Origin of the sequence: Neobacillus canaveralius (assembly GCF_047237705.1) — a bacterium.
GTDB lineage: Bacteria > Bacillota > Bacilli > Bacillales > Cytobacillaceae > Neobacillus > Neobacillus niacini_K.
In genome coordinates this window covers 3,771,993-3,829,663 of record NZ_JBDFLL010000001.1, presented here as the reverse complement: position 1 = coordinate 3,829,663, position 57,671 = coordinate 3,771,993, and the positions used below count along the sequence as shown (strand labels likewise).

The 57,671-nt window shown below is 37.6% G+C and carries 54 protein-coding genes (2 of these 54 cut by a window edge); 41 read left to right on the top strand and 13 right to left on the bottom strand.

Annotated features, from left to right (window positions below):
* From ABC255_RS19190 to ABC255_RS19125, 14 genes are all read left to right on the top strand, one after another.
* On the top strand, positions 1–1,100 hold the 3' portion of the coding sequence (locus ABC255_RS19190; RefSeq protein WP_412996003.1) for a glycoside hydrolase family 1 protein. 190 nt of this gene lie to the left of the window's left edge; only the last 1,100 of its 1,290 coding nucleotides appear in the window; its start codon lies beyond the left edge, outside the window; the stop codon is at positions 1,098–1,100.
* Positions 1,090–2,610, top strand: a complete 1,521-nt coding sequence (locus ABC255_RS19185) for a glycoside hydrolase family 43 protein (protein WP_412996001.1) — start codon at positions 1,090–1,092, stop codon at positions 2,608–2,610. The genes ABC255_RS19190 and ABC255_RS19185 overlap by 11 nt, the downstream gene beginning before the upstream one ends.
* Before the next feature lie 202 nt (positions 2,611–2,812).
* Entirely contained in the window at positions 2,813–3,475 is a 663-nt protein-coding gene (gene pgmB / locus ABC255_RS19180; RefSeq protein ID WP_412995999.1) for a beta-phosphoglucomutase, read from the top strand.
* 4 nt (positions 3,476–3,479) lie between these two features.
* On the top strand, positions 3,480–5,210 hold the full coding sequence (locus tag ABC255_RS19175) for a glycoside hydrolase family 3 protein (RefSeq protein WP_412995997.1): 1,731 nt from the start codon (positions 3,480–3,482) through the stop codon (positions 5,208–5,210).
* Between the two features lie 159 nt (positions 5,211–5,369).
* Entirely contained in the window at positions 5,370–8,213 is a 2,844-nt protein-coding gene (locus tag ABC255_RS19170; RefSeq protein WP_412995995.1) for an alpha-L-rhamnosidase, read from the top strand.
* A gap of 128 nt (positions 8,214–8,341) precedes the next feature.
* Positions 8,342–9,457 (top strand): alpha/beta hydrolase, encoded by a 1,116-nt coding sequence (locus ABC255_RS19165; RefSeq protein WP_412995993.1) that lies wholly within the window; start codon positions 8,342–8,344, stop codon positions 9,455–9,457.
* 288 nt (positions 9,458–9,745) lie between these two features.
* The gene (gene rhaD / locus ABC255_RS19160) at positions 9,746–10,576 is read left to right on the top strand and encodes a rhamnulose-1-phosphate aldolase (protein ID WP_412998591.1); all 831 of its coding nucleotides are present in this window, start codon (positions 9,746–9,748) and stop codon (positions 10,574–10,576) included.
* 87 nt (positions 10,577–10,663) lie between these two features.
* The gene (locus ABC255_RS19155; protein WP_412995991.1) at positions 10,664–11,809 is read left to right on the top strand and encodes an iron-containing alcohol dehydrogenase; all 1,146 of its coding nucleotides are present in this window, start codon (positions 10,664–10,666) and stop codon (positions 11,807–11,809) included.
* A gap of 130 nt (positions 11,810–11,939) precedes the next feature.
* Positions 11,940–12,899 carry an AraC family transcriptional regulator gene (locus tag ABC255_RS19150; RefSeq protein ID WP_412995989.1) on the top strand — a complete coding sequence of 320 codons (960 nt, stop codon included), beginning with the start codon at positions 11,940–11,942 and terminating at the stop codon, positions 12,897–12,899.
* A gap of 43 nt (positions 12,900–12,942) precedes the next feature.
* Positions 12,943–14,268 (top strand): branched-chain amino acid transport system II carrier protein, encoded by a 1,326-nt coding sequence (brnQ, locus tag ABC255_RS19145; protein ID WP_412995987.1) that lies wholly within the window; start codon positions 12,943–12,945, stop codon positions 14,266–14,268.
* Between the two features lie 163 nt (positions 14,269–14,431).
* Positions 14,432–14,677 (top strand): hypothetical protein, encoded by a 246-nt coding sequence (locus ABC255_RS19140; RefSeq protein WP_412995985.1) that lies wholly within the window; start codon positions 14,432–14,434, stop codon positions 14,675–14,677.
* A gap of 93 nt (positions 14,678–14,770) precedes the next feature.
* On the top strand, positions 14,771–16,042 hold the full coding sequence (kynU, locus tag ABC255_RS19135; RefSeq protein ID WP_412995983.1) for a kynureninase: 1,272 nt from the start codon (positions 14,771–14,773) through the stop codon (positions 16,040–16,042).
* 37 nt (positions 16,043–16,079) lie between these two features.
* The gene (kynA, locus tag ABC255_RS19130) at positions 16,080–16,928 is read left to right on the top strand and encodes a tryptophan 2,3-dioxygenase (protein ID WP_412995981.1); all 849 of its coding nucleotides are present in this window, start codon (positions 16,080–16,082) and stop codon (positions 16,926–16,928) included.
* Positions 16,929–17,037: 109 nt separating this feature from the next.
* Complete coding sequence (locus ABC255_RS19125; RefSeq protein ID WP_412995979.1) at positions 17,038–17,853, top strand: alpha/beta hydrolase; 816 nt, start codon at positions 17,038–17,040, stop codon at positions 17,851–17,853.
* Here ABC255_RS19125 and ABC255_RS19120 read toward each other — a convergent pair.
* The 4 genes from ABC255_RS19120 to ABC255_RS19105 all read right to left on the bottom strand — a co-directional run bounded on the left by ABC255_RS19120 (position 17,848) and on the right by ABC255_RS19105 (position 20,621).
* On the bottom strand, positions 17,848–18,144 hold the full coding sequence (locus ABC255_RS19120; protein WP_412995977.1) for a hypothetical protein: 297 nt from the start codon (positions 18,142–18,144) through the stop codon (positions 17,848–17,850). The genes ABC255_RS19125 and ABC255_RS19120 overlap by 6 nt on opposite strands.
* Before the next feature lie 99 nt (positions 18,145–18,243).
* Positions 18,244–19,506: a cation:proton antiporter gene (locus ABC255_RS19115; protein ID WP_412995975.1), complete on the bottom strand. Its 1,263-nt coding sequence runs from the start codon at positions 19,504–19,506 to the stop codon at positions 18,244–18,246.
* Positions 19,507–19,511: 5 nt separating this feature from the next.
* Positions 19,512–20,012 (bottom strand): cation:proton antiporter regulatory subunit, encoded by a 501-nt coding sequence (locus ABC255_RS19110; RefSeq protein WP_412995973.1) that lies wholly within the window; start codon positions 20,010–20,012, stop codon positions 19,512–19,514.
* Between the two features lie 48 nt (positions 20,013–20,060).
* Entirely contained in the window at positions 20,061–20,621 is a 561-nt protein-coding gene (locus ABC255_RS19105) for a tyrosine-type recombinase/integrase (RefSeq protein ID WP_412995971.1), read from the bottom strand.
* 198 nt (positions 20,622–20,819) lie between these two features.
* Between ABC255_RS19105 and ABC255_RS19100 the strand changes: the two genes are divergently transcribed.
* Positions 20,820–21,782 carry a 2-hydroxyacid dehydrogenase gene (locus ABC255_RS19100; RefSeq protein ID WP_412995969.1) on the top strand — a complete coding sequence of 321 codons (963 nt, stop codon included), beginning with the start codon at positions 20,820–20,822 and terminating at the stop codon, positions 21,780–21,782.
* Positions 21,783–21,823: 41 nt separating this feature from the next.
* On the opposite strand, the gene ABC255_RS19095 is transcribed toward ABC255_RS19100, so the two are convergent.
* Positions 21,824–22,591, bottom strand: coding sequence for an alpha/beta hydrolase (locus ABC255_RS19095; protein ID WP_412995967.1), 768 nt, complete (start codon positions 22,589–22,591; stop codon positions 21,824–21,826).
* A gap of 327 nt (positions 22,592–22,918) precedes the next feature.
* Between ABC255_RS19095 and ABC255_RS19090 the strand changes: the two genes are divergently transcribed.
* From ABC255_RS19090 to ABC255_RS19080, 3 genes are read left to right on the top strand one after another with little or no spacing between them, the layout of a single operon-like run.
* Positions 22,919–24,130, top strand: a complete 1,212-nt coding sequence (locus ABC255_RS19090) for a GNAT family N-acetyltransferase (RefSeq protein WP_412995965.1) — start codon at positions 22,919–22,921, stop codon at positions 24,128–24,130.
* 50 nt (positions 24,131–24,180) lie between these two features.
* Positions 24,181–24,360: a hypothetical protein gene (locus ABC255_RS19085; protein ID WP_335529274.1), complete on the top strand. Its 180-nt coding sequence runs from the start codon at positions 24,181–24,183 to the stop codon at positions 24,358–24,360.
* A gap of 57 nt (positions 24,361–24,417) precedes the next feature.
* Positions 24,418–25,275 (top strand): manganese catalase family protein, encoded by an 858-nt coding sequence (locus ABC255_RS19080; RefSeq protein ID WP_412995964.1) that lies wholly within the window; start codon positions 24,418–24,420, stop codon positions 25,273–25,275.
* 50 nt (positions 25,276–25,325) lie between these two features.
* Here the strand turns inward: ABC255_RS19080 and ABC255_RS19075 are convergent, their stop codons facing one another.
* The gene (locus ABC255_RS19075) at positions 25,326–25,838 is read right to left on the bottom strand and encodes a DUF3231 family protein (protein ID WP_412998590.1); all 513 of its coding nucleotides are present in this window, start codon (positions 25,836–25,838) and stop codon (positions 25,326–25,328) included.
* Positions 25,839–26,044: 206 nt separating this feature from the next.
* Between ABC255_RS19075 and ABC255_RS19070 the strand changes: the two genes are divergently transcribed.
* From ABC255_RS19070 to aspA, 10 genes are all read left to right on the top strand, one after another.
* Positions 26,045–26,671 carry a LysE family transporter gene (locus tag ABC255_RS19070; protein ID WP_412995962.1) on the top strand — a complete coding sequence of 209 codons (627 nt, stop codon included), beginning with the start codon at positions 26,045–26,047 and terminating at the stop codon, positions 26,669–26,671.
* A 239-nt stretch (positions 26,672–26,910) separates the two neighbouring features.
* The gene (ltaS, locus tag ABC255_RS19065) at positions 26,911–28,863 is read left to right on the top strand and encodes a lipoteichoic acid synthase (RefSeq protein WP_412995961.1); all 1,953 of its coding nucleotides are present in this window, start codon (positions 26,911–26,913) and stop codon (positions 28,861–28,863) included.
* 211 nt (positions 28,864–29,074) lie between these two features.
* Positions 29,075–30,862 carry an oligoendopeptidase F gene (pepF, locus tag ABC255_RS19060; RefSeq protein WP_412995959.1) on the top strand — a complete coding sequence of 596 codons (1,788 nt, stop codon included), beginning with the start codon at positions 29,075–29,077 and terminating at the stop codon, positions 30,860–30,862.
* 2 nt (positions 30,863–30,864) lie between these two features.
* Complete coding sequence (locus ABC255_RS19055) at positions 30,865–31,143, top strand: hypothetical protein (RefSeq protein WP_412995957.1); 279 nt, start codon at positions 30,865–30,867, stop codon at positions 31,141–31,143.
* A 41-nt stretch (positions 31,144–31,184) separates the two neighbouring features.
* Positions 31,185–31,799: a TVP38/TMEM64 family protein gene (locus ABC255_RS19050; RefSeq protein WP_412995955.1), complete on the top strand. Its 615-nt coding sequence runs from the start codon at positions 31,185–31,187 to the stop codon at positions 31,797–31,799.
* Between the two features lie 119 nt (positions 31,800–31,918).
* Positions 31,919–32,644 carry a 5-oxoprolinase subunit PxpB gene (gene pxpB, locus ABC255_RS19045; RefSeq protein WP_412995953.1) on the top strand — a complete coding sequence of 242 codons (726 nt, stop codon included), beginning with the start codon at positions 31,919–31,921 and terminating at the stop codon, positions 32,642–32,644.
* A gap of 5 nt (positions 32,645–32,649) precedes the next feature.
* Positions 32,650–33,411, top strand: a complete 762-nt coding sequence (locus ABC255_RS19040) for a LamB/YcsF family protein (RefSeq protein ID WP_412995952.1) — start codon at positions 32,650–32,652, stop codon at positions 33,409–33,411.
* 3 nt (positions 33,412–33,414) lie between these two features.
* Positions 33,415–34,356, top strand: coding sequence for a 5-oxoprolinase subunit C family protein (locus ABC255_RS19035; protein ID WP_412995950.1), 942 nt, complete (start codon positions 33,415–33,417; stop codon positions 34,354–34,356).
* 176 nt (positions 34,357–34,532) lie between these two features.
* Entirely contained in the window at positions 34,533–35,417 is an 885-nt protein-coding gene (locus ABC255_RS19030) for a YitT family protein (RefSeq protein ID WP_412998589.1), read from the top strand.
* Between the two features lie 121 nt (positions 35,418–35,538).
* Positions 35,539–36,963, top strand: coding sequence for an aspartate ammonia-lyase (gene aspA, locus ABC255_RS19025; RefSeq protein ID WP_412995948.1), 1,425 nt, complete (start codon positions 35,539–35,541; stop codon positions 36,961–36,963).
* Positions 36,964–37,016: 53 nt separating this feature from the next.
* Here aspA and ABC255_RS19020 read toward each other — a convergent pair whose 3' ends face one another.
* The 4 genes from ABC255_RS19020 to ABC255_RS19005 all read right to left on the bottom strand — a co-directional run bounded on the left by ABC255_RS19020 (position 37,017) and on the right by ABC255_RS19005 (position 40,236).
* Positions 37,017–38,204, bottom strand: a complete 1,188-nt coding sequence (locus ABC255_RS19020) for a polysaccharide deacetylase family protein (RefSeq protein WP_412995946.1) — start codon at positions 38,202–38,204, stop codon at positions 37,017–37,019.
* Between the two features lie 211 nt (positions 38,205–38,415).
* Entirely contained in the window at positions 38,416–38,769 is a 354-nt protein-coding gene (locus ABC255_RS19015) for a hypothetical protein (protein WP_412995944.1), read from the bottom strand.
* 82 nt (positions 38,770–38,851) lie between these two features.
* Positions 38,852–39,865, bottom strand: a complete 1,014-nt coding sequence (gene asnA, locus ABC255_RS19010) for an aspartate--ammonia ligase (protein WP_412995942.1) — start codon at positions 39,863–39,865, stop codon at positions 38,852–38,854.
* 164 nt (positions 39,866–40,029) lie between these two features.
* Positions 40,030–40,236, bottom strand: a complete 207-nt coding sequence (locus ABC255_RS19005) for a methionine aminopeptidase (protein ID WP_412995940.1) — start codon at positions 40,234–40,236, stop codon at positions 40,030–40,032.
* Between the two features lie 115 nt (positions 40,237–40,351).
* On the opposite strand from ABC255_RS19005, the gene ABC255_RS19000 reads away from it, so the two are divergent.
* The 6 genes from ABC255_RS19000 (at position 40,352) to ABC255_RS18975 (ending at position 45,454) form a co-directional block, all read left to right on the top strand.
* Positions 40,352–40,519: a hypothetical protein gene (locus tag ABC255_RS19000; RefSeq protein ID WP_412995939.1), complete on the top strand. Its 168-nt coding sequence runs from the start codon at positions 40,352–40,354 to the stop codon at positions 40,517–40,519.
* A gap of 105 nt (positions 40,520–40,624) precedes the next feature.
* Complete coding sequence (locus ABC255_RS18995) at positions 40,625–40,972, top strand: PadR family transcriptional regulator (protein WP_412995937.1); 348 nt, start codon at positions 40,625–40,627, stop codon at positions 40,970–40,972.
* Positions 40,953–41,591: an HAAS signaling domain-containing protein gene (locus tag ABC255_RS18990; protein ID WP_412995935.1), complete on the top strand. Its 639-nt coding sequence runs from the start codon at positions 40,953–40,955 to the stop codon at positions 41,589–41,591. Before ABC255_RS18995 ends, ABC255_RS18990 begins: the two co-directional genes overlap by 20 nt.
* Before the next feature lie 68 nt (positions 41,592–41,659).
* Positions 41,660–43,120, top strand: coding sequence for a DUF4153 domain-containing protein (locus tag ABC255_RS18985; protein ID WP_412995933.1), 1,461 nt, complete (start codon positions 41,660–41,662; stop codon positions 43,118–43,120).
* A 64-nt stretch (positions 43,121–43,184) separates the two neighbouring features.
* Positions 43,185–43,673 (top strand): DinB family protein, encoded by a 489-nt coding sequence (locus ABC255_RS18980; RefSeq protein ID WP_412995931.1) that lies wholly within the window; start codon positions 43,185–43,187, stop codon positions 43,671–43,673.
* 230 nt (positions 43,674–43,903) lie between these two features.
* Positions 43,904–45,454 carry an ATP-binding protein gene (locus ABC255_RS18975; RefSeq protein WP_412995929.1) on the top strand — a complete coding sequence of 517 codons (1,551 nt, stop codon included), beginning with the start codon at positions 43,904–43,906 and terminating at the stop codon, positions 45,452–45,454.
* Positions 45,455–45,501: 47 nt separating this feature from the next.
* On the opposite strand, the gene ABC255_RS18970 is transcribed toward ABC255_RS18975, so the two are convergent.
* A complete protein-coding gene (locus ABC255_RS18970; RefSeq protein WP_412995928.1) occupies positions 45,502–46,296 on the bottom strand; it encodes a TIGR00266 family protein in 795 nt (264 codons plus the stop codon).
* A 329-nt stretch (positions 46,297–46,625) separates the two neighbouring features.
* Here ABC255_RS18970 and ABC255_RS18965 point away from each other — a divergent pair, with 329 nt between their 5' ends.
* From ABC255_RS18965 to ABC255_RS18940, 6 genes are all read left to right on the top strand, one after another.
* Positions 46,626–48,374 carry a SulP family inorganic anion transporter gene (locus ABC255_RS18965; protein WP_412995926.1) on the top strand — a complete coding sequence of 583 codons (1,749 nt, stop codon included), beginning with the start codon at positions 46,626–46,628 and terminating at the stop codon, positions 48,372–48,374.
* A 22-nt stretch (positions 48,375–48,396) separates the two neighbouring features.
* A complete protein-coding gene (locus ABC255_RS18960) occupies positions 48,397–48,753 on the top strand; it encodes an ArsR/SmtB family transcription factor (protein ID WP_335535471.1) in 357 nt (118 codons plus the stop codon).
* A 145-nt stretch (positions 48,754–48,898) separates the two neighbouring features.
* Positions 48,899–50,713 (top strand): TIGR04190 family B12-binding domain/radical SAM domain protein, encoded by a 1,815-nt coding sequence (locus tag ABC255_RS18955; RefSeq protein WP_412995924.1) that lies wholly within the window; start codon positions 48,899–48,901, stop codon positions 50,711–50,713.
* Positions 50,714–50,963: 250 nt separating this feature from the next.
* Positions 50,964–51,164, top strand: coding sequence for a cold-shock protein (locus tag ABC255_RS18950; protein WP_007083969.1), 201 nt, complete (start codon positions 50,964–50,966; stop codon positions 51,162–51,164).
* Positions 51,165–51,463: 299 nt separating this feature from the next.
* Complete coding sequence (locus tag ABC255_RS18945; protein WP_412995921.1) at positions 51,464–52,681, top strand: exonuclease SbcCD subunit D; 1,218 nt, start codon at positions 51,464–51,466, stop codon at positions 52,679–52,681.
* A gap of 2 nt (positions 52,682–52,683) precedes the next feature.
* Positions 52,684–55,776, top strand: coding sequence for an AAA family ATPase (locus ABC255_RS18940; protein WP_412995919.1), 3,093 nt, complete (start codon positions 52,684–52,686; stop codon positions 55,774–55,776).
* Between the two features lie 69 nt (positions 55,777–55,845).
* On the opposite strand, the gene ABC255_RS18935 is transcribed toward ABC255_RS18940, so the two are convergent.
* Both ABC255_RS18935 and ABC255_RS18930 read right to left on the bottom strand, forming a co-directional pair.
* Entirely contained in the window at positions 55,846–56,163 is a 318-nt protein-coding gene (locus tag ABC255_RS18935; protein WP_412995917.1) for an antibiotic biosynthesis monooxygenase, read from the bottom strand.
* 151 nt (positions 56,164–56,314) lie between these two features.
* Positions 56,315–56,731 (bottom strand): hypothetical protein, encoded by a 417-nt coding sequence (locus ABC255_RS18930; RefSeq protein ID WP_412995915.1) that lies wholly within the window; start codon positions 56,729–56,731, stop codon positions 56,315–56,317.
* A gap of 166 nt (positions 56,732–56,897) precedes the next feature.
* On the opposite strand from ABC255_RS18930, the gene coaW reads away from it, so the two are divergent.
* Positions 56,898–57,671, top strand: partial view of a type II pantothenate kinase gene (gene coaW, locus ABC255_RS18925; protein ID WP_412995913.1) — the 5' portion only. Its footprint extends 33 nt past the window's final position; only the first 774 of its 807 coding nucleotides appear in the window; it begins with the start codon at positions 56,898–56,900; its stop codon lies off the right edge, out of view.

Here is a 57,671-nt window from a genome sequence, read left to right as displayed (position 1 = left end):
TAGGTCTAAAAAGCTATCGTTTTTCTATAGAGTGGTCACGAATTGAGCCGGAGCAGGGTGTATTTTCCCAAGAGGAAATTAACCATTATCGTGATGTTATTAAAGTATGCTATGACAACAACATCATCCCTGTAGTTACGATGATGCATTTTACCTCTCCTCAATGGCTAATGACGATAGGCGGCTGGAAAAATCCGTTGACTGCTGACCTTTTTGCAAACTATTGTGATGTTGTGTTTAAGGAGCTAGGAAAGGATATTCCTTATGTGTTGACGATGAATGAAGTCAATTTACCGGTTATGTTGAAAGAACTATTTATCAATATGAATTTCATGCCGCCAGTAGGGATGGATGCCAAGTCATGGACAGCACCGGGATGGCGTGAATCTGCGGCACAGAAATGCGGAACCACAATTGATCAATATTTTACTTTCCATATGGCTTCAGATGAAGCATCTTTAGAAATTGTGAAAGGTGCACATGTGAAAGCTCGAGAGGTTATGAAGAAAATTAACCCAGCTACCAAGGTAGGACTATCCCTGGCATTGCCTGAAATCCAAAACATTGAAGGCGGGGAGGAGCTGGCTGCAAAAGTTTGGCATGATTACTTTGGACAATTCAAATCTGTGATAAAAGACGACGATTTTATTGGTGTTCAAAACTATACCCGAGAAATATACGGTCCAGAAGGACAAGTTCCGTTGCCTGAAGGAACTGAAGTCACAGGGATGGGATATGAATATTACCCTGAAGCCCTGGCTGGAACCATTCGAAATGTTGCTAAAGAACTGAACATTCCAGTATTGGTAACGGAGCACGGAATAGCAACAAATGAGGATAGCCGTCGGGTTGAATTCATCCAACGAGGCCTTAAAGGAGTATATTCCTGCATTGAGGAGGGAATTCAAGTTTTGGGATACCTCTATTGGTCCACCTTTGATAATTATGAATGGACGTTTGGATATGGTCCGAAATTTGGGATTATTGGTGTTAACCGGGATACACAAGAAAGATTAGTAAAAGAGAGTGGCAGAGTACTAGGTGAAATTTCAAAAAACAATGCTGTTATTTTAGAAGGGGTTTACTACAATGAAATATAAAAATCCTGTTATTAGTGGCTTTCATCCCGATCCAAGTATTTGCAGCGTAGGTGAAGATTTTTATTTAGTAACTAGTTCTTTTGAATACTTCCCAGGAGTCCCAATTTTTCATTCTAAGGATCTGGTAAATTGGAAACAAATCGGTCATTGCTTAACACGCGAAAGCCAATTAGGTTTACACCGTGCAAAAAGTTCGATGGGAATCTTTGCCCCTACGATTAGATACAATAACGGTCGGTTTTATATGGTTACTACCAATCTAACAATTGGAAAAAACTTCATCGTGTATGCCGATCATCCAGAAGGTCCATGGTCAGAACCAATTTGGCTGGATTGGCCAGGCATCGATCCTTCACTTTTGTTTGATGATGATGGAAAAGTGTATTTAACCGGAACACAAAACATATTTAACGGAGAACCAATGGGGATTTATCAGGCTGAAATAAATGTTGAAACAGGGGAGCTTCGTACTGAACGTATGCTAATTTGGAAAGGCTCGGGTGGGGCGTTTCCTGAAGGACCGCATCTTTACAAAATCAACGGCCTTTATTACTTAATGATTGCAGAAGGTGGAACAGAATACGGACATATGGTGACAATGGCTAGGAGTAAACATGCATTTGGTCCATTTGAGTGTCACCCGAATAACCCAATACTTACTCATCGCAGCAGTGCGAGCCCGATTCAAGCTACCGGACATGCTGACTTAATTCAATATATAGATGGCAGCTGGTGGACTGTATTTTTAGGATTCCGTCCGGCACCTGTTCCGTTTAGTGGAAAACATCATCATCTTGGCAGAGAAACGTTCTTGGCACCTGTTGATTGGAATGAGGAGGGCTGGCCAGTACTTAGTACCCAAGTTGAATTAGAAATGGATAGTGGAACACTTAAGATAGAAGAAAGTGAAAATTGGAGAAGTATAGATAACTTTAACTCTGAGACCTTGGATTTCTCGTGGAATTTTTTACGTAATCCCGCTGAAGGAAGCTGGTCTTTAGCTGACAGACCAGGTTGGCTTACATTATATGGCTCTGCAATTAGTTTAAGCGACGTGGATTCACCTGCATTCGTAGGTCGAAGGCAACAGCATTTTGACTGTAACGTATCAACATTACTAGAGTTTTCTCCGACACACGAGGGGGAAGAAGCAGGTTTGACTGTCTTCATGAATGAGAGATTTCATTATGAAATAGCTTTAGGTATTCGAGAAGGTGTCAAAAAGGTTTATGTCAGACGAAGAATTGGCGCGCTTTGGAAGGTGGAGTCTGAGCATGAGTATGGACAAGAAGGTATTATTTTCAGTGTTCATGCCGATGCAAAGAATTATACATTTACCTTTCAACAGCCAGGTGGCGAGTCTACTGTCTTAGGCTCAGGTGAATGTTTTCTGTTATCCACGGAAGTGGCGGGTGGGTTTACGGGAGTTTACTTTGGACTTTACGCGACTGGAAATGGTCGAAATACAAGTACACCTGCCTATTTTGATTGGTTTGAATATACTATTTAATTTATTACAAGAAAGAGAGTACCAACTTGTGGTGCTCTTTTTGGTGTCTTTTCCTATTTGGGCATAAATAAAAATAATAAATAGAACAAATATCGGTGTGTTTTCAGTCAAAAAGGGGAAAGCAGGCAGGGGTAATCTCCTATATCATTATAATTGTAATAGGAAACGCTTACAGATTACTTGATTAGTAAGGATGGGAACTATGAAAATTTCAGCAGTAATATTTGATTTGGATGGGGTAATTGTATCGACGGATGAATTTCATTATCAAGCATGGAAACAAATTAGCGATCAGGAAAAAATATATTTTGATAGAGAAATAAATGAACGCCTTCGAGGGGTAAGCAGAATGGAAAGCCTCAATATTATTTTGAGCCTTTCTGAAAAAAGTTACTATGATACTGACAAGGAGCTTCTTGCTCAGCGAAAAAATGACATCTATTGTGAACTGCTTAACAAGTTGTCACCCAATGACATTTTACCAGGGGTTATCAATCTATTATTGAGTTTAAAAGCAAGAGATATAAAGATTGCAATCGGTTCTTCCAGTAAAAATACTCCCTTTATCTTAGAACAAATCGGGTTAGCTTCTAGTTTTGATAAAGTCGCTGATGGAAATAGCATTACGAATAGTAAGCCTGATCCCGAGGTTTTCTTACTTGCTGCTAAGAAACTTGGGGTTACACCAGAGGAATGTGTTGTGATTGAAGATGCGCAGGCAGGAATTGATGCTGCAATTGCAGCTGGAATGATTGCAGTAGGAGTAGGCACAGCAGCCTCTTGTGTTAACGCGCATTTGAAGTTGAAAGACCTATCCACTCTAAATATAGACAAATTAATAGAAGTTAACGAGATTAGGAGTTGAGATCATGATTAAAGTAAATGTTAACGACAAGCTAGCACACTTAAAAAACACCCCGTTTCTTCTAAACGATAAAGATATCCAGTGGGTAGAGGAAACCCTTGTATCTATGAACTTACATGAAAAAGTAGGGCAATTATTTTGTCCGATTGGCAGTTCGGATAAGAAGGAAGAATTAGAAGCATTTATTGAAAATTATCATCCAGGCGGGATTATGTACCGTCCAAATACTGGTGCCAAAATACAAGAAACGCATCGCTTGTTACAGGAGATTTCACCAGTCCCATTATTGATATCTGCTAACCTGGAAGCTGGTGGGAATGGTATTGCTACGGATGGCACCTATTTTGGAAAACAAATGCAGGTAGCTGCAACGGAAAATGAAGAAATGGCGTATAAGCTAGGAGTAGTAGCTGGCCGAGAAGGTCGTGCAGCAGGTTGTAACTGGGCTTTCGCACCGATCGTTGACATTGATATGAATTATCGCAATCCGATTACCAATGTAAGAACGTTTGGTTCTGATCCAAAAACAGTAGCTGGTATGGCTAAATCGTTTATGAAAGGAATTCATGAAAGCGGACTTGCTGCTAGCGTGAAACACTTTCCAGGTGATGGCGTAGATGACCGAGACCAGCATCTTTTACCGTCTGTTAATACGCTATCTACAGAAGAATGGGACCAGTCATTTGGTGTGGTTTACCAAGAAATGATTGATAGTGGTGCGAAATCAATTATGGCAGGGCATATCAAGCTTCCTGAATATTCAAGAAGCCTATTGCCTGGGATTGAAGATGAACATATCAAGCCTGCCACACTTGCACCTGAATTACTAAATGGCTTACTAAGAGAAAAATTAGGCTTTAACGGTTTGATTGTTACTGACGCTTCTCCTATGTTAGGGTTCACCGTTTCAGAAAGAAGAGAAATTGCGGTACCAAAGGCGATTGCTTCCGGCTGTGATATGTTCCTTTTTAATCGTAATATTAAAGAAGATTATGAGTTTATGATGAAGGGGATAGAAGCGGGAATCTTGACACTAGAAAGAGTGGACGAAGCCGTCACGAGGATCCTGGCCCTTAAAGCTTCTCTCGGTCTGCATGTTCAAAAAGAACAGGGCACGTTAGTACCGGGTGAAGAGGATTTATCTGTATTACAATGTGAAGAACATAAAGATTGGGCGCGAGAGTGTGCAGACCAATCCGTTACATTAGTAAAAGATACACAGAAATTACTCCCTATTAGTGCCGAGGAGTACAAAAGGGTTCGATTGTACGTATTAGGTGATCAAGAAGGAGGGCTCAAGGAAAGCGGTTCCGTAACCCAGCCGTTTGTTGACTCTCTTGAAAATGCTGGATTCCAAGTTGAACTTTACAATGACAAGCAGGTTAATTTTCAAGAATTGTTTATGAGTGTAAATGAATTCAAAGATAAATATGACCTTGTCATATACGTTGCGAACCTTGAAACCGCAAGTAACCAAACAACCGTTAGAATTAATTGGCAGCAGCCATTGAATGCGAACGCGCCATGGTTCGTAAAAGATATTCCAACTCTGTTTGTTTCAGTCGCTAACCCATATCACCTGCAGGATGTCCCTATGGTAAAAACCTATATCAATGCCTATTCTTCAAATGAATACGTAGTAGAGGCGATTGTTGAAAAAATCTTAGGAAAATCAGAATTTAAAGGGAAGAATCCTATAGACCCGTTTTGTGGGAAATGGGATACTAGATTGTAAATAAGAATAAGCACTCCATTTTTAGGATGGAGTGCTACTCCTATTTTTATCTTTAATTCGAGCACTGTACATCTTTCATTTCAATATTAAATTAAATAAAAGCGTTTGCTAAAATTAAATAAAATCTTGATTATTACTTATTGAGAGGATCATAAAAACATGAAAATTAAAAATTTGAAAACGAACCGTATCACAAATCCTTTGGGATTTGATTTAGGAAAGCCACGTTTATCATATGTAGCTTATGACACCACCGCAAAACAACAAACAGCTGCACAAATTCAAGTTTCACTTAATGAAGATTTTACCCATATCGTTTTTGATAGCGGTAAAAGTAAAGATATTGACAGTCTTGCATTTGAGTTGCCATTAAAATTAGAGGCTTGCACACGGTACTATTGGCGAGTAACTGTATGGGGTGATAATGGAGATGTTGCTACGAGTGATCCTGCTTGGTTTGAAACCGCAAAGTTAACAGAGTCTTGGAGTGCAAAATGGATTACCCCGGATTTAGAAAAGGACGTTCATCCGGTACTAAGCAAGGACTTTAACCTAACAGAGGAAATTGCTTCTGCACGTGCCTATGTTTGTGGTTTGGGTTTATATGAAATGGAAATTAACGGTGAAAAGGCTGGAGCTGAATACCTGACCCCTCTTTTCAACGCCTATGACAAATGGATTCAATACCAAACTTATGATATTACCGGATTAATTACAACAGGGCAAAACGCTGTTGAGGTATCTCTGGGAAATGGACTTTATAAAGGCCGTTTTGGTTTTGAAGGTGGACAAACTGAGATTTACGGGGACAAATTTGCCCTGGTATGTGAAATTGTCATCAAGCACACAGATGGGACGGAAACGATTATTCATTCCGATGATTCATGGAAAGCAAGAAAGAGCAATATCCTATTCAGTGGCATTTATGATGGAGAAATATACGATTCAAACTTGAGTGATGGAACTTGCTATGATGTAAAGGAAATCGATTTGGGCTATAACAGATTAAAAGCAAGATTGAGCCTTCCTGTAGTGGTAAAAGAAGAGTTAAAGCCAATTGAGGTGATCATTACTCCGGCAGGCGAAACTGTGCTTGATATGGGTCAAAACATGGTTGGCTGGGTTCAATTTAATTCCAAAGCACCAAAGGGATCAGAAATTGTCTTACAATATGCTGAACTTCTTCAGGAAGGTAACTTCTATCAAGACAATTTGCGTACTGCAAAGGCCGAGCATAGATACATTTCAAACGGAGAAGAAGCAACGGTAAGACCACACTTTACCTTCTACGGCTTTAGATATGTAAAAGTCTCTGGCTGGAGTGGCGAAGTTAATAAAGATGATTTTACAGGATGTGTCTTATATTCTGATATGGATCAAACCGGAAGCATTGAAACTAGTAATCCATTAGTGAATCGTTTATTCCTAAATGCATTATGGGGTCAAAAAGGGAACTTCTTGGATGTCCCAACAGACTGCCCGCAGCGTGATGAACGGATGGGGTGGACCGGGGATGCTCAAGTGTTTTCAGGAACTGCATCTTTTAATATGGATACCTATGCTTTCTTCAGTAAATACGGATATGACCTCGCTCAGGAACAAGACTCTTTAGGTGGAATGGTACCAATGGTTGTCCCTATGACAACGGTAAAAGGCGGCGGTTCTAGTGCTTGGGGAGAAGCAGCTACTGTCATACCATGGACTGCTTACCTTCACTATGGAGATAAAGCCATTCTAGAACAGCAATTCGACAGTATGAAGGGCTGGGTTGATTTTATCAAAAGAGCTGATGAAGCAACTGGCACTAAAAGGCTTTGGACGACCGGCTTCCATTTTGGTGACTGGCTGGCATTAGACGGAGATGATCCAAGTTCACCAATGGGTGGTACTGAAACTGCATTTATCTCTTCAGCCTATTATAGTTACTCCTCAATGCTTGTTGCAAAGGCAGCTAGGGTGCTTGGCAAGGATGAGGTCGCTCAGGAATATGAACAATTATCTAATGAGGTTAGAGCTGCAATCCAAGCAGAATATATTACTTCTACTGGTCGTCTTGCCTTGAGCACACAGACAGCATACGTTGTTGCCTTATTTATGGATCTTGTTCCTGAAGAACATAAAAACAGAATAGCAAATGATTTACGTGAAAAATTGAAAAAAGATAAGAATCATTTAAAAACAGGATTTGTCGGTACACCTTATTTGTGCAGAGTACTTTCAGAGACTGGAAATAATGATATCGCTTATACTCTTTTACTAAATAAAGATTATCCAAGCTGGTTATATGCCGTAACAATGGGTGCTACCACCATTTGGGAACGTTGGAACTCCGTATTACCGGACGGGAAGATTAGTGGAACGGACATGAATTCTCTTAACCACTATGCTTATGGTTCGATTGCAGAATGGATGTATCGTAATGTAGCAGGAATTAATCCTGTTGAAGATCAGCCTGGTTTTAGACAAGTTCGGTTGGCTCCACAGCCCGATTATCGACTAAAGTATGCAAAAGCGTCCTTAGATTCTGCAGCAGGCTTATACGAAAGTCAGTGGGAACTGAAGGAAGATGGTCAACTATCCTTTAAATTTGTCATTCCATTTAATGCTACAGCATCTGTGGAATTACCTGATGCAAAACTTGAAAATGTTCTATTGAATGGAAGTTCATTAAAAACTGCAGAAGTTCGTGCAGGTCAGCAAGATGAAAAGGTACATGTTGAAATAAACAGCGGAACATGGGAGTTTTTGTATACCCCGGAAGTAGAGTATATAAAGTACTACAGTACACAGCTGGCAGTTAGTGAATTGCTATCCAATGACGAAGTAAAAAATGTATTGACAGAGACTGCCCCTCAAGTTGCAGCTTTACCGCAGGATATGATCACTAAATTAGGTCATCAATCATTAAGAGAGTTGTCACATATGCCGTTCCTGCCAATTTCAAAAGAAGTTCTTGACGAGTTGGATATTCATCTAAAGAAAATTAAAGTAACTGTGTCATAGTAGGTATTTATGGGGATTGAGGCAACTCTTTCCCCCTTTTTGAAATCTTTAAGGCAAGTAATAGAAGGAGAAAATAAAGAAAGATAGAATACAAGAAATATATATAAATTCTCAAAGGAGAGGTGTAAATGAGAAAGTATGATGCAAATGCCATTGAAAAGCTTCAAAAAGGTGTTTCAATTATTGAAAATAACGGAATCCCAGTCATCCTAAAACCAAGTCCAGGCGAAGAAAGACCAGGATATCTAGACCCGATGGAATTAAGTCTAATGGGAGATCATTGGGCAGGAAGGCAAAATGGTGAGGAACCGGCAGAAATGCCGCCGATGGAAGTTTTAATTCCGATTATGAGGGAAAACATGGGTTTTCCTAATATTAATTTAAATACGGTAGAAATACACACAAAATATGAGGAAATAACTGAAAGTGGAAATACAGTTGGGTTATGGCGGTACTATCCAAGGAAATCTGAAAAAAATCGGAAACGACCTGCTCTTGTCTTTTTTCATGGAGGCGGTTGGATTGGAGGAAGTGTCTACACAGTAGAAAACGTCTGTAAATTAATAGCTGAGTTAGCAGATGCTGTAGTATTTAACGTTGATTATTCCTTAGCACCAGAAAAGCCGTTTCCCAATGGATTAAATGATAATTATTATGCAGTCAAACATGTATACGATCATGCAGAAGCCTATGGTATTGACCCAGAAAAAATTTCAGTTGCTGGAGATAGTGCAGGCGGAAATTATGCTGCAGCAGTTTGTTTAAAAGCAAAAGATGAAGGAACACCAAAGATTGCTATGCAGGTACTCATTTATCCATCTGTAACGAAGGCAGATGCAAAAGTTAAAGGATATGAGTGGAGCGAAGATTTCTTTGAAGTGTCTGAGGAGCACAAAGGCATTATAAAAAACGGATTACTATCACTTGGAAAACCATCAAAGTTTGAAGAAAACCTATTTTTAAGGGCATACATTTCTAATGAGGAAGATATTTATAATCCATATGTAAGTCCAATGCTGGCAGAGTCCCATGCAGGACTACCTAAAGCAATTTTGGTAGGAGCCGAATTTGACGGCTTGCGTATACACACAGAGTTTTATGCCAAACAGCTTCAGGAGGCGGGAGTCGATACCACATGTATTCGCTATAAAGGAATGACCCATGCTTTTATCGATAAATTAGGATTTGTTCCTCAGTCCGAAGATTTGTGTATTGAAATAGCAAATGCAATAAGGAAATTATAATAGATAAAATATCTCAAGCAGACCGCTATCGGTCTGTTTTTTCGTTGTTTATCCGGAAAAACACAAATCAAATTGTGACAAAGCTGTTAACAAAACAAAAGAAAACGAATACAATTGTGACTAAAATGTTAATAAAACAAAAACAAACAAAGATAATTTGTTATTTGTATGTTGATTTGTGTTTGTTTTGGGAGTATCATTACAGTATAAAGAATAAAACAAAAACCAATAAACTTAAAGACAGATAAAAACTAGGATTTTAATAAAAGGAGAGAAACCAAAATGAGTATGACAATGATTAAAGATGCAATATATTCTGCACCATTTTTACAAGAAATGTTAGAAACTACTTCGAATTTATATCGACTAGGCTGGGATGAACGCAATGGTGGAAATATCAGTTATTTATTACATGAATATGAAGTTCTTCCATACCTAAATGTTGATGATGTCAAAAGAACAGTAGCGATGAACTTTGATGCACCAGCATTAGCGGGTCGGTATTTCATCGTAACGGGCTCAGGAAAATATTTCAAAAATGTAAAAAGAGATCCAGCCAATAACTTAGGTCTGATTCGTATTGGAGCGGACGGTAAAAGTTATGAAATCCTTTGGGGATTTGAAGATGGCGGAGTGGCAACTAGCGAATTACCAACACATCTTATGAACCATATGAAGCGTTTAGCAGCTGATAAAAACCATCGAGTGATTATGCACTGCCACGCAACCAACCTAATTGCCATGTCATTTACTCATAGTTTAAAAGAAGAAGATTTTACAAAAACCTTATGGGAAATGTGTACTGAATGTCTTGTTGTTTTCCCTGAAGGTGTAGGGATTGTTCCATGGATTGTTCCAGGTACAAATGCCATTGGTGAAGCAACAGCTGAAAAGATGGAGGATGTCCGCCTCGTACTTTGGCCTCATCATGGAATCTTCGGCGCTGGTACCACATTAGATGAAACCTTTGGTCTGATTGAAACAGCAGAAAAAGCTGCTGAAGTATATACCATTGTTTGTGCCCAAGGCGGAAAAAAACAAACGATTACTGATGCTCAGTTGCAAGAGCTTGCAGATGCATTTGGTGTTGTTCCACGTAAAGGGATTTTGAATCTGTAATGGGTATTTAAAATGAAGGGACATAAAACGTCCCTTCATTTATAAATAAATTTGTGAAATAGTGAACATAAATAAGGAGGAAGAAGAATGAGTGTTTATTACGTTCCAAGTACAAATTTGTTTGGCAGAGGCTGTTTAAAGGAATTAGCTCCATTAGTAAGTGAACTAGGATTTACAAAAGCAATGGTGGTTACAGACAAATTTTTAAATCAAACAGGTGTAGCAGGTAAGATCCTTGCTGAGTTAGATTCTATTAATCTGGAATATATAGTTTATGATGATGTTAAACCTAATCCAACAATTGAAAATGTTTATGCTGGTGTCGATGTATTTAACACCAATGAATGTGATGTCCTTGTATCTGTTGGTGGTGGTTCCCCTCAAGACACTGCTAAGGCTGTTGGTCTTTATGTTACCAACGGAGGAGACCTTCGCGACTATGAGGGAGTAGGAAAAACCAAAAATAAGTCTGTTCCAATTATTGCGGTTAATACTACGGCAGGTACTTCTAGTGAATTTACCATCAACTATGTTATTACCGATAAAGAACGTGAAGTCAAAATGGTTATGGTTGACAAAAATAGTTTAGTAACCATTGCAGTCAATGACCCAGAACTAATGGTAGATAAACCAGCGGCATTAACTGCAGCAACAGGTATGGACGCTTTAACGCATGCGATTGAAGCGATTGTCACTCCAGGAGCTTATGCAGTTACTGATGCTACAGCCTTAGCAGCAGTAGAGATCATCTTTAATTACCTGCCGCGAGCCGTTAAAAACGGTCATGATATTGAGGCTCGTGAACAAATGACTTATGTTATGTTCCTAGGCGGAATTGCCTTTAACAATGCTGGTCTTGGTTTTGTTCATGCAATGGCTCACCAGCTTGGCGGGGTATATGACTTGCCGCATGGTGTTTGTAACGCAATGCTGCTTCCGATTGTTGAAAGAGAAAATGCCAAACGCGACCCTAGAAAATTCAGAGCGATTGCAAAAGCTGCAGGTTTTGAAGTGAATGGTAATACTGATGAGCAGTGTGCAAATGAAGTGATAGAGGCAATTAAAGCTTTATCGAAAGAAGTAGGAATACCTAGTAAACTCGCTGAATTAGGTGTTGATGAAGTGGACTTGGAAAAATTAGCTGTAAACTCATTAAAAGATGCTTGTGCACCAGGTAACCCATTCCAGCCTACAAAAGAAGAAGTCATTGAGATGTTTAAGGAAATTTTATAAAAAGAAATTTCTAAGGTGTGTTCCTGTGATAGGAACATACTTTTTTTATTCTAATCGCCTTAGGGAAATGGTATGATAATATCTTATTAAACAGCACTTTGTGATCCAAAACAGGAAATAGGTGAAAAGAGTGAACCAGGAACTTCTTAGCGAACTTTTACAACTGACAGATGAAGAGAAAGATATACTTGAACAGCAAACGAAAGTAAGTAAAAACCTATATACAAGCAAGACGAATTTTATTATTGAGAGTGAAAAATTCTTAAGTAAAGATAAGATGATAATGGTTCGGAAGCATACAAGATTTGTGGATTTCCCCTTACATAAACATGATTACATTGAGGTCAATTATGTTTATAATGGGGAATTGCAGCAGACAGTTGGGGGAAGACAGATTACCTTGAAAAAGGGTGAACTGCTGCTCTTAAATCAACATATTGAACATGAAATTAAAGCATGTGACAGAGAGGATATTGTTATTAACTTCATTATTCGTCCTACTTTCTTTGATTTTATTTTTTCCTATTTAAGTTCTGAAAACATTGTCAGCGATTTTCTTTTGAGCAGCCTCTACAATAATACACAGAATGGACAATTTCTCTATTTTAAAGTTTCTGAAGTAGAAGACATACAGGAATTGATAGGTAAAATAATCCACGAAATTATGTATCCGACGACTTTTTCAGAGTCTGCCATCAAGCTTTATATGGGGCTCTTTATGATTGAGTTAATAAAGAATTCTGATCGGGTAGAAAGAAAAGAAGAAGGGTCCATCACTCACTACTTGGTGGTGGAATCACTTAAATATATTGAGGAACACTACAAGGAAGCCTCTTTATATGAATTAGCAGAACAATTAAACCAATCACATTATGGTCTTAGTAAAACCATTAAAAAGGCAACTTCTCGAACATTTAAAGAGCTTCTCCAAGAAAGAAGGCTGGATAAGGCTAAAGAATTATTACAAGGAAGCGATTTGCCGATTACTATAATTGTTGAGCAGGTTGGCTATGATAACATTAGTTATTTTTATCGAATTTTTAAAGAGAAATATGGAAGAACTCCTAAAGAATTTAGAATGAATAAATGATATAATACAATAATATTTTTACATCATAAGGAGATACCACATCATGAATTTTTCTACAAAACAAGTTGTCTTTATTAGTTTTATGTTATTTTCTATGTTTTTTGGGGCAGGAAATCTAATATTCCCCCCATTCCTTGGTCAATCAGCAGGTGACCATTTAGGGGCTGCTCTTGCTGGCTTTATCGTGTCGGCAGTTGGGCTGCCGATATTAGGTGTAATTGCCGTAGCAAAGGCAGGTAGTTTAAATGAGCTGAATCTTAGAGTTCACCCTATTTTTGCTCTAGTATTTCCATTTCTAATATACATTGCAATCGGTCCAGGACTAGCGATTCCTCGGGCTGGGAGTCTTGCATTTGAAATGGGTGCTGCCCCTTTTTTGCCAGGAAATTTTGTTGAAAGTCCGGTCTCTTTATTGATCTACACTATTGTCTTTTTTGGATTAGCTGCTTGGTTAAGTATGTATCCTTCAAAACTGATTAGTCTTTTCGGGAAATTATTGACTCCTATTCTGTTAGCCCTTATTGCGATTATTTTTGTAAAGAGCTTATTTGATCCTATTGGTTCATTTGAATCACCGATCGGGAATTATCGGGAGAATCCAATGTTCCAAGGAATATTAGAAGGTTATTTAACAATGGATGCGTTGGCAGCCCTGGCATTTGGTATTGTCATTGCTAACACGCTGACAGCACAAGGAGTACTCGATTCAAAAAAGAAATCACGTTATATGATGTACGCAGGTTTGGGTGCTGGGTTGTTATTAGCGGTGATTTATCTTATTTTAGGATATTTAGGAGCTGCGAGTTCCTCTTTAGGACAAGCAGAAAATGGTGCCATTATTTTATCCAACATCATGACCTACCTGTTTGGACAAAATGGAACACTGCTATTAGGTATTGTCTTTACGCTGGCATGTTTCTGTGTATCGATTGGTTTAATTACATCATGCAGTCAATTCTTCTCCAATGCCATCCCAAAAGTCGCTTATAAAGTATGGGTGGTTATCTTAGCTGTTCTAAGTACTGCAATTGCGAATTTAGGATTAACGCAAATCCTGCAAATTTCAGTACCTATCCTTGGTATGATCTACCCGATCGCCATTGTTCTTATCTTCTTGGGGCTCTTTGATGATTTGATTAAAAGAAATTCATATATATACATCACTGTTATAGGCTTTGTTGCTCTATTCAGTATTTTGGACACAATTAATAAATCATTCCTAAATAACGTATGGAGCGAGGGATTTGAAATTCTTCCTTTCTATATAGAGGGAATCGGTTGGCTAACTCCTGCGGTAATGGGCTTAATTGTTGGCTATTTATTGGGAAGGGTAAAAGGTTCTTCATCTGTAACAAGAACAAATCCATAGTATTGTTTAAAAAAACGAGAAACCGAGTAATATGTGGTTTCTCGTTTTTTTATGTCTAAGGAAAATAAGTTCCTCATGAATTTTAAATTTGATTGATGATGAAATAGAACGTGCAGATATAGGAAGCATAAACTAGTGTATCAATATAAAAGGGTGTCATACCATGAGAAAGATTAGACAAGTACAACCCATGATTGGGCAGGCGTGGACGGGGAGACATGTGGTCTTGCTTCACTGTAAATCGAATAATCAACTAATTCACTTATATAAAAGCTACCACGCACCGATTGAGCCTCCGCGTGAAAACTGTGCAGAAACATTATCACAATTACTAAGTATCGGCTATCGGATTCATGCGATAACAGCCATATCACCTAATCAAATTCAATATTTTCTGGTTCTTGAATAAACGTAAGCCGCTTTAGTTATTAGAGCGGCTGTTTCTAATTTCCAACAGAGTATAATAGAATTAGAGAGACGATAAAGTAAGGAGTGGGTTAGTATGCTTTTGACCGAAAATGACGCAATACAATTAGACAGAAACGACAGTCTATCTAGATTCCGAGAAGAATTTTACATAAAACCAAAAACCATTTATTTAGATGGAAATTCATTAGGACTACTATCTAAAAGAGCAGAACGAACCCTCCTAGAATCTTTAAATGATTGGAAGGAACATGGAATTGATGGCTGGACTAAAGGGGAGCATCCATGGTTTTTTTTATCAGAAAGATTGGGAGTGATGATGGCACCCCTAGTTGGAGCCGAAGCTGACGAAGTCATTGTAACGGGTTCGACTACAGTAAATTTACATCAACTTGTTGCTACTTTTTATAAGCCGGCGGGAAAAAGGTCAAAAATTCTTGCGGATGAATTGACCTTTCCATCTGACATATATGCGCTTCAAAGTCAGCTTCGCATCCACGGTTTTGACCCAGATACCCATCTCATACGTATAAAAAGCCATGATGGCCGTTTTTTAGAAGAAGAGGATATTATAGAGGCTATGACCGATGAAATTGCCCTTATTATTCTGCCAACGGTACTCTATCGAAGCGGTCAAATCTTAGACATGAAGAGACTAACAGGTGAGGCGAATAAAAGAGGAATCCTTATCGGTTTTGATGGATGTCATTCCATTGGTGCTATTCCTCATTCATTTAGTGAATGGGGTGTTGATTTTGCCTATTGGTGTAATTACAAACATTTAAATGGTGGACCAGGTAGTGTAGGCGGATTGTTTGTAAACAAGAAACATTTTGGAAGTGCTCCCGGTCTGGCCGGTTGGTTTGGTTCTAAGAAAGAGAATCAATTTGATATGGAACATGCTTTAACACCTGCGGAATCGGCGGGTGCCTATCAAATTGGGACACCACATGTTTTAAGTCTGTCACCTTTACTAGGCGCATTAGAGATTTTTGCTGAAGCAGGAATTGAAAATATTCGCGAAAAGTCATTGAAAATAACTCGGTTCTTGATGGATTTGGTGGACCAAGAGTTATCCAATATGGGATTTAGGATAGGCAGCCCCGAAGAAGATTTACGTCGTGGAGGGCACGTGAGCCTTGAGCATAACGAGGCTGCTCGAATATGCAAAGCACTAAAAGAAAATGGCATTATTCCTGATTTCCGAGCACCTAATATTATACGTCTCGCTCCAGTAGCACTTTATACCTCTTATTGTGAGGTTTGGGAGGCAGTTGCTCTCTTAAAGAAAATAATGAGAGAAAAGCAATACGAAAATTTTAAGAATGAACGAGATGTTGTAGCATAATCGATAAAATGTACCATATTTTTGGGGGGCGGTAAACATGAAAACACCCGAAGAAAACAGGAAACCAGAATTAGAAAAAAACATTCAAACAGATTTCCAAAAAGCAATGTCCTACGGGGATTACCTTCATCTTGATAAAATTTTATCTAGTCAACATCGTCTTTCTAATCACCATGATGAAATGTTATTTATTATTATCCATCAAGCAAGTGAATTATGGATGAAATTAATACTTCATGAATTAGCGGAGGCGATTGAGTTTATCAGCCAGAACGATTTAGAACCATCCTTTAAAATTCTATCGCGTGTTTCGAGAATTCAGCAGCAATTGATTCAATCATGGAGTGTTCTCTCAACCCTAACACCATCTGAGTACTTGGAGTTCAGGGATAAATTGGGTCAATCTTCAGGATTTCAGTCCTATCAAAACCGCATGATTGAATTTGCTTTAGGTAATAAAAATGCTCATACTCTAGCAGTCTATCAGCATCAACCAGAACTATATAAAAAAATGCAGGAGGCACTCCATAAACCCAGTATTTACGATGCAGCAATTCATGTACTTGTTGCGCGCGGAATTCCTATCGATGAAGATGTCTTAAATCGCGATCTATCAAAAAACTTTGAACCCAATGTCAGTGTTGAAGGAGCATGGCTGACAGTCTACCGGAATGTTGATCAATATTGGGACTTATACGAGCTAGCTGAGAAATTAGTTGATATTGGACATCAACAGCAAATATGGCGCTTCAATCATATGAGTACAGTAGAAAGAATCATTGGTCATAAACAAGGAACAGGGGGATCATCAGGTGTAACCTACTTAAAAAGAGTTTTAGATCAGCACTTTTTTCCCGAACTTTGGAGCATAAGAACGAAGTTATAGAAAAATCCACCAATTAATGGTGGATTTTTCTATAAAAAACCTGCAATACAAATTTATTTTGTATTAAGATAGAATTAATTCAATAATTCTGAAAGAAAGGTGAGAGGATATGCTTCATGAAAAAATAAAGATAGAACATTCACATGATACCGCAACATTGTTCACATACATACTAGATAATTCGCCAGAGATAGATGCAAACCGAAAAAGACCGATGATTGTCATATGTCCAGGAGGCGGATATCAATTTACATCAGAACGAGAGGCCGAACCAGTGGCTATCCGCTTAAACGGAATGGGATTTCATGCATGTGTCTTAAAATACAGTGTAAAGCCCGCGGTATTCCCAACCGCACTTTGCCAATTGGCGAAAGCAGTCGGTAAGGTACGAGACCATGCAGACGAGTGGAATGTAGATATCAATAAAATAATTGTTCTCGGCTTTTCAGCGGGAGGCCATTTGGCAGCAAGCCTTGGTGTATTCTGGGACAAGGAGTTTTTAGCCGAAGAGCTTGAGTACTCGAAAGAACAAATTACTCCAAACGGTTTAATCCTTTGTTATCCAGTCATTACATCAGGGCAAAATGCACATCGTGGTAGTTTTGAAACATTATTAGGAGATAAGTGCCAAGATGATGAAACTCTAGACTTGGTATCATTAGAGAAACAGGTTACAGCTACTACACCTCCAACTTTCTTATGGCATACGTTTGAGGATATAGCCGTTCCTGTTGAAAATAGTTTTAAGTTTGCAGAAGCACTTTTAAAAATTAGAGTTCCTTTGGAAATGCATATTTACCCAAAAGGGGGCCATGGATTGTCCCTGGGAACAGATGAGACGAAAAGGGTAGATAATGAATCACACCTACAGCCTGAAATAACGAATTGGATTGATATGGCAGGTCGCTGGGTAAAAGGACTATAATTTTTTGCTTAAAAGAAAAATACTTACTGCTAAAGTAATCACAGAAATAAACTTACTTACAAGAATCAAATAACTAATCGTTTGTGATCCCAGATTAATATGAGGAAGTTTTATTAAAGTGTAAACGATAAGAATTCCAAACAGCAGGATGGAATATGCATGTTTATATGAAGTGTTAATGATGATACATCCTCGTTTATCTTCTTTTTTATTGATAAGAAAAATAATCTGATAGGACATAACTAATAATAAAAGATACGTTAACAGGATGATAGCCAACTCAATGGTCAACGGAAATCCTCCTTAACTCCTTTTTTTGTCCGTAAAATATAATTGAAAAAAGCTAACAAAATGGTGATTTTAGTCCATTTTGTTAGCTTTTTCACATATTTAAAGACCAGGACTATTCTCATTTTCATTTTGAGATTTAGGAATAGAGATTTTCTTTTTCACTGATTTACCTTTTTCCCACTTGAAAATTTTATTTAGAAATTGATAGATATTTTTAGACTCTTTCGTTAACAATGGCCCAATAATAGCCAATATTAATACATAAACAGCGGTAAATGGTTTTAGGATCGGCAGTAATCCTCCCGCAAGTCCCAAGTTAGCAACAATGATTGAAAATTCACCTCTAGAAACGATTGTTAATCCGATGTTGGAGGAAGCTTTATAAGACAATCCAGCTTTTCTCCCGGAAATCATCCCAGCTACAAAGTTACTAATAATTGTTAATATTACTGCACCGACAGCAAGCCAAACGGCTCCGCCTAAACTGAAGGGGTCAATACTTAATCCGAAGCTGAAGAAGAAGATTGCTCCAAAGAAATCTCTAAAAGGGATGACTAAATGTTCTATGCGTTCGCGATGTTCCGTTTCAGAGAAAACTAAACCTAACAATAATGCGCCAATGGCCTCGGCAACATGTAGTTTTTCTGAAAATCCTGCGATAAAAAATAAAGACGCGAAAATGACGAGGATAAATATTTCATTAGATTTAATGTTTAATAGTTTATTAAGAATAGGTGCCCCTTTTCGAGCAATAACAAAAAAGAGAATCATATATCCAAGTGAAATGAGGACGGAAAGGATTGTTCCTCCAATAGTGGTCGAGCCGCCTAGCAATAGACCGGACATGATGGAGAGAAATAAAGCTAGGAAAATATCATCAAATAAAATGATACCTAAGATTAATTCTGTTTCTGAATTGGCTGTTCTTTTTAGATCGACAAGCACTTTGGCGACAATGGCACTTGAGGAAACACTTAGGAGACCTGCAATGATTAAGGTTTCCATAATAGGAAAGCCAGTAGCGAAGCCGTAAGCTATACCTAAAGTAAAATTAAGTGCTACATAAATGGAACCGCCTATCACAATCGATCGTCCCGAACGAACTAATTTTCCTACTGAGAATTCAAGACCTAAATAAAATAGTAAAAATAGAACGCCAATTCGACCGAAAAACTCAATAATTTCAGAGCTTTCAATGAAGGTGAGATCAATAATACCGATTTGAGGGGCATGCGGACCAACTGCCATCCCTAAGAGGATGAGAAACGGGATGATCGAAAATTTCAACTTTCCTGCTAATACTGCTGTAAGTGCAACTAATACTAATGCGGTACCGACTTCAAAAACTAAATGATTCGTCACAAGTATCACCCGTCCCTTCTTGAAAGTACTTCTTTAACGATCCTTTTTACTTGATTGCGCTCACCAGACACGATCACCGTATCTCCTTCTTCTAAAAGTGTTTCAGGACCAGGAGTATGAATCTTTTTGTGATTCTGTCGTTTAATAATTGCAATAATATTAACCTCATAGGATTGACGGATATTAAGCTGTCCAATGGTTTGATTTACAGCGGCTGCATTCGGTTCAACATTAAACCATTCAATCACTAAATCATCAAATGCCATTTCTATAGTTTCTAATGCTTTGGGTGCATAGGTCATTCCGCCGATTATCGCTGCAATCTGCCTTGCTTCCTGATCATTAAAGGTAGAGCTAGCGATTGCTTCCTCGTAATCCTCCTGATCAAAAAGATAAATGTCTCTTCTTCCATCATCATGAATGATAATGACCAGCTTATCCTTGTTATTTGTGATGGCCTCAAATTTCTTCCCAATACCTGGGAGTTCGATTTCGCGAATGTTCATTTTTACTTCCTCCTCAAATAATTTGTACATGGATAAGAGTGCTTCTTCCTATAAGTTGACATCAATTTCAGTTCTGATTTTTTCTTCTTTGGAAATTCCAAGGTATTTTAGCGTTTCAGAAGGGGTTGAATGGTTGAAATGCTTTTGCAGAATGGAAATGGCGATTCCACGTTTATAGGCATGATATCCGAAGGTCTTACGCATGGAATTGGTCCCGATTTTACCTTCAATTCCAATGACCTCAGATGCTTGATGAATAATTCGATAAGCTTGCTGGCGTGTAATCGGTTTATCGGTTTTGGACGATTTGAACAAAAAAGCTTCAAAGTTTAAGTGTTCATGTTGAACGTAGTGAAGAATTGCTTGCTTTACTTTAGAATTCAGATATATTTCCTTCATCATTTCATGATGTGGATATGAATAAAAATTCTTTACACTGTCTTCCTTCTCTAATACGTCGCCAACCTTGATATCCAGCATTTCGGTGATTTTTAATCCTGTGTTAATTCCAAAAACGAAAAGAAGATAATCACGTTCGGAATGCTTTTTTAAATACTTTTTAATTGCATTAATCTGCTTGATGTCCCTCAGAGCTTCAACATACTCCATTAGAAATTCTCCTTCATCCATGTTACATAATATTATTGTATCATGTTATTATGTAACATTCAATTTTTATGCATAACTATACGAATATTGGCTGCAAATCCCTGCCAAATTGGTGAATTTATATCAGTATTTGTTTATTCAATGTATTTATTACTTTATAATGAAAGACAAATAGGTTTAACGAAATGGGGAAGAAAAATGAAGCCAAAAATAATCGTTTATAAAAAAGTGGATAAGAAAGTATTGGAATTTATTTCAGAAACCTGTGAGGTTATTTATTTTGAGAAACTTGATTCAGAAAACTATCCTGCATTTCTTGAAGAATTAAAGGATGCACAAGGTTTATTAGGTTCGGGGCTCAAAGTAGACAAAGAGTTATTGGATCAAGCACCACATTTGAAAATAGTCTGCAATATAGCTGTTGGTTACGACAATCTTGATCTGACTGCTTTGACAGAGAGTGGGATTATGGCGACCAATACCCCGGATGTTCTAAATGACACGGTAGCCGATACTATTATGGGATTAATTCTTTCAACAGCAAGAAGAATCCCAGAATTAGATCAATGGGTTAAAAACGGTCAGTGGGAATCGGGTCTTGAAGAAAAGTGGTTTGGGGTAGATGTCCATCATAAAGTGTTAGGTATTATTGGAATGGGTGGAATTGGTTCCGCAGTTGCTAAAAGAGCACATTTTGGATTTGATATGGAGATTTTATATCATAATCGTTCCCGAAACGGAGGGGCGGAAGAAACATATGGGGCTACATATTGTTCAATGGAGGAATTGTTAAGGAAGTCTGATTATGTTTGCTTAATGACACCTTTGACTCCAGAGACTGTAAATTTGATAGGCAAAAGAGAGTTCGAGCTTATGAAAGAGTCAGCCATCTTCATAAATGCTTCAAGAGGGAAAACTGTCGATGAAGAAGCTTTAATTCAAGCGCTCCAAAATGGGCGAATATATGGGGCAGGACTAGATGTTTTTGTTCAAGAGCCAGTGCAAATGGAAAACCCGCTGCTTTCCATGAAAAATGTAGTTACGCTGCCCCATATTGGCTCGGCCACCTATGAAACACGATACAAAATGGCCATGACAGCAGCAACCAATTTAGTGACAGGATTACAAGAAGAAAACCCGCCAAACTTAATAAAACAATAAAAGTAAACCTCGCCTAGTGTTACTGGCGAGGTTGTTTTATTTCATATGGTTTTATAAATATTACTTACAAGTTTATTAACAAATAAGCTGCATTGTTCAGCGATAAACTCTTTATCATTGTCCATACTAGCAACGTGATAAGAATTATATAACGGAACCACTTCTTTTATTTCTGATTGAACGGCTGACAAAATATAATTTGTGTTTTCAGGCGGAACCACGTGGTCTTCTTCTGAACGAAATGCTAGAACTGGGCAAGTAACACGTGAAAGCTTATCCCTTGTTTCATCCATTAAAGCAAATAGCTGATGCATTGATCGTACTGGTGCTTTTGAATACGTAATTTCGTGAACGTTCTTTGCTTTAATATCTGGTTCTCCTTCTTCAACATAACGTGGAGTGTGTTTGTTTTTATACATTTCCATTGGGGGAATGGAGTTGATTGCAGCATTAATTAACATGATTCCCTTAATAGTTTTATCCTTTTGAGCTAGATTTAGTGTTAAAGTACCACCCATTGACTGGCCAATGACAAAGATGTCGCGGCAATGTTGTTTTAGAAAATGGAATCCATCTTCTATACTTTTAATCCAATCGTGGTAACTGCACCTTTCCATATCCTCAAAACGTGTCCCATGTCCTTTTAATCTAACTCCATAGACTGTGAAACCTTCAGATGCAAGGTATTCACCTAAATAACTGACACTCTGTGGTGTTCCAACAAAACCATGTGAAATTAAAATCCCAATTTCATTTCCCTTAAAGAAAAAAGGTCCTGCTCCTGGTAATACTGGATAATGTTCGATCATTAATAAAACTCCTTCCCTTATCATTATTAGAAGTAAGTATTAAAAAAACACCTCCTAGTTATAGAGAGGTGCCTTTTGCTGTCAAATCGGCGAATTAATATTATATATCTCTACGATATACCTATAATTCCGATGTGTCAAGTTGGTTTTAACTTTAAAAATCAAAAATTTATAATTTCTAAAAAATTTCTAAGAAGTTTATTCAAATAAACATCAAAATATAGTTGCTCAGATATAAGTATTGCAGCTTCTTTTTTTGGAATTCTAATCCACTGTTAAGTAAACACTACATATTAGATGTATGAAGTTGATTTTGGAGGTATAGGTATGAGTCGACTAGACAGGCTCAAAATGGGAAAAGTGGAAACAAGGCACTTCCAACAGTTTAATGAGTTATTACGGTATGTGTTTCAAGTTACTAAGAAAGATTTACAAATGGTAGGCTGGGAAGAACGCGAGATAGCTTTAGCCAAGAAACCGGTGTTGGATCAAGCGGATGTGATTGGCTGGTTTGATGGAGAGAAACTTGTTTCACAGCTGGCTGTTTACCCTTTTCAAGTAAATATTTTTGGAAGGACGTTTGAAATGGGCGGGTTGACCGGAGTTGGTACCTATCCAGAATACGCTAACATGGGACTAATGTATAAATTAATGCGACAGGGACTTGCGGATATGCAGGCAAGAAAACAATCTATATCCTATCTATTTCCTTATTCCATTCCATACTACCGCCGAAGAGGTTGGGAAATCATTTCGGATAAAGTAACCTTCGAAGTGAGAGATGTCCAATTACCAAAGATAAGGAAAGTTCCTGGTTATGTGGAAAGGTTGAATATCGAGCATTCAGATGTAGAAACTGTTTATAAACTTTTTTCTAGTAAAATGCATGCAGCTATGATACGCAATGAGTTAGCTTGGGATGAATATTGGAGATGGGATGTAGATGAGTTAACCGCAGCTGTTTATTATGATCACACACACCAGCCTCATGGGTACTTGCTGTACTGGATCTCTGAGGATGTTCTCCATATTAAAGAAATGGTCTATATGGATCAAGAGGCGAGAATTGGCCTTTGGAATTTCATTGGGGCCCATTTCTCTATGGTATCAAAGGTGGTTGGGAATATTTTTATGAATGAGCCGTTAGCCTTTTGGCTCGAAGACGGGGATATCAAAGAATCCATTTCTCCATATTTTATGGCTCGTATTGTTGATGCGAAACAATTTATTGAACAGTATCCTTTTAGAGCTACGGGAACTGAAAGTAAAGTAACACTTTTGCTGGAAGACCCCATGTTGGAATGGAACCAAGGAATATTCACACTTCTTGTTTCGAGTAATGGTCAAGGCCAGTTCATACAAAGCGAGGAAACTCCTAATGTTTCACTCGATATTCAGGCACTAACAACGATGTTACTGAGTTATAAAAGACCATCATATTTGGCTGCAATTTCTCGTTTACAGGGTGATGAACAAGCTGTTGAAATATTAGAAAATATTATTGGGATGCAAACACCATATTTTTCAGACTACTATTAAGCTTGGTGTTATAGAGTTAGCTAAAATCGCAAAAGAAAAGGTGATAACTGGTGAAAGAAAAAGAGGTAGAACCACAATTTCAAAGTGGGAAAAATGTTAACAAGACATTTAAAGGCTTATATGGGCTTGACCCAGAAATGAGTTTGTTATCTGTTAGTTTCGCTACCACTGAAAATCCCTACTTAAATGAACATTATCAAGAGGATCCTAAAGTAGGCGAGTTCGAATAAGAGAATGACATACGGGGAAGCTAACTTGGTATTCATTCATTACTAGGAGGAATGACGGTGTATTTCTATAGAGAAGACCTAATCAATATGATTGTTCCCGACAAACCTGATCCGGCTGCAGCGAAAGTTCTTCAAGAAACATTGGGCGGAAGATTTGGAGAAATGCGTACGATGATGCAATATTTCTTCCAAAGCTCAAATTTCAGAGGTAATCAAAAGCAATACCGCGATTTAATCAGAGGGATATTCCTTGAGGAAATCAGCCATGTAGAACTTGTTCAAACAACAATCAATCAACTCCTGAATGGGTCCGGGGAAGAAGCAATTGGGGCTGGAGGCACGACCGGTGCTCCTTTAGAAGAAGCAGTAAAAGAACATGCAAACCCTCATCACTTTATCATGGGAGCTCAAAGTTCACTTCCAGTAGACGCTGGAGGGAATCCTTGGAATGGAAACTATGTATACAGCCATGGAAACTTAGTTGCTGATTTATTGGATAATTTGACTTTAGAATCTACTGGTGTTTTACAAAAGACTCGGATTTATGAAATGAGTTCAAATAAAACCTTTAGAGAAACGTTAGCTTTCTTAATTGTACGCGATAATGCACACCAAAATGCATTTGCAAAAGCTCTAGAAACATTGGGTGTAGATTGGGGTAAAATTTTCCCAGTACCAAACTATGACATCAATAAGTATCCAGAATGCCGCAAATATGTAGAAATGGGCTTCCATAATGCTCAATTTAATTTTAGACTAGACGAAACACTAATTGGTACGATATTCCAAGGTGAATCACCAAGCAGGAATTCTGGTACATTACAAGTTGTACCACCACCGAAAGGTTATCCAGTTCCCGTAATGCCTGAAATGCCGAATGAGCATAGCCCTGGTATCAGTGATTTAGGCCGATAATGTAAAAAAGGATGAGACACAAACGTGTTCATCCTTTTTTGTGGTGAAAATTAACAATCACCATGCTTATTTAGATGTAGCGGTGGAGGAATTAACCAGCCTTTTTCTTTATTTAAACGAAGTACTTTTGCTCCAAGTGCAGCTTTTTGAGCATGGACTTGACCATACATCATAGCAACATCTTCTCTGATGGATTTACCAATGATTTGACTGCATAACACAAGTCCAGCAGCGATATCTGCAGAAAGTCCCGCAGCAATAGCAGGGTCTGGAATACGTGCGCCAACTGGAATATCTTCTAAACAAGCTTCAGGCGGTTCCGGCTGCGCTGGAGGCAAGCCAATACCGTTTTCTTTTAAAAGTTCTTCCACTTGCTTTTTTTCTTGTTGGCAAAGTTCTGTTGCTTCTACTAATAGCTTCTTTAGATCTTCATCGCCTGCATGGTTTAACATGGTTTGATATCCTGCAATCATCCCATTACCAGCCAATAATGATGACCATAAATCAAAGGCTTCGCCATAGTGTAAAGGCTCATCTTTAGGGTTGCCGCTTAAAATTCCCATCGTTGCCCTCCTTAGTGTGTATGAAAATTTATTCATTAACAGTGCCACCTTTCTTTAAGCACATCATTAGGGTTTCCATTTCGACCCCCTCTCATTAATATTTTATCGTTTCTTCTTTTCCTAACTTTTAAAAAGTTTTGGACATGTGTTCGAAGTACCCACATAAAATGTACAAGTTGAGATATTGGTGGAGTGGAGTGGTTTTTTTGAGTATCAGCATATTAATGAGTTACATCATTTTGGGCTTTACGCTGGCAGCTCCAATAGGTCCAGTAAATTCTGCACGATTAGATAAGGGGATAAAAAATGGCTTTTGGCATGCGTGGGTGGTTGGTGCTGGCTCAATGGTGGCAGATGGATTCTTTATGTTGCTTGTTTATTTAGGGATGGTTCAATTTTTGGGTATTCCAATCATTCAAATATTTCTTTGGTTATTTGGAGGATTTATACTGATATATTCAGGAGTCGAAAGTATTAAAAATGCAAATACTATTACCCTAACGTATGGCAGAGAGAAAGAATCATTGATGAAGTGTTTCTTTACAGGGTTTATTATGTCGATTACAAGTCCATTATCCGTTTTATTTTGGTTAGGAATATATGGATCGGTCTTAGCGAAAACAGCACAGACAACAGGAACAGAATCTCTGTTAATTTTTAGCAGTATGATTTTTCTTGGATTGACCATATGGGATGTGTTCGTAGCAGCACTCACTACTGGATTTCGAAAACTACTGACAGTAAAAAGTTTAATTGCTATCTCAATCATTTCAGGTGCTTCCCTCATAGTGTTTGGTCTATATTTTGGATATCAAGGGATTAATGCGCTATAGAATTAGATAAATATAATACCTTCAAAGACATGTGAGCTCACATGTCTATTCTACTATAGAGGCTAGCTTGACTTTTTTAAAATAATGCGTATAATACTCATTTGTGTTGATCAATTTATTTAATTTCTTGTTCATATATTGTTCATATTTAACTGCTACTATAAATGATAGATTAATGGATTCTCATAAAAACTCATTAAAACGCAAATGATATTTTGTTAAAAGGTAGGTGCAATAAAATGAATAACTTAGCTCATAAAGGTCAGGGTATTTTCAATAAATATATTGGCTTTTTCTTTTTGGCTGTTTTCTTTCTTTGGATGAAAACATATTTAGCCCAATTAACTCAATTTGATTTAGGAATCGAGAATACATTACAAAAAATATTGCTATTTGTTAACCCGCTAGGATCATCTTTACTTTTTTTAGGATTAGCTGCACTATTTAAAGGACGCAAGAAATATATTGCATTACTTGTAATTGACTTCTTTTTGTCTTTTCTTTTATTCGCAAATGTGGTTTATTACAGATTCTTTAATGACTTTATTACGTTACCAACTTTAACTCAGACCCAAAACTTTGGAGATGTCAGCGGAAGTGTGGTAACACTTTTACGACCTTATGATTTCTTATTCTTTACAGACATCATTCTATTAGTCGTTTTACTTGCTTTCCGAATTGTGAAAATTGAACTGAAAGATATGAATCGCAGAAAAGTGGCTGCTGTATTCTCATTAGCATTGGCCATTTCATGTGGAAATCTTGGACTAGCTGAAAGTGATCGTCCTCAGTTGTTAACAAGAGGATTTGACCGTAATTATATCGTCAAGTATTTAGGGATGTACAACTACACGATTTATGATGCAGTTAAAAGTACAAAAGCTTCAGCTCAGAGAGTTATGGCAGATAGTGACGATATGACTGAAGTCATTAACTATACAAAATCAAACTACGCTGAGCCTAATCCTTCATACTTTGGTGCTGGAAAAGGTATGAACGTGATTTATTTGCACCTAGAATCGATGCAGAATTTCCTTATTAATTACAAGTTGAATGGTGAGGAAGTAACACCGTTCCTTAATTCATTAACTAAAGATCAAAACACAATGTATTTTGATAATTTCTTCCATCAAACAGCACAAGGTAAAACATCTGACGCTGAATTTATCCTTGAAAATTCATTATATGGATTACCACAGGGTTCAGCTTTTACAACAAAAGGGTTAAATACATTTCAAGCAGCACCTGCAATTTTAGGGCAGCAAGGCTATTCATCAGCAGTGTTCCACGGGAATTCAGGAAGCTTTTGGAATCGTGATGAAATTTATAAATCTTTTGGATATACCAACTTTTTTGATGAAAAATACTATAGTATGAATCCAGAGGACCTAGCAGAGTATGGACTAATGGATAAGCCGTTTTTTGAGGAATCTATTCCAATGTTGGAATCATTACCTCAGCCTTTTTATACAAAGTTTATCACTGTTTCAAATCACTATCCTTATCCGCTTGCGGAAGAGGAAGCAACAATTGCACCACATACTACAGGTGATAAATCTGTAGATACCTACTTCCAAACAGCACGTTATGCGGACGAGGCTTTAAAGCAATTCTTTGATTATTTAAAGACATCTGGTCTATATGATAATTCGATTATTGTTATGTATGGTGACCATTATGGTATTTCAGAAAATCATAATAATGCCATGGAAAAAGTTCTAGGTAAAGATATTACGGATTTTGATAGTGCAGGATTACAACGTGTACCTTTCTTTATTCGCGTACCTGGAATGGAGGGTGGAGTTAACCACGAATACGGTGGACAGATTGATATCCTTCCTACCCTTCTTCACTTGTTAGGAACGGATACAAAAGATTATGTGCAGTTCGGAACTGACCTATTATCTGAACAGCATGACGATCTTGTACCTTTCCGTGATGGCAGCTTTATGAGTCCAACTATTTCATCTGTAGGTGGTAAGTTCTATGATTCCACTACTGGATTGGAAATAGATGAGGCAAGGATGGAAGAGGCTGTGAATCTTCAGAATATCGTAGAGAACAAGCTGGCTCTTTCTGATAAGGTGGTAAATGGAGACTTATTACGTTTCTATACTCCTGGAAACTTTACACCAATTGATCGAACACAATATAATTACAATAATTCTCAAGATGACGAATCTGAAGAGTAAATAATATAGGCTGCGTAGGATATAATCCTACGCAGCCTTTTTGTGTATGTTAGAAATAATGTCTTTCCATGCTGGAATTTTTGACTATAACAAAAAAATGTAGGAAACTTATATTGTGTTCACTCAATTGATAAATGACTCTGAAGGTCTATAAACGGAGTGATTTGAATATTTACTATTAATGAGTTAAGCCTAATAGAGGAGGGCTCTTATGACGAATTATACTTCCAGAAATGATGTACCGGTATTTGAAAAATGGAACCTTGAAGACATTTATTCCGATCTATCCAAATGGGAAAACGATCTTCAGCTCGTTGAAAACATGGCAGAAAAGCTTAAGACATTTGATGGAGCAATAAATGACGGTAAAAGTCTATATCAATACCTAAAACAAAGAGAAGAGTTATCCTATACCTTTAATCATGTCTATGCCTACAGCATGCTGAAGGTGGATGAGGATACAAGAAATGCAAGTGCACAATCCCTATTAGATCGTGCCAAAGGACTAAGTGTGAAGGTAAGTGCACAAACCTCCTTTTTTATGCCGTACTTATTAGGATTAGAAAAAGAAACCTTAAGCAGCTATATTGCAGAAGAAGAGGGCCTTAAGTATTTTGAGGAGGATTTATACGAATCTTTTCGCTACAAAACGCATGTCCTTAGTAAAGACCAGGAAGAGGTATTATCACAATTAGGGGAAGCTCTGTCAGCTCCTAGTACAACCTTTGGAATGATTAATAATGCAGATATTAAATTCGGAGATGTTACTAATGACAACGGTGAGAAGGTTCAGTTAACAAGAGGAATGTATTCGAAATTAATTGAGGAAGAAGATCGCGAGAAACGAAGAGAGGCTTACAAAGCTTATTATAAACCATATGTTGAATTGAAAAATTCGATTGCGAGTACACTGTCTGCAGCGATAAAGAATAACGTTACGATGGCAAGAATCAGAAAATATCCTTCAGCATTAGAAAAAGCATTATTCGGCGATATGGTGCCAAAAGAAGTTTATGAGAACCTCATTTCTGCAACGAAAGAAAATATTGCCCCTCTTCACAGGTACTCTGAAATCCGGAAGGCAAAACTTCAGCTAGATGAATTACGCCAGTATGATATGTCGGTTCCTTTAGTACAGGGTGTGAAACAGGTAATACCCTATGAGGAAGCCTATGAAATCATGTTAAAAGCCTTGGCTCCACTTGGGGAAGAATACGTATCCATTCTAAAAGAATTCAAGGACGCGCGTTATATAGATGTCCGTGAGACTCCTGGCAAGCGGTCTGGCGCTTATAATTTGGGAATATACGGAGTTCATCCCTTTATCTTATTAAATCATCAGGATGATTTAGACAGTTTATTTACCCTCGCTCATGAGTGCGGTCATGGTGTTCATAGTAAATTAAGCTCACAGCACCAGCCTCAAATTACTGCACGGTACAGCATTTTTGTCGCGGAAGTGGCTTCAACAGTCAATGAAATTTTATTGATAAATTATTTGTTGAATACTGAAAAGAACCTTGAGGTAAGGAAGCATTTATTGAATCATTTTATTGACCAATTTAAGGGTACTTTCTTTACACAGGTAATGTTTGCAGAATTTGAAAAAATTACACATGAGTTTGCAGAGAAGGGTACACCATTAAATGTCGAGGTATTTAATCAAACCTATGAAGCGTTGTTCAGGGAATACAATGGGGATGTAGTGGTGTTTGATGAAGAAGTGAAATTCGGCTGGTCGAGAATTCCTCATTTCTATCGTCCATTTTACGTCTATAAGTACGCAACTGGTTTTGCCTCAGCGATCCATCTTGCCACAAGAATATTGGATGGTGATTCAGAAACATTACAATCCTACCTAAACTTCTTAAGGAGCGGAAGCAGCGATTATCCGCTTGAGCTATTAAAGAAGACAGGAGTCGACTTAACCACACCAGAGCCAATCGAAAACGCCATGAAAAAATTTAGTGAACTGGTAGAAGAATTTTCAGTTCTATAATAATGGCTGTGTTAATAGAACCTGTGATTTTAGAACCTGTTGATTGGCGCGGAAAGCGTAGCGACTCGGACAGGCAAAAACCGCCTGTCCCAGCGATGATTAATCAAGAAGCATTCCTTAGTGGAGCGCCAATCAACAGCCTAGTCACAGCCATGTATGATAAAAAAGATGTCGCATATATTTGTGGCATCTTTTTTTATCACAGATTATTTTTGCATGGTATGATAAGTATAGGAATATATTTACTCATACAAGATTACCTTAAAAAAGAAAATAGGTGATTAATATTTGGAGAAAAATCATTTCCTTTATCGGGATAATATTGATCATTTTTTTAGTTGTTCATAATACCGAAACTTTCCGGCTGCTTAGAATCGGGGACTTGGATTCAATCATCATATCATTAAAAAATACCACGTTTTCGAAATTCTTCTTTACTTTCATCATTATGGTGATCCAAAATTCATTTACGATTATTCCTCTCATAATTATCATCACAATAAACTACGCATTGTTCGGTTTTTTTAATGGTCTACTCTGGAGTTGGTTAACAAGTATTATAGCTGCTGGAATTTGGTTTTATGGAAGCCGTTATTTTTTTAATGATTGGGTCCAGAAAAAAACAAATCCGGAACTCTTATCAAAAATGGAGCAAAATGGGCTGCTCTTTGTTTTTCAAGCCCGAATTATTCCCTTCGTACCAACGAGCTTAATTAATATTCTTAGTGGCTTAAGTTCTATTAAGTTTAAACATTTCTTGGTGGGGACCATGTTTGGAAATCTCATTTTCTTCTTTGTGTTAACATTGATCCCTGCTGGATTAATGGAAGGGAATATGGAGCAAAATATCCTCCTCGGGACTGTACTAGTCCTGGTAGGAGTTGTTGTCTTTTATCGTATTAGGAAAAAACAGAAAACTAGGAAACAAGTAAATTAACTCTGAATTCTATGTCGCTCTGGTCTTTTGATGATCAGAGTGTTTTTTATTGCTTTATTCGATTACATTAAATAAAGTAGATATTAATTTAACAAATAGTTTGAAAATAGGTGAGGTAAATGAGTATCGATATTGTACCATTAGGTGATTCAGCAATCAGTATTTCATTTGGTAATGAAATTAATGAGAGTACTCATCACCAAATCAATCACTTTTTACAGAATTTTAGACGTCTTAAGATTGATGGGGTTATCGAGTGTGTTCCAACTTATACTTCTATTGCTATTTTTTATGACCCCACAAAAATAAGGTGTAGCCAATTAGAAAAAATGGTTTATTCCATAATGAAATTAGCCATGAACTCGATACCGCTAAACCCTATTGTCTACAGGATACCGGTTTATTATGGGGGAAAGACTGGACCAGATTTACCTTTTGTTGCAAAGTACAATAACATTAGTGAACATGAAGTTATTAACGTACATGCTAACAAAGAATATTTAGTACATATGATTGGTTTTGTACCAGGCTTTCCATACCTAGGGGGTTTAAATAAAATAATTTCAACTCCTCGACTGGAAAAACCCAGAGCAAAGATAGCAGCAGGTTCGGTGGGAATTGGCGGCGACCAAACAGGGATTTATCCTGCTGAGGTTCCTTCGGGATGGAGAATAATTGGGATAACCCCTTTAACACTATTTGACATCGAGAATGACAAACCCTCACTATTGTCCGCAGGAAACTATGTGACCTTTTTTCCTGTCGAATATGAAGTGTTTCTTGATATTAAAGAACGGTCTCAAATAAAAAAGTATAAAGTTATGACTTACAAGAAGGGAGAGTAAATAACGTGAATTACATTGACCTTAATTGTGATCTTGGAGAAAGTTATGGGGTATTTAAGATTGGTAATGATCATGAGATTTTGAAGCATATTTCATCTGCAAATATTGCCTGCGGCTATCATGCGGGGGATCATAATGTGATGATGGAAACGATACAATTGGCCAAGAAACATCATGTTAATATTGGTGTACATCCAGGATTACCAGATTTAATGGGGTTTGGACGGAGGGAAATGAATGTAACCCCTAGGGAAATCTACAATCTCACACTCTATCAGATCGGTGCCTTGCGTGCATTTACAAAGGCCGAAGGAGTTAAGCTCGTTCATGTTAAACCCCATGGAGCCTTGTATAATATGGCTGCTAAATCTCGACAGATTGCAGACGCTATTGCACAGGCAGTTGCAGATTTTGATTCTAACTTAATCCTATTTGGTCTGGCGGGAAGTGAATTAATTCATGCAGGAAAAGAAAAGGGTTTAGTAACGGTACAGGAAGTGTTTGCCGACCGGACCTATCAGCCAGATGGAACATTAACTTCAAGGAATGAAAATAACAGCATGATTCATGATTTGAAATTCGCTGCACAGCGAGTCATTCGTATGGTGCAAGAAGGAAAAGTTACAGCGACAGATAGAACTGAAATTGCTATAACAGCAGATACAGTGTGTATCCATGGTGATGAACCTGCTGCATTAGACTTTATTTTAGAATTAAAATATGCTTTAAGTAATGAAAAAATAGCGATAAGAAAGAGTTGGTCTTAAAAGATGAGGACCCCAATCTTTAAGGTATTGAAACCTGGATTGCAAACAACTGTACAAGACCTTGGAAGGTATGGATTCCGAGAATTTGGGCTTAGCCCTTCAGGGGCGATGGATCCTTATTCTTTGCAGATTGGGAATTTATTAGTTGGCAACAACTTAGGGGAGGCTGGACTTGAAGCACCGCTTATTGGACCTGTCTTAATGGCTTTACATGATATCTCTATTGCCATTTGCGGCGGGAATCAAACACCCCAAATAAATGGGCAAGAGGTACCGCTTTGGAAAAGCATTGTAATCAAAAAAGGGCAAATTCTCTCGTTTGGAGAGCTAAAAGAGGGCGCAAGAACGTATATAAGCATCGCAGGTGGTATTGATGTTCCGTTAGTACTTAACAGTAAATCAACGTATTTAACAGGAAAATTAGGAGGTATTGAAGGCGGAGCTTTAAAAGAAGGGGATACTCTTTTTGGAAATCCCTTTACTAGAAGAAATAGATTTCTGAACACCCAGCTGATTCCAAAGTATACGAAACAATTAACAGTAAGAGTAATAGTTGGTCCGCATACTAGTAAGTTTACTACTGCAGGACTCGAAACATTTCTAAATGAAGAATATTCTATATCCTCTCGATCAAATCGAATGGGATATCAATTAACAGGTCCAAAAATTGAACATAGCAGTACGGCAGATATTATATCTGACGCCATTCCTTTAGGTGGAATTCAAGTCCCTTCAAGCGGACAGCCTATCATACTCTTGGCTGAACACCAAACAACGGGGGGTTATTCTAGAATAGGGACGGTGATATCTGCAGATATCCCGCTTCTTGCTCAAGCACAGCCGGGAACCAAAGTAAGATTCAAGGAGATTTCCCTGCAATCTGCCCAAGACCTTCTAATTGATAGTAGAAGAAGGCTGAAATCTTTATACAGATTATCTCGGTAGTATCTATTAATATGAACTTGAATTCATTTTTACTAGATTTATGATATAATCATAGTAATAAAATTTGATTCATGAAGACTACAAAAGCTGGTAATAATAACCTAGTCAGAGAATTAGTAGTGAATTTCATTCTCCAATTTGGTTTTATTAATAAATTTCTCATAAGGTGTGATTTTGTGACAGAACAAGTAAACGCAATAGTACAACATCGAAAACTCCCTCTCAGTAAAAAAATCTTTCGAGCGATAGCCATTACCCTTGGAGCAATTTTAATGGCTACCGGTCTAGAGATCTTTTTAGTTCCTAACAAAGTAATTGATGGCGGGGTAACAGGTATATCTATTATGTTATCTCATCTAACCGGCCTTGAACTCGGTATCTTTCTATTCCTGTTAAACCTGCCATTTGTTTATTTAGGATACAAGCAGATGGGAAAAACCTTCGCTATTTCTACTGTTTATGGAATTATCGTTTTATCTGTTTTTACAACATTATTTCACCCAGTACCGGCCTTTACCGATGATATTCTTCTCGCAACCATTTTTGGTGGTATGATATTAGGAATTGGTGTTGGAATTGTTATTCGCTTTGGCGGTGCTTTAGATGGGACAGAAATTCTATCACTCGTAATAGCCAAAAAGGTTCCATTTTCCGTTGGTCAAATTATTATGTTTATAAACCTCTTTATTTTAGGTGCAGCAGGGTTTGTGTTTAGTTTTGATCGGGCGATGTACTCCTTATTAGCTTACGTAATTGCTGCAAAAGCCATTGATACAGTGGTTGAAGGCTTGGAAGAGTCCAAATCAGTTTGGATTATCAGCGATTTAGCTGAAGAAATTGGAAATGCCGTTAATGCACGATTAGGTCGTGGTGTAACATACCTTAAGGGTGAGGGAGCCTATACCGGTGACCATAAGAAGGTTATTTTCAGTATCATTACACGACTAGAAGAATCGAAACTGACAACGATTGTTGAGGAGATTGATCCAAATGCATTCTTGGCAATAGCAGACATATCCGAAGTTCGGGGTGGACGTTTTAAGAAGAGGGACATCCATTAGTTTCATACGATATAAAAAAATCTCAGGGGTGAAGTTCCTGAGACTTTTTTGTCCTCGTGCAATAGATTTTATGTTACAGTTGTTATGTAACTGATAGTTTACGAGAAAAGGATGAATTGGGATGTCAACAAACAAGAAAAGAATCGAGAAGGATTTCCTAGGAGAAAAAGAAATACCGGTTGACGCGTATTATGGGATACAAACTATTAGGGCGGTAGAGAATTTCCCTATCACAGGATATCGGATACATGAGTCACTAATTAAAGCGCTTGCAATGGTAAAGAAGGCAGCAGCCATCGCTAATATGAACACAACAAGGTTGTACAAAGACCTGGCAAATGTCATCATCAAGGCAGCGGATGAAATTATTGCAGGAAAGTGGAATGATCAGTTTATCGTGGATCCGATCCAAGGCGGTGCGGGTACATCCATGAACATGAATATGAATGAAGTCATTGCCAACAGAGGACTTGAATTACTTGGTCACGCAAAAGGTAATTATTTTCATTTAAGTCCAAACACACATGTAAATATGTCACAATCTACTAATGACGTATTCCCAACAGCTATACATATTTCTACACTAACATTATTAGAAAACTTACTTGTCACCATGGATGATATGCAAAAAGTCTTTAAACAAAAGGCCGTACAGTTTGAGAAGGTCATTAAGATGGGACGTACTCATCTTCAAGATGCCGTTCCAATCCGTCTTGGACAAGAATTTGAAGCATACGCTCGGGTGCTGACACGTGATATAAATCGGATTAAGCATACACGGGAGCATTTATTGGAAGTCAATATGGGAGCAACAGCTGTAGGAACAGGATTAAATGCAGACCCTAAATATATTAAAGATGTAGTTAAACAGCTTGCTGAAATTAGCGGTTTCCCACTTGTAAATGCAGAGCATCTCGTGGATGCCACTCAAAATACAGACGCCTATACAGAAGTTTCAGCTGCACTTAAAGTTTGCATGATGAATATGTCGAAAATAGCAAATGACCTTCGATTAATGGCATCAGGCCCACGCGCAGGGCTAGGAGAAATTCGATTGCCTGCTCGTCAGCCAGGTTCGTCGATTATGCCAGGAAAAGTAAATCCAGTTATGCCTGAACTAATCAATCAGATTGCCTTTCAGGTAATTGGGAATGATCACACCATTTGTCTTGCCTCCGAGGCTGGTCAACTGGAGTTGAATGTAATGGAGCCTGTTTTAGTTTTTAACCTGCTTCAATCAATTAGTATTATGAACAATGGGTTCCGTGTCTTTACCGATCATTGCTTAGCTGGCATTGAAGCAAATGAAGAACGTTTAAAAGAATATGTGGACAAGAGTGTAGGGATCATTACTGCAGTCAATCCACATCTTGGATATGAAGTAGCAGCACGAATTGCCAGGGAAGCTGTCATCTCCGGGAAATCTGTTCGTGAATTATGTTTACAATATGATGTTTTAACAGAAGAAGAATTAGATATTATTTTGAATGTCTATGAAATGACTGAACCTGGGATTGCTGGGGAAGAACTACTGGATAGAGATTAATTATTATAATTTAGTAAGAAAGGGTGCCCAATGAATGGGTACCCTTATTTGTATTATAGATCTAGCAATTCTGTTAGGGTAACCAAGTTATATCCCATTGATTTTAAAATCGGAATGACTCTATCAACTGCCTCAGGAGTATTGATTCCGCCAATATGCATAAGAATGATGTCTCCGTTGCTAGCTCCTGTTTGAATTCTCGAAACAATCACCTCAACAGCAGGCTGCTGCCAATCTATCGTATCAATGGTCCATTGGATACTGTATGGATATCCTGCCCCGCCAACGGCTTTTAGTGCATCTGCATTGTAGGAACCAAAAGGAAAGCGGAAATAAGGTCTTGGCGTCACCCCTGTTGCCCTTTTTATTGCTTCTTCTGCTTTGATGATATCCTGTACAAATACATTAGAATTCGTTTTAACTGCGTCAGGATGGGAGTAAGTATGGTTTCCAATATCGTGTCCTTCATCAGCCATTCTTTTTGCGTAACTTGGAAATTTATCTGCCCAGCTGCCAGTGAGGAAAAAAGTTGCTTTAACATTATGTTTTTTCAGCACATCCAAGATTCCGATTCCAATGGCGTCACTTCCTGCGTCAAAGGTAAGGGCGATTTCTTTTTGCTGAAGGCTGCCGTTTGAAACGATAACAGATGATGCTGTACTTTGCGGCTTCTCATCCTTTGGCGGGTCTGCAGCTGGAGGAGGTTCCACATTTTTACCATATAACTTCAAGATTTGGCCGACAATAATTTTGTCACTTGTTAACGAATTCCATTGTTTTATTTTCTCAACAGTCAAATTGGCACGCTGTGCAATCGAAAATAAGGTGTCACCTAATACTACCTTATATTCTACTGTACCATTGTCAGGGACAATGATCTTTTCTGGTTCTGCAGGTGGCTGGTCAATTGGCTTCTCGTCAGTTGGCCCGTCAGCATCCGGGTCTTCACTAACTGGTTTTTCATCCTTAGGATTTTCATCTGATGGAGGATTTTCTTTATCAGGATTGCCACCATCATTTGTTACAGGGGTCTCGGTTGGAGGTGAATCGGGATTTTTATTCCCTGGGTCCGATATGTTCCAATCAAGAAAAAATAGCATAAAAACCAATGAAAAAAAAGTGACTACTGATAATGTAAGGTATATCCACTTCCCGCGAGACTTTTGAAAATGCGAAACGATTCCTAATCCAAAAAACAATGAAAATAACAAAACAGTTAAGATCATCAGTATTCCAGTCATTGAAATTCCCCCCTTTTTTTTATAATCAGGGAGCAGAATCCAAGTGTAGAATTGATTAGTGGATGCAGCTTTAAATTGAATAGAATAGGGGAGGTAAGTAATGGGAAAGTATATCTGCTTTGCATATACCATATGTAGAAAGTTAGGCAGATGGCACAGGATATTAAAAATAAAGAACCTCACAGTGATATTCACCGTGCGGTTCTACATGTTATTTCTCATTTTTCTTCTTATCATCCTGTTTGTCACTCTTTTTATCACTTAATCCTCGGTAAATCTGAGTATACATGCTTCCTTCTTTGATGTTTTCAAGGAAAAAAGGACCAATAAGTTCTAAATATTCATCATCATCAAACAGCCTTTTGTTTTCTAATTCCATTTCTCCCAATCCATCGTAGGTCGAAAGAAGAGCATAGGTATGATCTTCACCAGATATCGGTGTGAGTATCTCAACATGATGGTTATAATTTTCATTTCTAAATTTTTTAATCTCTCTTAAATTGTCTATCGCTTCTTTAAACTTTTCTTGCTTAATAATAAACGTCTGATATACAAAAACAGACATTAAAGCACCCCCAGAGAAAGATACAAACATACTATCTTTATAAATCTCCAGAAAGGCTGTTTATTATTCAAGATCAGAATAGTTACAATAGAGTTATGTTCGCTTTTGAACAATCCTCAATGATTTGATCATTCCACACAGAAACCTGAACTTCGCCGATATGGACTTTTTTTAGAAAAAACATACATATTCTTGATTGTCCAATACCGCCGCCAATGGTATAAGGAAGTTCACGGTTTAGAACGGCTTGGTGGTATTCTAGGGACATTCTGTCTTCAGCGTTTGAAATCTTTAATTGCTTTTTCAGGGCTTCCTCATCTACACGGATCCCCATCGAAGAAACCTCGATTGATTGTTCTAAATCAGGATACCAGAAAATAATATCACCATTTAAGGACCAATCATCATAATCTGGAGAGCGTCCATCGTGTTTTTCTCCAGACATTAACTGACCACCAATCTGCATAATAAACACGGCACCATATTCCTGGGCAATCCTGTCTTCGCGTTCTTTTGCTGAAAGCTCTGTGTACATGGTTTCAAGTTCCTGTGTGGTAATAAAATGAATCGCTTCAGGCAGGACAGGCGTAAGGACAGAATAGAGCTCGTGTAAATGTTTTTCGGTGTTTTTAAAGACTTGATAGATCTTTTGAACCTCAGCTTTTAACGTCTCGATGTTGCGCTGTTCTTTTGAAATGATTTTCTCCCAATCCCATTGATCCACATAAATGGAATGCAAATGATCTAAGACTTCATCTCTTCTAATGGCATTCATATCTGTATAAAGGCCTGCCCCAAGGGCAAAGCCATACCTAGCTAAAGCCATCCGTTTCCATTTCGCTAATGATTGAACGATTTCAATAGTGGCATTCTTAATATCGATAGCCTCAAAGGATACCATTCTTTCCACACCATTTAGGTCATCATTTAAACCTTTTCCAGATTTTAAAAGGATTGGGGCGGATACACGTGTTAAATTAAGCGCATCTGCTAAAGAACTTTCAAAAAAATCTTTCGTTTGTTTAATGGCTACTTCCGTTTGTAGAAGATCTAATTTTGAAGAGTAACCTTGTTTTGTAGATAGTGAATTCGACATAAAATAAAAAACCTCCAGTTAAAACTTAAAAATGAACGATGATTATTTATACATTCAAAGCCATACGAAATGAATATTCTGAAATTATAGCAAAGTTATGATTGCCTTACCACAAGTTTAGAAAAAAAACTCTCCACCATTTACTTCGGTGAAGAGTTTTTTAGCTACCTTAATTGATCCCAATCTGAGTATGCTCCGCTGCCTTGGCAGCCTGGGCATTCCGCGGAGTTATAATAAGCAAATTCATTATATGGATATACAGTAAAGCCTCTGCCATAACAATCTGGACATTTGTCCTGATCCTTCATATGAGAAACATGATTTTGATATCTTGTTTCCCTCCACTGGTTAAAGGAATTAATTAAACCCATGTTTTTCACCTCGCTGTTTTTAATTAGTATGTTTTAAAAATGGAATATTTATGCAGGCGGTGAATCGGTATGATTTTTATCATCATTCAAAAACTAAATGTGAGAGGTGATAAAAATGAGTGACTGGAATGAACAAGCAGCGCCTAACAATAATATCCCTGCAAGGGTTGTAAGACCCTTTGAACGCCGTGATCAAAGTGTAAACCATGAATTTTCAGAGGAGCTATCCGATGGCGGTGAACGTGACGAGTTTATTCAAAAACAGAATAAAATGAAGAAATAGCGATTAATGGTGGCGATTTAAGTAGATCGTCACTTTTTTATTTTACAATTTTATCTAAATAGTGTAGAATTTCTATGTACCTAATAATTCTAGGTAGGTGAGAACATGTTTAATCGTGAATTGGTAAAAGGAAGTACATCATTAATCTTGCTTCAATTGCTAAATGAAAGAGATATGTACGGCTATGAATTGGTTAAGGAATTAGAACACCGAAGTGATAATGACCTAAGTGTTAAAGAGGGTACATTGTATCCGGCACTGCACAAGCTTGAAAAACAAGAGTATATTGAATGCTATTGGGTTGAGCAGGAGAAGGGTCCCGCACGTAAATATTACACAATTACGGACGCAGGTAAAGAAGTCTTAAATGAAAAAACCCGTGAATGGCAGGACTTCGTGAAAGTGATGAACAAGGTAATAGGGAGACCAAAGCATGGAACGGCCGAAGAATAAGTTTTTAGAAGAACTGGATAACCTGCTTGGAAACCATGAAGATAAAAAGAGTATTCTATTGGAATATGAAACACATATCGAAGAAATTCTTCTTGAATCTTATGACTGTAGTAATGAAAATGAGTTGATAGAACGAATTATTTCTAGATTAGGCAGCCCTGAGGAAATCGCGACTATGTGGAAACAGGAACTTTCTGTTACTCCAAGTAATATGAAATGGCTTTTTATCTTAATGAATATTCTCTTTTTTGGCGGCGGCAGCCTATTGACACTTTTTCATAATTTATTTCAGTGGAAATGGCTTTCTGTTGTATGGAGTCATTTAACGGCAATCCCAGCCATAATTGCTTTCATCTACATGTTTTTTTGGGCGCTGCTCGGATACGAAATTGGGAAGGGCTTTGGACATGGAGGTAGGACGCTGCTAAAGAAAACCTTTTTACTTTCATTGATCCCAAATTTGATGCTCATGGTCTTAACTGTATTTGAAATTATTCCCCACTCTTGGTTCGAACCGCTTTTAACGAAAACATTTATTATTGCTTGTATCATTTTAACCATCCTCTTATATCCAATTAGTTGGCTTGGATATCGGTGGGGGAGAAAGGCTTCGATATAAGCAGCTTTTTTTACATATGTACATAGTAAAACTATGTACATAGAGATTCTATGAGAAGGATGATGGTTATGGAATTGAAATTAGGTAAAAATGATTGGTTGTTTTTATTTATGTGTATTGTCGTAGGAATTATTGCGGAGGAGGCTTTTTTTCGAGCCGAAATCGGGATATCCTACCTGGTGTTTTTAACCGCTTTTTATGCTTTGTTTTTTTACCGTTTCCGAGGATTTTCTTACTCTCACCAGCGGTTCGGATATCTCGTTCTTATCTGTATCTGGCTGCTCGCAGCAGGCTATTTTATTAATGATAATCTTTTCTTTTATGCTTTGAATATTTTCGGAATTCCTGCACTTGTAATATTTCATCTAGCCGTGATCACAGGCCAAAAAAGTATTCGTTGGAACAAACTACGCTTTATTTCTTACTTATTTTCAAAATTCGTGGCTTCTATAAAGTATAATTTCTTTTTTGCTTCATACATTGGAAAGTTTTTTAAACAAGGAATAGAGGAAAGCAGGTTTCAAGTGTGGAAAAAAGTCGGGATTGGCATTTTGATTTCCCTCCCTGTTTTGTTTGTTGTTTTAATGTTACTAATGTCAGCAGATACAGAATTTGAAAAACTGATGGGTGATATTCCGCAGTGGTTTGACGTGCTTGACGGTGAAATAATAGGTAGAATACTTGTGTCTTTGTTCTTTACCTTTGCATTCTTTAGTTTCTTGCAGACCCTTATCCAAAAACAAATCAATGCCGTTATTCATAATGCAGATAAACAATGGTTCAAATTGGACGCCATTATCACCATTACGGTCCTTGTATTAATAAATGCAGTATATGTTCTATTTACTGTTGTCCAATTTAAATACTTCTTTAGCGGTACATTGCAAAGCGATTTCACCTATGCAGAATATGCGAGGAAAGGATTTGTTGAATTATTATTTGTCACACTCATCAACCTAACCATTACGATTCTCGTTTTAACCTTTGTGGATCGTGCCACAGGCTTTATAAAAAGACTCATGCAAATCATGCTCACGGCACTTGTCTTGGCAAGTAGCGTGTTATTAAGTTCCGCTTTTCTGCGGTTGAGTATGTATGAAGAGGCCTATGGGTTTACTTTTATCCGGGTTATGTCACACTCGTTTATGATTTTTCTCGTTGTCATTTTCATGTATACATTCATTAAAATTTGGATTGAAAAACTGTCATTATTCCACTTTTATTTTATAAGTGCTCTTCTTTATTACACCCTGATGAACGTAATTAATGTAGAGCAAATTATTGTAACAAAGAACATTGAACGCTATGAACAAAGCGGGAAAATTGATGTGCATTATTTAAATAGCTTATCTTACACAGGTATTCTAGGGTTGATCCAGTTATATGAAAAGAATCCTCAGCTTCCGGGCTTAAAAAATATTTTACTAGAGAGGAAAAACGAAGCAAATCTAAACACTTACTCATGGCAATCTTATAATCTAAAAAGAACTCAAGCAAATGAGGAACTAAAAAAACTACATTTGGAATAAAGGTTATTGAGAGATTTGGTCGAAATAAAATGGTATAAAAAATTATTTTGAGGTGAAATACCTGATGAGTCGCAAGGATGTATTGCTAGAACAATTTCTTTGTTGTCATAAAAAAAGCCACTGGTTTGTCTCGTTTGAAAAAGCAGTGGCTGGATTAACTCCTGTGCAGGCCCTTTGGAAAAAATCTGATTGTGAGAATTCTATTTGGGAAATTATTAGTCATTTAGTATTTTGGAATAAAAGGTTCCTAAACCGCTTTAAAAACAGTGAAAATTCAAAGATGGAAGGTAATAATGATAGCACTTTTACCTATCTACAAGAGTGCGAATGGGAGCAGGTTTTACAACAATACAATCAAGTAATGACAGATTGGTTTGAAACCATCGAGAAAAGTGAAGATGAGAAGTTTGATGAATTTATTAGCGAACAATCGAAGGAAACATGGTTAGAATCAATATCTAGTATCACTCTCCATAACGCCTATCATATTGGACAAATCGTAACTATTCGAAAGATGCAGTGTTCTTGGAGCAAGGAACAAGGACTTAGTTAATTTGGTGCAGTCAAACCGGCTGCACTATTTAAAATTGTAAAGTTTTTGTAAAATAGTTCTTTGTATCTTCCGAAATAGAGGTTGATTTCCTTTTTTAGGGAATATTCTAGTAGTTTGTAACCTGTCTATTTTTCGAATATTTTGGTAATATTTGTGCTTAGAGAGACGAAATAATAATAATTTCAACTAGCAACTGCTAGAAAATCTATTAAGAGAGAGGAATTGTTACGTTGAAAGTATTAAATCCCATACCATGTCAAAGCGAAAAGCATCTAACACAACTGGCATCAGTTGGTCAGATTGCTGCAGGTATTGCTCATGAAGTTCGTAATCCGTTGACCGCTGTTAAAGGGTTTTTGCAATTACTAGAGCATGAAAGTAATCCTGAGTACATAAATATTGCTCAGTTTGAACTTGAGAATGCATTAACAACACTGAATGATCTTCTTCAAGTTTCGAAACCAGACCAAGAAGATGAGCAGCCACAGTCGTTCCTTATCGCAGTAGAACTGGAATCGATTTTAAATTTATTTCAAGATAAAATATATGATATTCAAATTAATACAAGTTATTATGATACAAATACACCGGTGTATGGTAAAAAAAATCAGTTTAAAAAGGCATTTTTTAATCTCATAAAAAATGCGTTGGAATCTATGAATGAATCTGGTGCATTAACGATCAGCCATTTTGCTGAAGGAAATGAAGTAGTGGTAAGTATAGAAGATACCGGAGTGGGAATCCCTAATGAAAAATTATCCTTACTGGGTACACCGTTTTTTTCAACTAAGGACCTCGGTACAGGGATGGGGTTAACCCAAGTGTTTTCTACCGTATATCAACATGGCGGCAGAATAAATGTCGATAGTGAAGTGAATAAAGGAACAAAATTTACCTTAAGACTACCTGTTCGAAATGACTCGAAAAATAGAGGTGTGAAACAGTTGAATTTAACCTTTGAAGAAACATCATCAATAAAGGAATATTTTCTGGCAAATAAAGATATTTTTGAGGATAGACTCCTAGAAGAAGCGATAAATGTGAAAGATAAAATAGATGAGATACATAGAATTGGAAATATTAATCTTTTAAGCAACGCACATAAGCTTGTGTTACTCATAGTAGAGGAACGGGAACATGAATTAATCTCCTTCGCAAAGCAGGAAGGAATGGCTTGGGCTAAATACTCATTAACCATTGCTTTTAAATTAGAATGGATACAAGCGATAAGAAGAACAGTATGGGACTTCCTCTATAATCTTGATATTAACAAAAATAATGATCATTCTTCAGAGTTTTATTTTACACTGGAAAAAAACATCAATCGACAATTTGACCAATTTTTGAATTCATTTTTTATCCAATATAGCAGGTACAAAGATGAATTGTTAGATGCTCAGAGAAAACTTCTCGAGAATCTTTCTGTTCCGATTATTCCAATTTCACGTGATATCAGTATCCTGCCGCTAATTGGGGCAATTGATAGTTTTAGAGCAAATACGATTGAAGATAAATTGATTACTGAAATAGGTAATTCACATATTCATACATTAATATTAGATCTTTCCGGTGCCGCGGTGATGGAGATCGAAGTCATCCAGCATCTGATTCGGGTTATTAATGGTGTCTCAATGATGGGGTGTAAGACAGTTATAACTGGACTACGACCAGATATTGTAAAGCTCGTTATAAACTCGGGCGTTACTTTTGAGCACGTCGCCGAGTTAAAGGGGACCTTACAGGTGGCACTTTCAGATTACCTTGGGGGAAATACTCTTTAAAAAGTAAAAAGGGCAGAATGGATTCTGCCCTTTCCCGGTTTCTGGTGTTAATCGCCATTGAACATATCAAAAATTCCTCTTGCTATGCTGCCTTCATCTTTTCCACCGCCACGGTGTGGTGCTGCAGCAAAGACGCGGCTGGCAAGTCGGCTAAATGGAAGAGACTGAATCCAAACCGAACCTGGACCTTTTAGTGTCGCAAAAAATAAGCCTTCTCCACCGAAAAGAGCGGTTTTCACTCCTTTAACCATTTCGATATTATAATCGACTCCACTGGTCATCGCTACTAAACAGCCCGTGTCCACTCTTAGGGTCTGTCCCGGAAGTAGTTCTTTTTTCGTAATCGTTCCACCTGCATGTACAAAAGTGAGTCCATCGCCTTCAAGCTTTTGCATAATAAAGCCTTCACCCCCAAAGAAGCCGGCACCAATTTTCCGCTGAAATTCAATTCCAACAGAAACACCTTTGGCGGCCGCAAGGAAGGCATCCTTTTGGCAAATAATTTTTCCACCAAGTTCACTTAAATCCAATGGTATGATTTTACCAGGATACGGTGAGGCGAAGGATACGTGTTTTTTGCCATGACCCTGATTGGTAAAGGCGGTCATGTATAAGCTTTCTCCGGTAATAACGCGTTTACCAGCACTAAATAATTTGCCCATTAGTCCGCCGCCGCCAGAATTGCCAGATCCATCCCCAAAAATCGTTTCCATATGTATGTCATCTTCCATCATCATGAAGCTCCCAGCTTCAGCAATAACCGTCTCTTCTGGATCGAGTTCTACTTCTACGAACTGCATATCATCCCCATAAATTTTGTAATCAATTTCATGGTTATTCACGATAATATCCCTCCTAATTCTTTATAAATCTATTTTAATAGAAATAGGAAAAAAGTGCTAATTTTAGCAAAAACAAATAAAAAAGACGTCTGCATATAGCAAGACGTCTTTTTGCGTATTGAGGCGAAAAACCACACTCCACATAGTGCGCTCCATAAAGGAATGTTTCTCGACTTACACAACTCAGCTCATCGCTAAATTAATATAACACAGGAAGGGTAGATAACACAACTGGAAAATTTTTTTAAACAAATGACTTGATTATTATTTTATATTCCTCTATATTCAAATAATCAGATATACAAGTTTATTAGATAAGAAGGGTTCATATGTTTAGTGACAAAAGATTCCATCAATATTCCTTAAGTAATGTACCAAAAGATGTCCTTTCAGGATTAATTGTCGGTGTTATTGCCATACCACTTGGAATGGCCTTCGCAATTGCTTCAGGGGTAAAGCCGGAATATGGAATCTACACAACAATTGTTGCCGGGATTCTCATTTCTCTTTTAGGAGGATCAAAGTATCAAATTGGCGGTCCCACAGGTGCGTTCATTCCGATTCTATTTGGAATTGTTATGACGTACGGGTATGAAAATCTGTTAATTGCAGGCTTTTTAGCGGGAATCATGCTGCTCTTAATGGGAATCTTTAAACTTGGGTCGTTGATCAAGTTTATACCAAGACCAGTAACAATTGGATTTACAACGGGGATAGCTATCACTATTTTCACCGGACAGATTGCTAGTTTCCTAGGTTTGACGGGTATAAAGAAACATGAAGAATTTATTAATAATGTAAATGAAATCATCATCCATATGGACACTATTAACCTTTTTAGCATCTTGACGGCAGTCGTTTGCTTAGCAACGATATTTTTGACTCCAAAAATTGCTCCAAAGGTTCCAGGTCCATTAATTGGATTAGTGGTTTCGACGATGATTGCAACCTTGTTCTTTCCCAATCAAGTAGCAACAATTGGAACCGCTTATGGGGAAATTCCTAGTACATTGCCAAAGCTGCATATACCTGATTTGAGCTTGGAGATGATTATTGCTCTCTTAAAACCAGCGTTTGTGATTGCGATGCTTGGCGGGATTGAATCATTGCTTTCAGCGGTGGTTGCTGATGGCATGACCAATAGCAAGCATAATAGTAACAAGGAACTAATTGGTCAGGGGATTGCGAATATGATTACACCACTGTTTGGAGGTATACCTGCAACAGGAGCCATTGCCAGAACAGCGACAAATATAAAAAATGGTGCCGTTTCACCGTTATCTGGCATTATTCACGGGATTGTCGTTTTGCTTGTGTTACTATTCCTTGCTCCGTTTGCTTCTTATATTCCGCTTGCAAGCATGGCACCGATCTTAATGGTTGTGGCATGGAATATGAGTGAACGGAAAGTTTTTGCACATATTTTAAAGACAAAATCTACGGATTCGCTTGTTTTAGTGGTGACTTTTTTATTAACTGTTTTTGTGAATTTAACAACAGCGGTCGAAGTTGGTTTGGTTATGGCGGCGATTTTATTCACGGTGAGAATGAGTGATTTGATGATTACCGCTAAGGCGTTGCCAAACCCTAAGCATAAACACGCAAAAGTCGTCTCGCAAATGGTATCAGATTCTCATGATTGTCCTCAAATCAGTATTTATAATGTAGAGGGTCCATTGTTCTTTGGAGCGGCACAGACGTTTGAAACATCGATTATGAATACAATTAACTATCGACCCAAGATATTGTTATTGCGAATGAGCAGGGTTCCATTTATGGATACGACTGGTGAGGCAAATCTGGCTAGTATTGTGTCCCATTTTTCAAAAAATGGTATAGTTATCATATCGGGAATAAATGAACAGCCTAAAAATGTTTTGGTAAGTACCGGCCTATATGAAGTTATTGGTCAGGAACATTTCTTTGAACACACAGGTGACGCCATTGTGTTTGCGTTATCGCAGCTGGAACAAAATAAGTGTCTCGGCTGTAAACACTTTGTATTTAAAGAATGTAAGAAGCTTTCAGCTTCCGAAGTTATGGAAAGCAGCAAACAGAAGCTCTCGGCTACTTACTAGATGAATGAAGGAAGTGGATGGATTGAATCTTGAAATGCAGCAATTTAAGGCGGAATTCTTCAAAGCACTTGCACATCCCTTGAGGATCCGTATATTAGAGCTGTTAGCAGAAGGGGATAAAAATGTAAACGAAATTCAAACCCTCGTTGGCAGTGAAGGATCTGCTGTTTCTCAGCAGTTAACAGTATTAAGGGCAAAAAACATTGTCTCTGGTACAAAGGAAGGAAATAAAGTCATTTATACTCTTAAAGACCCAATGATTGTCGAACTTTTAGCGGTAGCTCGTCAGATCTTTAATAATCACTTAGTTGATACGATTACTATATTAGATAAGTTCAGAGACGAGGATGAAGAAGTCATGACGATGCCGAGGAAATAACATTCTTCGGCTTTTTTACGTTTAATTTAGAGTAATGGTATTTTTATAATTATCAATTTATTGTAATATTTATACCAACATTTCCCTGGATTCTTATATTACTATAAAGGTGTAATCAAATTTGAGAATTTTAGGAAGTGATCTAATGATTTACGACTTGGTACTGCTGCATCCGCCAACCGTCTATGACTTCAGAAAAGAAATGCTATTTACCGGTCCAATCAGTGATGTAGTTCCATCTTCACCTGTATTTGAAATGTATCCAATTGGATTGACTAGTATTGGTGATTATTTAGAACGATTTGGATTAAAAGTAAAAATCGTCAATATCGCAAATCGGATGCTGTTAAATCCAAACTTTGATGTAGAAAAGAAAATCAGAAATATAAAGACAAAGGCATTTGGCATTGATCTACATTGGCTTCCCCATGCACATGGAAGCGTAGAGTTAGCAAAAATCATTAAGAAATATCATCCAGAAACACCTGTTATGTTTGGTGGATTATCCAGCACCTATTTCCATAAGGAATTAATTCAGTATCCTTATATTGATTTTGTTGTTCGCGGAGATACCACGGAAAAATTAATACTTATGCTCCTCAATGAACTCGAGAAAAGGGATGTACCGGGATTTGCAGATATACCTAATCTAACCTGGAAGCGAAATAATCAATATTATTATAACGAGATCACTTATGTGCCGGACAGTCTCGATGAATTTAATTTACCTGGATATCGCTACATAATAGGATCGGTCTTTAAGTATTTTAATCTATTAGATGCTTTGCCTTATAAAGGCTGGATTCAGTATCCAAATACCGCAATATTAACCTCTAAAGGTTGCAATTATAACTGTTTAATCTGCGGTGGTTCAAAGGATGCATATGAGTTAAACTGCAATCGGAAAAAGCTGGTAATGCGTTCACCAAAAAGAATGCTTGTAGATATCGCCTTGATTCAAAGGTTTACACGTGCACCTATTTTCCTGTTGAATGATATAAGGCAGGGCGGTCAGGAGTACGTTGATGAATTCTTAGATGGCTTGTCAAATATGAAGCTGAAGAATGAGATTGTATTTGAATTGTTTAATTACGCAGATGAGAAGTTTTTTGAAAGATTAAATGAGGCTTTACCTAAATATAGTATCGAGCTAACCCTTGAATCTGCAGATGAGGACATCCGCAAATATAATGGAAAGCTGCCATGTACAAATGCAAAGGTAATTGAAATGCTCCAATTTGCATTAAAACATGGCTGCGCGAAGATCGACTTGTTTTTCATGACGGGGATCCCTAATCAAAGTTATGAAAGCGCGATGAGAAATGTTGATTTTTGTGAAATTATTCACAAAGAGTGCGGAGGAGATTCTCGAATTTCGTATTTTGTCGCTCCACTTTCCCCATTCCTTGATCCGGGAAGTCCTGCATTCGAAAATCCAGAGAAATATGGTTATAAGAAATTTTGCCATAAACTCGAAGATTTCCGTGAAGCTATGAAGCAGCCATCCTGGAAAAATATGCTGAGCTATGAAACGAACAGTATGACGAGAGAGGGAATAGTAAAAGCGACATATGATTCTGCTCTAAAGTTAAATGAATTTAAATACAAGAATCATATAATCGCAAAGGATGTTCATGATGAAGTAAGACTAAAAATCGAAAAGTCCGTGGAGTTTCTTGACCGGCTAGACGCGATAGAGTTGTTGCCTGAAGATGAAAAACAAAAACAGCTTGCCATCATTAAGAATGAAGTAGATCAAATCAACCGACACAGTATTTGCGGTGAAAATGAACTGAAATGGGAGGTTAAAAAGCTGTTTGCAAACTTCCCATCGCTAACGTACATTGGCTTAGAATTACTCATTAAAGATGTCATTAAGGAAATAAAATGTAAACTTGGCAAGATTGATAGAAACCAAGTTTTGATCACGAATCCAAGCAGTAATCAGCACGAAAAATGATGTGAGAATTCGGGTGAAAAGCCTTGTAAACCCCGAATTTTGTAGGCTTTTGTCTATAGTATTTTATTGACAGTACTGCTTGAAAAATGTTAAATTTTAGTCAGCCGTTGCACGAGATTAGATTTATGTTACAAAAGCTTGTTCAAGTTTTAACTGAAGTTTGGATAAGAAAGTGGAAGTAAAGCTATCACGTTGTAATTTGGTGAATTTTACACAGGCTTACTATAAGCCAATAGGGGGATTTTTTTACATGAAAAACGGTAAAGTAAAATGGTTCAACTCAGAAAAAGGTTTCGGATTTATCGAAGCTGAAGATGGAAACGATGTATTCGTTCACTATTCTGCTATCCAAACAGAAGGTTTCAAAACTTTAGAAGAAGGTCAAGAAGTATCTTTCGAAGTTGTTGAAGGTGCTCGTGGACCACAAGCTGCTAACGTAACTAAAAAGTAATTTAAGAAGCCAATGATTTAACAGCCCGACCAAAGTGTCGGGCTGTTTTTTGCGTTTAAATAAGGCTGTGTTAGGGGTATCTGGTGATTTTAGAACCTGTTGATTGGAGCGTAAATCAACAGCCTGGTTTAACACAGCCTAACTAAAAAAACTCTACCCAGTATTACCTGTTATTTCTACCATTTCCAACCTCACAAAAGATGGTATTTTGCTATAATAGTAGTATTGAGAAAAAAAGATCCGTGAAAAGAAAACAATTTTGCCAATAAAATTATTAAACATAAAAGGGGACAAGTCTAATGAAGTTTTTCCATACTGCTGACTGGCATTTAGGGAAGTTGGTTCAAAATGTTTATATGACGGAAGATCAGCGCCATGTTCTTCAGGAGTTTGTCAAAGCGATTGAAGAAGAAAAGCCAGATGCAGTGATTATTGCAGGGGATTTGTATGATCGCGGGGTACCCCCAACTGAGGCTGTGAATTTATTAGATGAAGTGCTAGAGACAATTGTTTTGAAATTAAACACACCAGTATTGGCCATTGCAGGGAATCATGATAGTCCAACCCGTCTTCATTTTGGCAGCAAGATGATGAAGTCGAACGGTTATCATATGGTTGGCCAGATTTCAAAGGACTTAGAACCAGTTGTACTTAGAGATGAACATGGGGAGGTACATTTTCATTTAATACCCTATGCAGACCCAAGTATGATTCGATACGTGTTTGAAGATGAAGAAATTAAGACTCATAATGATGCGATGAAAAAAATTACCGATGAAATTGCAGCGATAATGGACGAGAAAGTGCGCCACGTTTTTGTTGGACATGCGTTTGTGACACCATCCGGAGAAAAAGAGGAAAATACGAGCGAATCAGAACGACCACTTGCGATAGGCGGAGCTGAGCATGTTAGTGCTGCCCACTTTGAGAAATTTCACTATACAGCACTAGGGCATTTGCACCAAGCCCATTTTGTGTTAAATGATTGTATTCAATATGCTGGTTCACCTCTTAAATATTCCATTTCAGAGGAAAAGCATAAGAAGGGTTTTTTCATCGTCGAAATGGATGGTTCTGGCAATGTTACCCTTGAAAAACGGTTGTTAACACCAGCTCGAGATATAAGAACGGTTGAGGCAAAAATGGAAGACCTCTTAAAGCACCCGACAAATGAAGATTATGTATTTGTTCGATTATTAGATGAAACACCAATTCTTATGCCGATGGAGAAGGTTCGTTCGGTTTATCCAAATGCGATGCATGTTGAGCGGTTAATCCAAGCTTCTCTCGTAATGGATGGAGAAGGGACGGAAAAAATAGCAAGAACTAAAATGGATGATCTATCTTTGTTTAAAGCTTTTTACCAGGAAGTAAAAGGAACAGCTCTGACTGAAGAGACGGAAACGATTTTTCTAGACGTCCTACAAGAACTCTTACAAAAGGATAGTGAACATTCTTCTTATCCTTCGAAGGAAAAGGTTGCAGTTACAACAAACCCAGCAGAGAAAGGAGAGTAATAATGAAACCTCTAAAAATAACGATTACGGCATTTGGACCATACAGGGATCGTGAAGTGATTGATTTTTCTGAGTTGAAGGATAACCGATTATTTGTTGTTTCAGGTAACACAGGTGCCGGAAAGACGACGATTTTTGATGCGATTTGTTTTGCTCTTTATGGATCAGCAAGTGGAGAAGACCGCAGCGATTCAAAGATGATGCGAAGTGATTTTGCGAAGGACGATGTTCATACCTCCGTTGAGCTGGAATTTGAACTTCACAATAAGCAGTATCGGATTAAGAGACAGCTGTCGCATGTGAAAAAGGGTAACAAAGGGGCGACTGGAGAGCAGTACGAATTTTTTGAAAAAACAGCAGACGGTGAGATTCCTTGTGTAGACCGACAAATCGTTTCTGAGATCAATAAAAGGGTGGAAGAAATTGTTGGTTTAACACAGGATCAGTTTAGCCAAATTGTCATGCTTCCACAAGGTGAATTTCGAAAGCTATTAACTTCACAAACGGAAAATAAAGAAGAGATTCTTCGGAAAATTTTTAAAACGGAACCCTATAAATGGATTAGTGAACGCCTAAAAGACAGAAAAAAAGCTGCTGAGGAAGAGTATAAAAGTGAAGCATCCATGGTAGACCGTTATATTAAAGACATCCAAGCCACACTTCCGATTCGTGAGGTATCAAAGCTATCTGAAGTGCTTTCCCAGGCAAATTATAATACACATCAAATCATTGACGGTTTAGATGTTGAAACTGACTTTTACCAATTAGAAATGATGGTCAATAAAGAGCGTTCGGAGAAAGCAGAAAGTGAATATAACCAAAAGCTCGAGGACTACCATCAGACAAAGGCATTAAATGATCGTTTTCTGGATCTTGAAGGGAAAGAAGCTAAGCTTCATGAATGGTCTTTGCAGGTTCCCCGCATGAAGGAAAAAGAAAAGCAATATGAAAAAGCGGAAAGGGCTAGTAAAATTGTAGCCTATGAAAATCAAGTAAACGATTGGCGAAAAGATGAAAACACGAAAAAACATGCTTTACATGCTGCTGAACTAGCACTTAAAAAAGCGATGGAGCAGCGTGAAATTGCTCAAAATACGTATAAAATTGAGGAACAGCGAAAAGAGGAGCGGGAGGAAATCGCTCGGTCTGTTGATCGTTTGAAAGAATTCTTACCCACTGTACAGGAGATTGATCATAAAAAAACTCAACTATTGACAATTGATAAAGAAGTAAAGCAGCTTGCAAGTGTTCTTGATGGAATGGAAAGAAACATTAGTGTGAAAAATGGTGAAAAGGAAAGTTTCACTGCAAATATTAAGGAGATTGAAAATTTAGTTGATGAACTACCTTCTAAACAACAAACCTTACATGAATTGCGGGAACAAGTCGTTATCATACAGGACTACCTTAAATCTTGCCAAAAACAAGCAAAACTACAGCAAGATTTTATCGGAAAGAAAGAAATTTTTCTAGGAAAGAAGGAAAAATACGATAAGCTTGAGGCGTTATGGTTTAGTGGTCAAGCGAGTATTCTTGCTGCGCATTTACATGATGGAAAGCCGTGCCCAGTTTGTGGAAGTAGTGATCATCCTAACAAGGCAAACGGTCAAGATGCAGTTCCTTCGAAAGACGAGCTTGAAATGGTTAAGAAGGATTTTAATCAATCAGACGGTTTGTATCGTGATGCAGCAGCAAGTTTGAAATCTAATAAAGAACAGCTTGAAGCCAAAGCAAAAGAAGTAACGAATAAAGGATTTAGGATTGAGGATGCGCAGAAAATTTACACTACAATTGTTATAGAAGGACAAGAGCTCAAGAAAGAAGTAGATGGGCTTCTAGCAGATAAGGAAAAAATCAAATCTTTAAAGGAATCACTTGAGCTGTTAGAAAAAGAACTTAAGCAACTTGAAAAAAATAAGGATCAAGTTTCTTCAGACCTTCAAAAAAAGGAAACTCTTTTTGTCAGAGAAAAAGCGATTTATGATGAAAAAATCGGTCGGATTCCAGAGGAAATTCGAAATTTAGCAGCGTTACAACGTAAAATCGCTGAAGCACAAACTCAAAAAGAAAAGCTTGAGAAAGAATGGGAGTCAGCACAAAAGCAGCTGCAGCATTCAAAGGAAGAAGAAACAAAAGCATCTGCCTATTATTCTAGTGCACAAACACAATTACAAGAGAGTAGCGAGAAAAAGGATCGTTCAGAAACCCAATTCGCCTCCCAATTGCATGATGCTCAATTTGCCTCAGAAGAAGAATATTTAAGTGCAAAGATATCTGATGCAGATCGCCAGCAACTAAAAGCTTCAATTGAAGATTTTAAGAAAACTATTGAAACACTGAAGCAGCAAATCACTGAACTTCAAGAAGAACTGAAGGATAAAACAAAAGCTGATTTAGATTTGCTTACGAATGAATTAACAGCAATGAAAAATGAACGCGACCTAGCTTTAAAATCGTTTAGTGATTCTGAAGGTTATCGAAATAAAGCAATGGAATTAAGAAACAAAATATTATCTGCTGAAGAAAGTGTCTCCGCTTTGGAAAAGCAAATGAATATGATCACCGATTTGTTTGATGCTGTCAGAGGACAAAATAACAGTAAAATATCATTTGAACGTTACTTACAAATTGAGTATCTGGAACAAATTATTATTGCAGCCAACGAGCGATTGAAGCACCTATCAAACGGCCAATTTATCTTGCAACGTAGTGAACGTCAAGAGGCTCGCGGCAGGCAAAGTGGTCTTGGTCTTGATGTGTTAGATGCATACACAGGTCAAACACGTGATGTAAAAACCTTATCAGGCGGGGAAAAGTTTAATGCTTCATTGTGCCTTGCTCTTGGTATGGCTGATGTCATTCAGAGCTTCCAGGGCGGCGTTTCGATTGACACAATGTTTATTGATGAAGGTTTCGGTTCGTTAGATGAAGAATCATTGAATAAGGCGATTGACACTTTAATTGACCTGCAGCAATCTGGTCGGATGATTGGCGTTATCTCGCATGTTCAAGAGCTTAAAAATGCAATACCAGCAATTTTAGAAGTTATAAAGACGAAAGAAGGCTATAGCCGAACAGAGTTTATAATTAAATAACTTTTTTAATAAATGAGTGCCCATCCCTTCGAACAATAAAGGAGATGGGCACTCATTTTTGGTTAGGACCTAAATAGCTTTGAAATTTGGAAAAGGATACTGTGATTCTGTAAGGGATGATAGATTTGTTAGTTCAGCGGCAGCACCTATTTTATTCCATACAGCCATTACTCTTTCTGATTGGTGGGCTTTGTCAATTGCCTCACTTGACTTCCATTCCGCGATTTCTATTATGGTTCCATCCTCTGCTTGAAGCGTTAATAACTCTCGTTCTGTCAGCAAACCTTCTTCCCGAAGAACGGGGATATGTGATTTTAGTATTTCTTTCAATTCATTCTCTTTTCCAGGATTCGGACGATAAAGCGCCATAAATACCAATGCAGACATGGGACAGCCTCCTAATTTTTTATAGTAATTATCATATCGGTAAATTATAAAAGGGGCAACCACTCTAGGCTAGCATGAATGATTTAGAATTGGCTTATAGGTACGTTATTGGAATTTAAACAAGAAAAAACCAGAAATTGATTCTGGTTTTTTATTTTGGAGTATTTTGCTCTAAATAGGTTGTTAGCTCTTCTAAATCATCTGATTGGTGAAGAACCCCTGCCTGATCAAAGAGAATATAAGTTGGTTCTGTCTTAATTTTTAAATCTGGATAAGCTTTCTTAGCCATATCGAGTTCGGGCAAGCTCAGTATATCTTTTACCTTCTCCGTGATTTTGCTGTTGCTTTCAATGTGGTTATCTTGATCACCAATGACTAATAGTGAAAAGTATTGACCACTTTCAGATAATAAGTTTGGATAGGGGAAAGTGGTGTTTGTATCACTTTTGGCTGATGCCTTTTGTTGATTTTGTACGGTTGATGGTTTTGGTTCTGCTTTTGGTTCATCATTCTGACATCCCACTAGCAGGGTCAGTCCTATAACAATAGGCCAAGCAATTCTTTTCATTTGGTATCTTCCTTTGTTGTAATAGAATTCTTTCCTAAAACATAGCACAATAATAGAGCTTTTGAACGGATTGAATGTGGAGGATTGGTGAAATGAAAAGCAGGATTATTGTTGATTGATGTCAAATAAGTAATATTATATCAGTCGTTTTGAAGGAGTGGGCAGGATGCAACAGATAACGGCAGGAATTGACGCAGGAGGTTCATTAATCAAAATCGTTTATCAAGAAAATGGGAGAATGCATTTCAAAAAAATTTCAATAAACAAGATGGATTCCGCTATTTCATGGCTTAAAATGGTAGCTCCCTCTTTAAAAGTTTCATTGACCGGCGGTAAAGCTAATACTTTACAAAATAAGTATTTTCAAGACAGCGTGGTAATTCCTGAATTTCAATCTACATGTGAAGGCGCACGCTTTTTACTAGAAAAAGAAAATAAAAGTATAGCAGATAACTATTTAATCGTGAATATCGGAACAGGAACCTCGTGGCATGTTGTGAAGGGGGAGAAGGCGGAGCGAATTCTTGGCAGTGGAATGGGCGGTGGCACATTTACTGGTCTCGGTTCTTTATTAACCCAAGTTCAGGACTATCAACTGCTTACCGTTCTCGCAGAAGAAGGAAATAAAGGTAAGGTCGATATTCTAGTTAAGGATATTTACGAATCAGCTGAGAGTCCCATAGAAGGTGACTTAACAGCTGCGAACTTCGCTAAGGGTAAGAAACAAGACCATACGGAGGCAGACCGATTAGCATCACTTTCCAATATGATTGCTGAAACCATTGTATTGTTAACGTCCCAAGCTGCTGCAATTCATCAAGTTAACAGTGTGCTTATTATCGGAACCGCAATAAATGGAAATCCTTCATTGAAAAAGGGTCTAGATTATTATTTGAATATGGTAGGTTTAACTTCGGTGTTTTTGGATAGAGGAGAATAT

What these genes read in the sequence shown, in the direction of transcription:
- ABC255_RS19185 (WP_412996001.1), top strand. Translation starts at nt 1,090, where the DNA reads ATGAAATATAAAAATCCTGTTATTAGTGGCTTTCATCCCGATCCAAGT.
- pgmB (WP_412995999.1), top strand. Translation starts at nt 2,813, where the DNA reads ATGAAAATTTCAGCAGTAATATTTGATTTGGATGGGGTAATTGTATCG.
- ABC255_RS19175 (WP_412995997.1), top strand. Translation starts at nt 3,480, where the DNA reads ATGATTAAAGTAAATGTTAACGACAAGCTAGCACACTTAAAAAACACC.
- ABC255_RS19170 (WP_412995995.1), top strand. Translation starts at nt 5,370, where the DNA reads ATGAAAATTAAAAATTTGAAAACGAACCGTATCACAAATCCTTTGGGA.
- ABC255_RS19165 (WP_412995993.1), top strand. Translation starts at nt 8,342, where the DNA reads ATGAGAAAGTATGATGCAAATGCCATTGAAAAGCTTCAAAAAGGTGTT.
- rhaD (WP_412998591.1), top strand. Translation starts at nt 9,746, where the DNA reads ATGACAATGATTAAAGATGCAATATATTCTGCACCATTTTTACAAGAA.
- ABC255_RS19155 (WP_412995991.1), top strand. Translation starts at nt 10,664, where the DNA reads ATGAGTGTTTATTACGTTCCAAGTACAAATTTGTTTGGCAGAGGCTGT.
- brnQ (WP_412995987.1), top strand. Translation starts at nt 12,943, where the DNA reads ATGAATTTTTCTACAAAACAAGTTGTCTTTATTAGTTTTATGTTATTT.
- ABC255_RS19140 (WP_412995985.1), top strand. Translation starts at nt 14,432, where the DNA reads ATGAGAAAGATTAGACAAGTACAACCCATGATTGGGCAGGCGTGGACG.
- kynU (WP_412995983.1), top strand. Translation starts at nt 14,771, where the DNA reads ATGCTTTTGACCGAAAATGACGCAATACAATTAGACAGAAACGACAGT.
- kynA (WP_412995981.1), top strand. Translation starts at nt 16,080, where the DNA reads ATGAAAACACCCGAAGAAAACAGGAAACCAGAATTAGAAAAAAACATT.
- ABC255_RS19125 (WP_412995979.1), top strand. Translation starts at nt 17,038, where the DNA reads ATGCTTCATGAAAAAATAAAGATAGAACATTCACATGATACCGCAACA.
- ABC255_RS19110 (WP_412995973.1), bottom strand. Translation starts at nt 20,012, where the DNA reads ATGAACATTCGCGAAATCGAACTCCCAGGTATTGGGAAGAAATTTGAG.
- ABC255_RS19105 (WP_412995971.1), bottom strand. Translation starts at nt 20,621, where the DNA reads ATGGAGTATGTTGAAGCTCTGAGGGACATCAAGCAGATTAATGCAATT.
- ABC255_RS19100 (WP_412995969.1), top strand. Translation starts at nt 20,820, where the DNA reads ATGAAGCCAAAAATAATCGTTTATAAAAAAGTGGATAAGAAAGTATTG.
- ABC255_RS19095 (WP_412995967.1), bottom strand. Translation starts at nt 22,591, where the DNA reads ATGATCGAACATTATCCAGTATTACCAGGAGCAGGACCTTTTTTCTTT.
- ABC255_RS19090 (WP_412995965.1), top strand. Translation starts at nt 22,919, where the DNA reads ATGAGTCGACTAGACAGGCTCAAAATGGGAAAAGTGGAAACAAGGCAC.
- ABC255_RS19075 (WP_412998590.1), bottom strand. Translation starts at nt 25,838, where the DNA reads ATGGGAATTTTAAGCGGCAACCCTAAAGATGAGCCTTTACACTATGGC.
- ltaS (WP_412995961.1), top strand. Translation starts at nt 26,911, where the DNA reads ATGAATAACTTAGCTCATAAAGGTCAGGGTATTTTCAATAAATATATT.
- pepF (WP_412995959.1), top strand. Translation starts at nt 29,075, where the DNA reads ATGACGAATTATACTTCCAGAAATGATGTACCGGTATTTGAAAAATGG.
- ABC255_RS19055 (WP_412995957.1), top strand. Translation starts at nt 30,865, where the DNA reads ATGGCTGTGTTAATAGAACCTGTGATTTTAGAACCTGTTGATTGGCGC.
- pxpB (WP_412995953.1), top strand. Translation starts at nt 31,919, where the DNA reads ATGAGTATCGATATTGTACCATTAGGTGATTCAGCAATCAGTATTTCA.
- ABC255_RS19035 (WP_412995950.1), top strand. Translation starts at nt 33,415, where the DNA reads ATGAGGACCCCAATCTTTAAGGTATTGAAACCTGGATTGCAAACAACT.
- aspA (WP_412995948.1), top strand. Translation starts at nt 35,539, where the DNA reads ATGTCAACAAACAAGAAAAGAATCGAGAAGGATTTCCTAGGAGAAAAA.
- ABC255_RS19020 (WP_412995946.1), bottom strand. Translation starts at nt 38,204, where the DNA reads ATGACTGGAATACTGATGATCTTAACTGTTTTGTTATTTTCATTGTTT.
- ABC255_RS19015 (WP_412995944.1), bottom strand. Translation starts at nt 38,769, where the DNA reads ATGTCTGTTTTTGTATATCAGACGTTTATTATTAAGCAAGAAAAGTTT.
- asnA (WP_412995942.1), bottom strand. Translation starts at nt 39,865, where the DNA reads ATGTCGAATTCACTATCTACAAAACAAGGTTACTCTTCAAAATTAGAT.
- ABC255_RS19005 (WP_412995940.1), bottom strand. Translation starts at nt 40,236, where the DNA reads ATGGGTTTAATTAATTCCTTTAACCAGTGGAGGGAAACAAGATATCAA.
- ABC255_RS19000 (WP_412995939.1), top strand. Translation starts at nt 40,352, where the DNA reads ATGAGTGACTGGAATGAACAAGCAGCGCCTAACAATAATATCCCTGCA.
- ABC255_RS18995 (WP_412995937.1), top strand. Translation starts at nt 40,625, where the DNA reads ATGTTTAATCGTGAATTGGTAAAAGGAAGTACATCATTAATCTTGCTT.
- ABC255_RS18990 (WP_412995935.1), top strand. Translation starts at nt 40,953, where the DNA reads ATGGAACGGCCGAAGAATAAGTTTTTAGAAGAACTGGATAACCTGCTT.
- ABC255_RS18985 (WP_412995933.1), top strand. Translation starts at nt 41,660, where the DNA reads ATGGAATTGAAATTAGGTAAAAATGATTGGTTGTTTTTATTTATGTGT.
- ABC255_RS18980 (WP_412995931.1), top strand. Translation starts at nt 43,185, where the DNA reads ATGAGTCGCAAGGATGTATTGCTAGAACAATTTCTTTGTTGTCATAAA.
- ABC255_RS18965 (WP_412995926.1), top strand. Translation starts at nt 46,626, where the DNA reads ATGTTTAGTGACAAAAGATTCCATCAATATTCCTTAAGTAATGTACCA.
- ABC255_RS18955 (WP_412995924.1), top strand. Translation starts at nt 48,899, where the DNA reads ATGATTTACGACTTGGTACTGCTGCATCCGCCAACCGTCTATGACTTC.
- ABC255_RS18950 (WP_007083969.1), top strand. Translation starts at nt 50,964, where the DNA reads ATGAAAAACGGTAAAGTAAAATGGTTCAACTCAGAAAAAGGTTTCGGA.
- ABC255_RS18945 (WP_412995921.1), top strand. Translation starts at nt 51,464, where the DNA reads ATGAAGTTTTTCCATACTGCTGACTGGCATTTAGGGAAGTTGGTTCAA.
- ABC255_RS18940 (WP_412995919.1), top strand. Translation starts at nt 52,684, where the DNA reads ATGAAACCTCTAAAAATAACGATTACGGCATTTGGACCATACAGGGAT.
- ABC255_RS18935 (WP_412995917.1), bottom strand. Translation starts at nt 56,163, where the DNA reads ATGTCTGCATTGGTATTTATGGCGCTTTATCGTCCGAATCCTGGAAAA.
- ABC255_RS18930 (WP_412995915.1), bottom strand. Translation starts at nt 56,731, where the DNA reads ATGAAAAGAATTGCTTGGCCTATTGTTATAGGACTGACCCTGCTAGTG.